This is a genomic window from Oceanisphaera pacifica (assembly GCF_017498065.1).
In the GTDB taxonomy this organism is placed as follows: domain Bacteria; phylum Pseudomonadota; class Gammaproteobacteria; order Enterobacterales; family Aeromonadaceae; genus Oceanimonas; species Oceanimonas pacifica.
In genome coordinates this window covers 115,344-173,014 of sequence record NZ_JAGDFX010000006.1, presented here as the reverse complement: position 1 = coordinate 173,014, position 57,671 = coordinate 115,344, and the positions used below count along the sequence as shown (strand labels likewise).

Annotated in this window: 51 protein-coding genes, 1 tRNA gene and 1 pseudogene (2 of these 53 cut by a window edge); 10 read left to right on the top strand and 43 right to left on the bottom strand. The window is 46.8% G+C overall.

What is annotated here, in order from left to right; all coding sequences use genetic code 11:
* Positions 1–275 carry the 5' end (the start) of a PilW family protein gene (locus J3U76_RS06850; protein WP_208005180.1) on the bottom strand. Its footprint begins 364 nt before the window's first position, so only the first 275 of its 639 coding nucleotides appear in the window; its start codon is at positions 273–275; the stop codon falls past the left edge of the window.
* Positions 269–772 (bottom strand): GspH/FimT family pseudopilin, encoded by a 504-nt coding sequence (locus J3U76_RS06845; RefSeq protein ID WP_208005179.1) that lies wholly within the window; start codon positions 770–772, stop codon positions 269–271. The genes J3U76_RS06850 and J3U76_RS06845 overlap by 7 nt, the downstream gene beginning before the upstream one ends.
* 86 nt (positions 773–858) lie before the next feature.
* Here J3U76_RS06845 and J3U76_RS06840 point away from each other — a divergent pair, with 86 nt between their 5' ends.
* Complete coding sequence (locus J3U76_RS06840) at positions 859–1,254, top strand: type IV pilin protein (protein ID WP_208005178.1); 396 nt, start codon at positions 859–861, stop codon at positions 1,252–1,254.
* A gap of 197 nt (positions 1,255–1,451) precedes the next feature.
* Here J3U76_RS06840 and ispH read toward each other — a convergent pair whose 3' ends face one another.
* The 6 genes from ispH to murJ all read right to left on the bottom strand — a co-directional run bounded on the left by ispH (position 1,452) and on the right by murJ (position 8,756).
* The gene (ispH, locus tag J3U76_RS06835; RefSeq protein WP_208005177.1) at positions 1,452–2,396 is read right to left on the bottom strand and encodes a 4-hydroxy-3-methylbut-2-enyl diphosphate reductase; all 945 of its coding nucleotides are present in this window, start codon (positions 2,394–2,396) and stop codon (positions 1,452–1,454) included.
* Between the two features lie 10 nt (positions 2,397–2,406).
* Positions 2,407–2,874, bottom strand: coding sequence for an FKBP-type peptidyl-prolyl cis-trans isomerase (gene fkpB, locus J3U76_RS06830; RefSeq protein ID WP_208005176.1), 468 nt, complete (start codon positions 2,872–2,874; stop codon positions 2,407–2,409).
* Complete coding sequence (gene lspA, locus J3U76_RS06825) at positions 2,867–3,358, bottom strand: signal peptidase II (protein WP_208005175.1); 492 nt, start codon at positions 3,356–3,358, stop codon at positions 2,867–2,869. Before lspA ends, fkpB begins: the two co-directional genes overlap by 8 nt.
* Positions 3,358–6,177 carry an isoleucine--tRNA ligase gene (gene ileS / locus J3U76_RS06820; protein ID WP_208005174.1) on the bottom strand — a complete coding sequence of 940 codons (2,820 nt, stop codon included), beginning with the start codon at positions 6,175–6,177 and terminating at the stop codon, positions 3,358–3,360. Before ileS ends, lspA begins: the two co-directional genes overlap by 1 nt.
* 5 nt (positions 6,178–6,182) lie before the next feature.
* Positions 6,183–7,130 carry a bifunctional riboflavin kinase/FAD synthetase gene (ribF, locus tag J3U76_RS06815; protein WP_208005173.1) on the bottom strand — a complete coding sequence of 316 codons (948 nt, stop codon included), beginning with the start codon at positions 7,128–7,130 and terminating at the stop codon, positions 6,183–6,185.
* Positions 7,131–7,196: 66 nt separating this feature from the next.
* On the bottom strand, positions 7,197–8,756 hold the full coding sequence (gene murJ, locus J3U76_RS06810; RefSeq protein WP_208005172.1) for a murein biosynthesis integral membrane protein MurJ: 1,560 nt from the start codon (positions 8,754–8,756) through the stop codon (positions 7,197–7,199).
* Between the two features lie 197 nt (positions 8,757–8,953).
* On the opposite strand from murJ, the gene rpsT reads away from it, so the two are divergent.
* The gene (gene rpsT, locus J3U76_RS06805; RefSeq protein ID WP_208005171.1) at positions 8,954–9,214 is read left to right on the top strand and encodes a 30S ribosomal protein S20; all 261 of its coding nucleotides are present in this window, start codon (positions 8,954–8,956) and stop codon (positions 9,212–9,214) included.
* Between the two features lie 102 nt (positions 9,215–9,316).
* Here rpsT and J3U76_RS06800 read toward each other — a convergent pair whose 3' ends face one another.
* The 6 genes from J3U76_RS06800 to rppH all read right to left on the bottom strand — a co-directional run bounded on the left by J3U76_RS06800 (position 9,317) and on the right by rppH (position 15,348).
* On the bottom strand, positions 9,317–9,619 hold the full coding sequence (locus J3U76_RS06800) for an ArsR/SmtB family transcription factor (RefSeq protein ID WP_424022300.1): 303 nt from the start codon (positions 9,617–9,619) through the stop codon (positions 9,317–9,319).
* Positions 9,620–9,638: 19 nt separating this feature from the next.
* On the bottom strand, positions 9,639–10,583 hold the full coding sequence (gene nhaR / locus J3U76_RS06795) for a transcriptional activator NhaR (protein ID WP_208005170.1): 945 nt from the start codon (positions 10,581–10,583) through the stop codon (positions 9,639–9,641).
* 106 nt (positions 10,584–10,689) lie between these two features.
* Entirely contained in the window at positions 10,690–11,484 is a 795-nt protein-coding gene (thyA, locus tag J3U76_RS06790) for a thymidylate synthase (RefSeq protein WP_208005169.1), read from the bottom strand.
* Positions 11,481–12,296 (bottom strand): prolipoprotein diacylglyceryl transferase, encoded by an 816-nt coding sequence (lgt, locus tag J3U76_RS06785; RefSeq protein WP_208005168.1) that lies wholly within the window; start codon positions 12,294–12,296, stop codon positions 11,481–11,483. The genes thyA and lgt overlap by 4 nt, the downstream gene beginning before the upstream one ends.
* Positions 12,297–12,374: 78 nt before the next feature.
* Complete coding sequence (gene ptsP / locus J3U76_RS06780) at positions 12,375–14,651, bottom strand: phosphoenolpyruvate--protein phosphotransferase (protein WP_208005167.1); 2,277 nt, start codon at positions 14,649–14,651, stop codon at positions 12,375–12,377.
* A 184-nt stretch (positions 14,652–14,835) separates the two neighbouring features.
* On the bottom strand, positions 14,836–15,348 hold the full coding sequence (gene rppH, locus J3U76_RS06775) for an RNA pyrophosphohydrolase (protein WP_208005166.1): 513 nt from the start codon (positions 15,346–15,348) through the stop codon (positions 14,836–14,838).
* Positions 15,349–16,021: 673 nt separating this feature from the next.
* Between rppH and mutH the strand changes: the two genes are divergently transcribed.
* Positions 16,022–16,699, top strand: a complete 678-nt coding sequence (mutH, locus tag J3U76_RS06770; RefSeq protein WP_208005165.1) for a DNA mismatch repair endonuclease MutH — start codon at positions 16,022–16,024, stop codon at positions 16,697–16,699.
* A 371-nt stretch (positions 16,700–17,070) separates the two neighbouring features.
* On the opposite strand, the gene J3U76_RS06765 is transcribed toward mutH, so the two are convergent.
* The 6 genes from J3U76_RS06765 to ffh all read right to left on the bottom strand — a co-directional run bounded on the left by J3U76_RS06765 (position 17,071) and on the right by ffh (position 22,039).
* The gene (locus J3U76_RS06765; protein WP_208005164.1) at positions 17,071–18,252 is read right to left on the bottom strand and encodes an MFS transporter; all 1,182 of its coding nucleotides are present in this window, start codon (positions 18,250–18,252) and stop codon (positions 17,071–17,073) included.
* Between the two features lie 231 nt (positions 18,253–18,483).
* On the bottom strand, positions 18,484–18,843 hold the full coding sequence (gene rplS, locus J3U76_RS06760) for a 50S ribosomal protein L19 (protein ID WP_208005163.1): 360 nt from the start codon (positions 18,841–18,843) through the stop codon (positions 18,484–18,486).
* A gap of 32 nt (positions 18,844–18,875) precedes the next feature.
* Positions 18,876–19,625, bottom strand: a complete 750-nt coding sequence (trmD, locus tag J3U76_RS06755) for a tRNA (guanosine(37)-N1)-methyltransferase TrmD (RefSeq protein WP_208005162.1) — start codon at positions 19,623–19,625, stop codon at positions 18,876–18,878.
* Between the two features lie 27 nt (positions 19,626–19,652).
* Positions 19,653–20,174 carry a ribosome maturation factor RimM gene (rimM, locus tag J3U76_RS06750; RefSeq protein WP_208005161.1) on the bottom strand — a complete coding sequence of 174 codons (522 nt, stop codon included), beginning with the start codon at positions 20,172–20,174 and terminating at the stop codon, positions 19,653–19,655.
* Positions 20,175–20,195: 21 nt separating this feature from the next.
* Positions 20,196–20,447, bottom strand: a complete 252-nt coding sequence (rpsP, locus tag J3U76_RS06745; protein WP_208005160.1) for a 30S ribosomal protein S16 — start codon at positions 20,445–20,447, stop codon at positions 20,196–20,198.
* Between the two features lie 200 nt (positions 20,448–20,647).
* Complete coding sequence (gene ffh / locus J3U76_RS06740) at positions 20,648–22,039, bottom strand: signal recognition particle protein (protein WP_208005159.1); 1,392 nt, start codon at positions 22,037–22,039, stop codon at positions 20,648–20,650.
* Between the two features lie 144 nt (positions 22,040–22,183).
* On the opposite strand from ffh, the gene J3U76_RS06735 reads away from it, so the two are divergent.
* Both J3U76_RS06735 and J3U76_RS06730 read left to right on the top strand, forming a co-directional pair.
* Positions 22,184–22,972: a cytochrome C assembly family protein gene (locus tag J3U76_RS06735; RefSeq protein ID WP_208005158.1), complete on the top strand. Its 789-nt coding sequence runs from the start codon at positions 22,184–22,186 to the stop codon at positions 22,970–22,972.
* A 68-nt stretch (positions 22,973–23,040) separates the two neighbouring features.
* Positions 23,041–24,306: an HlyC/CorC family transporter gene (locus tag J3U76_RS06730; RefSeq protein ID WP_208005157.1), complete on the top strand. Its 1,266-nt coding sequence runs from the start codon at positions 23,041–23,043 to the stop codon at positions 24,304–24,306.
* Positions 24,307–24,377: 71 nt separating this feature from the next.
* Here J3U76_RS06730 and J3U76_RS06725 read toward each other — a convergent pair whose 3' ends face one another.
* The 5 genes from J3U76_RS06725 to rlmD form a co-directional block, all read right to left on the bottom strand.
* On the bottom strand, positions 24,378–24,821 hold the full coding sequence (locus J3U76_RS06725; RefSeq protein WP_208005156.1) for an Rrf2 family transcriptional regulator: 444 nt from the start codon (positions 24,819–24,821) through the stop codon (positions 24,378–24,380).
* Positions 24,822–25,015: 194 nt separating this feature from the next.
* Positions 25,016–25,819: a tetratricopeptide repeat protein gene (locus tag J3U76_RS06720; protein WP_341534316.1), complete on the bottom strand. Its 804-nt coding sequence runs from the start codon at positions 25,817–25,819 to the stop codon at positions 25,016–25,018.
* Between the two features lie 71 nt (positions 25,820–25,890).
* Positions 25,891–26,700 (bottom strand): nucleoside triphosphate pyrophosphohydrolase, encoded by an 810-nt coding sequence (gene mazG, locus J3U76_RS06715; protein ID WP_208005155.1) that lies wholly within the window; start codon positions 26,698–26,700, stop codon positions 25,891–25,893.
* A gap of 105 nt (positions 26,701–26,805) precedes the next feature.
* The gene (relA, locus tag J3U76_RS06710) at positions 26,806–29,037 is read right to left on the bottom strand and encodes a GTP diphosphokinase (protein WP_208005154.1); all 2,232 of its coding nucleotides are present in this window, start codon (positions 29,035–29,037) and stop codon (positions 26,806–26,808) included.
* A 9-nt stretch (positions 29,038–29,046) separates the two neighbouring features.
* Positions 29,047–30,363 (bottom strand): 23S rRNA (uracil(1939)-C(5))-methyltransferase RlmD, encoded by a 1,317-nt coding sequence (gene rlmD / locus J3U76_RS06705; protein ID WP_208005153.1) that lies wholly within the window; start codon positions 30,361–30,363, stop codon positions 29,047–29,049.
* Between the two features lie 80 nt (positions 30,364–30,443).
* Between rlmD and barA the strand changes: the two genes are divergently transcribed.
* Entirely contained in the window at positions 30,444–33,143 is a 2,700-nt protein-coding gene (gene barA / locus J3U76_RS06700; protein ID WP_208005152.1) for a two-component sensor histidine kinase BarA, read from the top strand.
* 494 nt (positions 33,144–33,637) lie between these two features.
* Here the strand turns inward: barA and J3U76_RS06695 are convergent.
* Positions 33,638–33,722, bottom strand: a tRNA-Leu gene (locus J3U76_RS06695).
* A 230-nt stretch (positions 33,723–33,952) separates the two neighbouring features.
* Here J3U76_RS06695 and J3U76_RS06690 point away from each other — a divergent pair.
* The gene (locus J3U76_RS06690; protein ID WP_208005151.1) at positions 33,953–34,462 is read left to right on the top strand and encodes an RDD family protein; all 510 of its coding nucleotides are present in this window, start codon (positions 33,953–33,955) and stop codon (positions 34,460–34,462) included.
* Between the two features lie 58 nt (positions 34,463–34,520).
* Here J3U76_RS06690 and lptG read toward each other — a convergent pair whose 3' ends face one another.
* Both lptG and lptF read right to left on the bottom strand, forming a co-directional pair.
* Positions 34,521–35,591, bottom strand: coding sequence for an LPS export ABC transporter permease LptG (gene lptG / locus J3U76_RS06685; protein WP_208005150.1), 1,071 nt, complete (start codon positions 35,589–35,591; stop codon positions 34,521–34,523).
* The gene (lptF, locus tag J3U76_RS06680; RefSeq protein WP_208005149.1) at positions 35,591–36,706 is read right to left on the bottom strand and encodes an LPS export ABC transporter permease LptF; all 1,116 of its coding nucleotides are present in this window, start codon (positions 36,704–36,706) and stop codon (positions 35,591–35,593) included. The genes lptG and lptF overlap by 1 nt, the downstream gene beginning before the upstream one ends.
* A gap of 160 nt (positions 36,707–36,866) precedes the next feature.
* On the opposite strand from lptF, the gene pepA reads away from it, so the two are divergent.
* The 3 genes from pepA to J3U76_RS06665 are packed head-to-tail and all read left to right on the top strand — an operon-like array spanning position 36,867 to position 41,687.
* Entirely contained in the window at positions 36,867–38,378 is a 1,512-nt protein-coding gene (pepA, locus tag J3U76_RS06675; RefSeq protein ID WP_208005148.1) for a leucyl aminopeptidase, read from the top strand.
* 2 nt (positions 38,379–38,380) lie between these two features.
* Positions 38,381–38,827 (top strand): DNA polymerase III subunit chi, encoded by a 447-nt coding sequence (locus J3U76_RS06670; RefSeq protein WP_208005147.1) that lies wholly within the window; start codon positions 38,381–38,383, stop codon positions 38,825–38,827.
* Between the two features lie 4 nt (positions 38,828–38,831).
* Positions 38,832–41,687, top strand: a complete 2,856-nt coding sequence (locus J3U76_RS06665; RefSeq protein WP_208005146.1) for a valine--tRNA ligase — start codon at positions 38,832–38,834, stop codon at positions 41,685–41,687.
* A gap of 96 nt (positions 41,688–41,783) precedes the next feature.
* Here the strand turns inward: J3U76_RS06665 and J3U76_RS14610 are convergent, their stop codons facing one another.
* The 15 genes and pseudogenes from J3U76_RS14610 to J3U76_RS06595 all read right to left on the bottom strand — a co-directional run.
* Positions 41,784–43,082, bottom strand: a complete 1,299-nt coding sequence (locus J3U76_RS14610; RefSeq protein ID WP_208005145.1) for a methyl-accepting chemotaxis protein — start codon at positions 43,080–43,082, stop codon at positions 41,784–41,786.
* Between the two features lie 233 nt (positions 43,083–43,315).
* The gene (locus tag J3U76_RS06655; protein ID WP_208005144.1) at positions 43,316–43,531 is read right to left on the bottom strand and encodes a glycine zipper 2TM domain-containing protein; all 216 of its coding nucleotides are present in this window, start codon (positions 43,529–43,531) and stop codon (positions 43,316–43,318) included.
* Positions 43,532–43,695: 164 nt separating this feature from the next.
* Complete coding sequence (locus J3U76_RS06650; RefSeq protein ID WP_208005143.1) at positions 43,696–44,091, bottom strand: hypothetical protein; 396 nt, start codon at positions 44,089–44,091, stop codon at positions 43,696–43,698.
* 90 nt (positions 44,092–44,181) lie between these two features.
* Positions 44,182–44,526: a ribonuclease E inhibitor RraB gene (rraB, locus tag J3U76_RS06645; RefSeq protein WP_208005142.1), complete on the bottom strand. Its 345-nt coding sequence runs from the start codon at positions 44,524–44,526 to the stop codon at positions 44,182–44,184.
* Positions 44,527–44,625: 99 nt separating this feature from the next.
* Positions 44,626–45,351, bottom strand: a complete 726-nt coding sequence (locus J3U76_RS06640; protein ID WP_208005141.1) for a 1-acylglycerol-3-phosphate O-acyltransferase — start codon at positions 45,349–45,351, stop codon at positions 44,626–44,628.
* Positions 45,352–45,478: 127 nt separating this feature from the next.
* Entirely contained in the window at positions 45,479–47,155 is a 1,677-nt protein-coding gene (locus J3U76_RS06635) for a methyl-accepting chemotaxis protein (protein WP_208005140.1), read from the bottom strand.
* Between the two features lie 286 nt (positions 47,156–47,441).
* Positions 47,442–47,948, bottom strand: a pseudogene (locus J3U76_RS14435) (methyl-accepting chemotaxis protein).
* The gene (locus J3U76_RS14430; RefSeq protein ID WP_243454115.1) at positions 47,945–48,856 is read right to left on the bottom strand and encodes a methyl-accepting chemotaxis protein; all 912 of its coding nucleotides are present in this window, start codon (positions 48,854–48,856) and stop codon (positions 47,945–47,947) included. Before J3U76_RS14430 ends, J3U76_RS14435 begins: the two are co-directional and overlap by 4 nt.
* 174 nt (positions 48,857–49,030) lie before the next feature.
* Entirely contained in the window at positions 49,031–51,754 is a 2,724-nt protein-coding gene (secA, locus tag J3U76_RS06625; protein ID WP_208005139.1) for a preprotein translocase subunit SecA, read from the bottom strand.
* A 50-nt stretch (positions 51,755–51,804) separates the two neighbouring features.
* Positions 51,805–52,656 (bottom strand): M23 family metallopeptidase, encoded by an 852-nt coding sequence (locus J3U76_RS06620; protein WP_208005138.1) that lies wholly within the window; start codon positions 52,654–52,656, stop codon positions 51,805–51,807.
* A 63-nt stretch (positions 52,657–52,719) separates the two neighbouring features.
* Positions 52,720–53,643, bottom strand: a complete 924-nt coding sequence (lpxC, locus tag J3U76_RS06615) for a UDP-3-O-acyl-N-acetylglucosamine deacetylase (protein ID WP_208005137.1) — start codon at positions 53,641–53,643, stop codon at positions 52,720–52,722.
* A gap of 118 nt (positions 53,644–53,761) precedes the next feature.
* Positions 53,762–54,907, bottom strand: a complete 1,146-nt coding sequence (ftsZ, locus tag J3U76_RS06610) for a cell division protein FtsZ (RefSeq protein ID WP_208005221.1) — start codon at positions 54,905–54,907, stop codon at positions 53,762–53,764.
* Positions 54,908–54,976: 69 nt separating this feature from the next.
* The gene (gene ftsA / locus J3U76_RS06605) at positions 54,977–56,233 is read right to left on the bottom strand and encodes a cell division protein FtsA (protein WP_208005136.1); all 1,257 of its coding nucleotides are present in this window, start codon (positions 56,231–56,233) and stop codon (positions 54,977–54,979) included.
* Entirely contained in the window at positions 56,226–56,960 is a 735-nt protein-coding gene (locus J3U76_RS06600) for a cell division protein FtsQ/DivIB (RefSeq protein ID WP_208005135.1), read from the bottom strand. The genes ftsA and J3U76_RS06600 overlap by 8 nt, the downstream gene beginning before the upstream one ends.
* A 1-nt stretch (position 56,961) precedes the next feature.
* Positions 56,962–57,671, bottom strand: partial view of a D-alanine--D-alanine ligase gene (locus J3U76_RS06595; RefSeq protein ID WP_208005134.1) — the 3' portion only. Its footprint extends 208 nt past the window's final position; the window shows 710 of its 918 coding nt (coding positions 209–918); the start codon falls outside the window, past its right edge; the stop codon is at positions 56,962–56,964.

Sequence of the window (57,671 nt, the reverse complement as noted above, 5' to 3'; positions counted from 1 at the left end):
GCAAAGATATAATGCTCGGCAGGATCCGTGCTCTGGGGACTCTTTAATGCCATTTCGGTAACGGCATTAGGGTGATAGCCGGCTTTTTGTAGATCTCGAGCAATCACATCAGCCACAGCTTGCACCTCTAAATTAAGGCGCGATAACACCAAGTTAGTACTACCGGCGGCCAGCACGCTAGTAAACAATGACAAGGCTCCCGCCAACACCAGTAACCCAGCCACCATGGCGACTAATAACTCCACTAGCGAAAATCCAGCAGCACGCATTAGCATTTGGGCACCCCCGACAATTTGCTACTAGAGCAGGTTCGAATAATGCCGTTATTCCAAGTTTTAACGGTAATGCTTTGCCCCTGTTCAGTGAGGGTGATATTACCGGCGACTAAGCTGCTTCTTCTGGGTTTAAAAATAAGGTAGTCACGGGCATAAGAGGCGCTAAAGTTTAAGCTGGAGGCATCATTATGATCCATAGCACGAATAAGGTGCAGCATATTGGAGCTGCAATCTGATGGTTGAGCCAACACCTTAATCTGATAGCTCCACGTAGCCGTGCCCGAACCACTAAAGCAGACGGTAATATCTTGGTTGCGCTTAATGGCTTCACTGCGGGCTAGCTGAAGATCGCTATAAAGCGCCATGCCGGCGCTGCGGACACTGTTTTTTTGGGCTAAACGTTGAAAACGAGGCACAGCCAACGACAAAAGAATGGCCACCACGGCAATCCCGATGCTCAACTCGATAAGCGTCAGTCCTCGCTGCCCAATCTCCATTCAGGCTCCTTACAGACTTAAGGTCTGCACAATCCTTGATTACAGCTAAGCTTGGTCTATAGCCGCACATTCAACAAGGTAAAGCCATGAAAAGAATACGGGGGTTTTCTCTGATCGAGTTATTAATCGCCATGGCCATTGTGGCCATATTAGCCTTGGTGGCCTACCCCAGCTTGTCTCATTATTTAGTTAAGAGTAAGCGCATGGCAGCCATGCAAACGCTGTATGCTCTGCAGCTACAACAGGAGAAGTGGCGGGTCACTCATGCGTCTTATGCCAGTCAAACGGAGGCAAGTGCGCATTTTTTACCGACTCATCAACATTATGTATTTACGGTCAGTAACGCAAGTGCCCATCAATACAGGCTAACTGCCAGTGCTAAACAAACCTCAGCCCAATATCAAGATAAAGCCGGCAACACCGCCTGTCACACCCTAAGCCTAGACAGCAACAACACCAAAACCCCAGTTGAGTGTTGGTGATCATTAGCGCCCAGCACCAAGCGCCGAGCATAAAAAAACAGCGCCTATATAGGGCGCTGTTTAGGATCTTTCTTTAAGCTGGGCGCGGCGAAAACAGCGCTGTACGTTTTACGCTGTGCGCCTTACGTTAAACAAAAACAGCGGTTTTGATGTTTTCGTACCGCGGTCGGCGTATAGCGTACAGCTGGTATCTGTTTTTAAGACACTTGCTTTACTTTTAGCTCGGCAGGTACTTCAAATACGATATTTTCTTCACGCCCGGGGTGTTCAATAACCGTCTTGCCGCCGAGGGACTTAAGATGGTTAATCACCTCTTGCACGAGTATTTCAGGGGCTGAGGCTCCGGCCGTCACCGCCACCCGTTCGACACCTTGTAACCAGCTAGCATCAATCATTTCGACACAATCGATTAAATAAGCACGCGTGCCGATTTTTTCTGCCAGCTCCCGTAAGCGATTTGAATTAGAAGAGTTTTTAGAGCCCACCACTAACATCACATCCACTTTAGCTGCCAACTCGCGCACCGCGTCTTGGCGGTTTTGTGTGGCATAGCAAATGTCGTCTTTGCGTGGGCCAACAATAGCCGGAAAGCGCTCACGTAAAGCATCAATCACATCGGAGGTTTCATCAACACTCAGTGTAGTTTGCGTGACAAAGGTCAGGTTATCGGGATTATTGACCTGCAAAGTCGCGACATCGGCTGGGTTTTCTACCAAATACATGCCACCGGTGGCACTTTCATATTGGCCCATAGTACCTTCAACCTCTGGGTGGCCTGCGTGGCCAATCAGTATGGTCTCGATATTTTTTTTGCTGGCGCGATGCACTTCCATATGAACCTTAGTAACTAAGGGGCAGGTGGCATCAAAAACTTTTAGCCCTCGGTTTTTTGCTTCTTCACGCACTGCTTTAGACACACCGTGCGCCGAGAAGATAACAATATTATCGTCGGGCACCTGATCGAGTTCTTCTACAAATACCGCCCCAGCATTTTTGAGTTTATTTACCACATAGCGGTTATGCACCACTTCGTGACGGACATAAATCGGCGCTTCAAATTTTTCTAACGCACTTTGCACTATGCTGATAGCACGATCAACGCCGGCACAAAAACCACGGGGGTTGGCAAGTAAAATATCCACATCAGGCTCCTTAATTTGTCACCGACTCTGGTGTACTAGCAGCAGAGTCAACCGTCAATATTTCCACCTCAAAGGTCACGCCATGTCCTGCCAAGGGGTGATTAAAATCTACCGTTACAGAGTCACCGGCAATATTGCGCACTATGCCCGGAATTTCTGCACCGTTAGGTTGGGTAAAGGCAACGATGGCCCCTTCTTCTAAGGTCATATCACCAGCAAACTTACTTCTGTCCATATAATGGATGTTATTAGGGTTTACTGGGCCAAAGGCGTCATCGGGCCCTAAGTCAAAGCTATGGCTATCGCCCTCTTTTAAGCCTAATAAACAGGCTTCAAAGGTTGGCGTTAAACTGCCATCGCCCATAATTAGCTTAGCCGGCTTGCCTTGTAACTGTGTGCTATCGGCAACAGAGCCATCTTCAAGCTTAATGGTAAAATGAAAGACCACTTCACTTTGTGCACCTATTTGCTTAGTCATGAGAGTTATCCTTTTTAAAACTGTCGATAATAATCATGACAGCACCTATAAAAATAAAGCTATCGGCAAGATTAAAGGCCGGCCAATGCCAGTTATTAACATAAAAATCTAAAAAATCGACCACATGCCCTAGCACTAAGCGGTCAATCACATTACCGATGGCGCCACCAATCACCAAGGCATAGGCGGCGGGTAACCAACGAGCGGCTTTAGGCAACTTGGCCATCCAAACACTCAGTAGCAGGGTAACGGCGGTTGCTAAACCGGCAAAAAACCAACGCTGCCAGCCCCCTTGATCCGCTAAAAAGCTAAACGCAGCGCCTGGGTTATACACATGTACTAAGTTAAAAAACGGGGTGATCTCCACCCCAGGATAACCATAGTCTAGGTTAGCAACCGTTAGCCATTTACTGACCTGATCGACCACAATAGCCACAATGGCTAACCACCACCAGCGCAAACCGGTTTCTTTAAAGCTAGCCATTAAGCAAACTGACGGACTTCACCGTCTCCTGAAATATTGGTCACACAACGGCCACAAATACCCGCTTGCTCAGTACTCACATCAGCAACATGGTGCCAGCAACGGCTGCATTTTTCGGCTTCACTTTTCGCAACGCGAATTTTCAAGCCATCAAGCTCGGTATCGGTGGCGTCACCGGCATTAGCCAAAGGCTCTATTTGTACGCTAGAAGTCAGTAACACAAAACGCAACTCATCGCCAAGTAAGGCAAGCTTAGTCGCTAATGATTCTTCCACAAACAAAGTAATGCTCGCTTCAAGGCCCGCACCAATGACTTTGTCTTTACGTGCCAGCTCTAACGCCTTGTTTACCGCTTGGCGTACATTAAGTAACTCAGCCCAGTAACTATCATTGAGTTGTTCACCTTCGGCCAGACCAAATAAGCCCTCATAGAACTCTTCAGTAAATACAAACTGTGCGCGCTCACCGGGTAAGGAGTTCCAAATTTCATCCGCGGTAAAGCTCATAATAGGCGCCATCCAGCGTACTAAGGCTTCGGCAATATGATACAAGGCCGTTTGGCAAGAGCGTCTGGCTAGGCCGTCGGCTTTGGCTGTGTATTGACGGTCTTTAATTACATCCAGATAGAAAGAGCCCATCTCGATGGAGCAGAACTGCATTAGCTTTTGCGTCACTAAATGGAAGTTATACTCATCATACGCTTGAGTAATTTCTTGCTGAATAGCTTGTGCACGGCCCACAGCCCAACGATCTATGGTGATCATCTCCTCGGGGGCAACCATATCGGTTGCCGGATTAAAGCCATTGAGGTTTGCCAGCAAGAAGCGCGCGGTATTACGAATACGGCGATAGGCATCAGCACTGCGTTTTAAAATTTCATCTGATACCGTCATTTCGCCGGTATAGTCAGTGCTGGCCACCCATAAGCGCAAAATATCGGCGCCTAGTTTGTTCATCACCTGCTGCGGACTCACCACATTACCCACAGACTTTGACATTTTGCGCCCATTACCGTCTACGGTAAAACCATGGGTTAAAACTTGGCGATAAGGGGCGTGATCGTTAATGGCGGTAGAGATCATCAGCGATGACATAAACCAACCTCGGTGCTGATCTGACCCTTCTAGGTACATATCAGCATTGTGGCCTTTAAACTCACCACGTTCATCCACTACAGATGCAAACGTAGAGCCTGAGTCAAACCACACATCTAAGGTATCCAATACTTTATCGTACTGAGCCGCTTCATCACCCAAAAGCTCTGCAGGGTCCAGATCCCACCACGCTTGAATGCCCGCCACCTCTACGCGCTTGGCCACTTCTTCCATTAACTCAGTGGCTCTAGGGTGCAGCTCTTGTGTCTCTTTATGTACAAATAAGGCAATGGGCACACCCCAAGTACGCTGGCGTGATATACACCAGTCTGGGCGGTTTTCAACCATGGCCTGAATGCGATTTTCACCCCACTCTGGCACCCACTGTACCTTTTTAATTTCGGCTAATGCTTTATCACGCAAGCCGCCTTGTTCCATGCTAATAAACCATTGTGGCGTTGCACGGAAAATAATCGGCGTTTTATGGCGCCAGCAATGCGGATAGGAGTGCATAATGGCGTGATGATGTAACAGTGCGCCATGCTCTTTTAATGTTTCAACCACGGCATCGTTGGCTTTAAACACATGCTGACCGGCAAATAACTCGGTATCGGGTAAATATACCCCATTGCCGCCCACAGGGTTGGCCACTTCTAAGCCATATTGTTGGCCCACCACAAAGTCTTCTTGACCGTGGCCAGGGGCAGTATGCACAGCACCCGTGCCTGAATCTGTGGTCACGTGCTCACCCAATACAACCGGTACGTCGAAGCTGTAAAACGGATGCTGAAAACGCTTTAGCTCAAGTTTGGCACCGTCACAGTAGCCTAAGTTGTGGTATTGAGTAATGCCAGCGCGATCCATCACCTCGGTAACAAGATCTGCCGCGACAATTAAACGCTCAGGCTGCTCACCTTCCACTTGCACCAGCGCATAGCTAAGCTCGCCATGTAGCGCCACGGCGCGGTTAGCCGGCAAGGTCCAAGGTGTGGTGGTCCAAATAACCACAGACATGGGTCCGTGTCCGGTATGGCCATCGGCACAATCAAAGCTGGCTGCCACCTCGGTGGCATCCATCGCCTTAAAACGCACATCAATGGCAGGAGAGCGCTTGTCTTCATGCTCAACTTCCGCTTCGGCTAAGGCAGACCCACAATCGGTACACCAATGCACCGGCTTTGAGCCTTTGTGCAAGTGACCTTTATCGATAATTTTACCTAGGGTACGAATAATGTTGGCTTCGGTGCCAAAGTCCATGGTCAGATAAGGATTATCCCAATCAGCTAACACACCTAGGCGAACAAAATCGGTTTTTTGCGCCTCAATTTGAGTTTGCGCATAAGCACGACAGGCTTGGCGAAACTCAGCCGCCGAGACTTTAACACCAGGCTTGCCGACTTTTGCTTCTACTTTTAATTCAATCGGCAAGCCGTGACAGTCCCAACCGGGAATGTAGGGAGAGTCGTATCCTAATAAGCCTTTAGACTTGACGATCACGTCTTTTAAGATCTTATTTACCGAGTGACCAATATGAATGCTGCCATTGGCGTAAGGAGGGCCATCGTGCAAGATAAACGGCTTTTTACCGGCTTTAGCCTGACGCACAGCGCCGTATAAGTCTTGCTCCATCCAGCGGGCTAACATTTCTGGCTCACGTTTGGCCAGATTACCGCGCATCGGAAACTCCGTTTCAGGCAAATTCAGGGTATTTTTATAATCGGTCATGGGTCCTACATTCCGTTCGGTTCTGATACCGCTAACCCAAACCAGTGGCGGGCAGTGGCGGCATCGCGTTGAATTTGCTCCTTTAACAGCTCAAAGGATGCGAATTTTTGTTCGCTTCGCAGTTTATGGCGAAGCTCAACTTCCACCTGTTTGCCGTATATATCACCGGAAAAATCAAACAAGTGAACTTCTAATAAAGCTTGGGTGCCATTGACGGTAGGTTTATTACCGATATTAGCCACCCCTGGGTAGCGCTGCCCATCTAGGCAGAGCTCAACAGCATACACGCCCGATACAGGGCTGACTTGACGTTTTAGCGCCACGTTTGCCGTCGGAAAACCTATGGTGCGGCCCAGCTTGGCACCGTGAGCCACTCGGCCACATAAGCTAAAAGGGCGCCCGAGCATGGCAGCGGCTCTGGTGAGCTCATCGTTGACCATGGCATCACGGATCAAGGTGCTGCTGACTCGTTGGCGGTTCATGCACCAACTTTGGGTGCTCACCACCTCAAAATCAAAGCGCTGCCCTGCACGAGTGAGTAACTCAAAATTGCCGCCTCTGTGCTGGCCAAAGCGAAAATCATCGCCGACCACCAAAAACCGCACTCCAAGTTTATCCACCAAAAGATCGCGAATAAAATGATCAGGGCTTTGTGCCGCAAAGGCTTCGTTAAAGCGCACACACAGTAAACGATCGATGCCAAGGCGTGCCAACTGCTGGTATTTTTCACGCAGTCGAGTTAAACGCGGTGGGGCGTCATTGCCCGTAAACAACTCTCTGGGCTGGGGCTCAAAGATCATCACGCAAGCCGGTACATTCAGCCTGCGAGCTTGCTCAATAAGGCGGCGCAATACCGATTGGTGCCCTAAGTGCACGCCATCAAAATTACCAATGGTCAGCACACAGCCACTATGCCATGGCTTAATATTGTGAATGCCGCGTATAAGCTCCATAGATTCCGTGACTGACCTTAGCTGTAAATGAGCGGATTATAACCCAGCTGGCCGTTAGGATCAGCCCTACTCGATGCTTTTAAAGTGCTTTATACGCACACCACTAATAACTAACAAAATACCGTAACACAGGGCACCAGCACCAATATAGCCAAATAAATGCAAGCTACTGCTCAATAAGCCCCATTCGGCCCACACCGTTAACGAAGGGGAGAGCCACCACAAGAGTGCCGCCATGCCCACACTGGCAAAGAACACTTTAGCGCCAAATAGCCAGGTTTGACGACTCGGCTGGTAAACATCACGACGGCTTAAGCCCCATGCCAGCAAGCTTGCATTTAATATACCCGACATGGCCGTAGCCAAGGCCAAACCGACGTATCCTAGCGGGAAAATCAGCATGGCATTAAACACCATATTGGCCACCATGGCGATAATACCAAAGCGTACCGGTGTCTTGGTATCTTGGCGCGCATAATAACCGGGTGCCAATACCTTTATCAGCATAAAGGCTTGTAAGCCCACACCATAGGCCATCAAACTTTTACTGGCAGCCAATACTTCTTCTGCCCCAAATTCACCGCGCATAAACAACACCCTAAGCATGGGTTCACTGAGCACAATTAAGCCCACCATAGCCGGAAAGCCCATTAGTAATACCATGCGCACTCCCCAATCCATGGTGGCAGCAAAGCCCTCTTTAGACTGATCAACATGACGACTGGACAAGGCCGGTAAAATGACGGTAGCAATGGCAATGCCAAACAGCCCGAGCGGAAACTCCAACAGGCGATCGGAGTAATATAAATAACTAATGGAGCCGGTAGCCAAAAAAGACGCCAGTACAGTATCAAACAGTAAGTTGACCTGACTTACCGAGACCCCAAACAAGGCCGGTATCATAAGTGTGCGTATTTTAACTACCCCCGGATGATGCCAGGCCCAACGAGGACGCACCAACATGCGCAAACGCCATAAAAATGGAAACTGAAATAAAAATTGCAGTAAACCACCCAAAAATACCCCTATTGCTAACCCAAGCTCGGGCTCAGCAAGGCGTGGCGAAATCCAAAGTGCGGCTGCAATGATCGCCAAGTTGAGAAATACCGGCGTAAAGGACGAGACCGCAAATTTACCAAAGGTATTTAAAATGGCCCCCGCCATAGCGGTAAAGCTAATAAACCACAAATAAGGAAAGGTAATTTTAAGTAATAACGAGGCCAGCTCAAATTTATAGGCTTCGGGGCCATCGTTCGCCCACTCTAAAAACCACCCCATACCGAATAAGGCCGTTACCGCACCTGAGCCCACTACACCCACTAAGGTTACCAGCGTCACTATCAGACCTAGGGTGCCCGATACAGCCGCTAATAAGTCTTGGGTATCCTTAAAGCTACGGGTTTGCTTGTATTCTGTCATTACGGGGATGAAGGCTTGATTAAAAGCGCCTTCGGCAAATAAACGGCGTAAGAAGTTGGGAATGCGATTCGCAAAGAAGAACACATCGGCCGAGGCACCCGCTCCTAATAAGTTGGCGATCACGACATCACGCACTAATCCGAGCACCCGAGATATTAGGGTCATAGCGGACACAACTAGGCCCGATCGCAGTAATGCTTTGCTCAAAATGAAAACCTCTTATTAAGAAAATTGCTGTATGCAGGGGAATGCTGGTAGAATCCGCACGACAGTTTAACCCTCGGCCCTGTATCTGACCACAGGGCGGTGTTTATTTGCACAAATTAATTGACATTTAGCAGTGAAAAGGGCATATTCCTCAGCCTTTTATTAACACTCGCTAAGACAGTTCTAGGAGTTTTACCTTGGCTAATATCAAGTCTGCTAAGAAGCGCGCGCTTCAATCAGAGAAACGCCGTAAGCATAATGCTAGCCGCCGTTCAATGGTTCGCACTTACATGAAAAAAGTTATTGCAGCTATTGCTACCGGCAACAAAGAGAATGCACAAGCTGCATTCAACCAAGCACAGCCTCTGCTGGATCGTATGGCCACTAAAGGTCTGATCCATAAGAATAAAGCTGCTCGTCATAAGAGCCGCCTTAACGCTAAAATTAAAGCTCTGTAAGTTAGAGTTTTTTATAAGCGTAAAAAAACCGGCTTAACGCCGGTTTTTTATTGCCTATTTTCAAGTAGTCCCCTTCACTCCTCACTCCTCACATTTTTACTGTTATTTACAGTAAAGTTTGTGCAGCAATGCGATCACTTCTCGCACTTCATCGCTTTTTAGTGAATAGTAAACGGTTTGCGCTTCTTTTCGTGTACGAACAAAGCCATCTTTACGCAGTAATGCTAAATGTTGAGATAGCGCTGATTGGCTTAACCCCAAATGCTCGTTCATTTCACCTACCGATAGTTCTTTGTCGAGTAAATGGCATAAAATAAATAATCTGCGCTCATTGGCCAGCGCCTTGAGCAGTTTCACTGCATTGGTGGCACTCGCCTCCATCGCTTGCATGTCCAATTCCATCATGGTGTCCATTTTCAAATAATTAACTAAATTCACCGTCAAAACTCACGGGAGCGACACCGGCAGAAAAATCGTCCAGCCCCGAAAACAGTGACGTAAAATCACTCTCACAAAGCCGCTTCACTGCGGGGTGCTGGATCATTCGCTCGGCAAAAATCACGTAATACTCTTCTTTTAGCTCTTCTACTCGCCCAATTTCAATAACCGGTTGATACTGTAAAATTGCATCACGATAAATAGCAGGGGCCACAAAAATACCCTGGTTAAAAAAACCAAAAGCTTTCATTAACGCCGCATCATCAAACTCACCTAAAATTTGCGGCTTTAAACCCTGTACCTCTAACCAATGGCGTAATTGTCGCCCCATGGCCGTACGCCGTCCAGGAATTAAGAGTCTACGCTCTTCTAAGCAATCAGGAAACGGCTTAGTTGGCAGTGGCTCTCGGCAATAAAAACCAATATCACACTCCCCTAATTTCTTCGATAATAACCCCGCATGCTGGGCCGAGTCGACGGGACAGTCAGATAAGATCATATCTAATTTATGCTCACTCAACTGCTCTAACAGCATTTCGTGAGTCGACTCGTAGCAGCGCAGATGAATTGAATCATCATTGGGGATCACCGACATTAACACTCGGCTCGCTAAACGCTTAGAGAGCGCATCGGCCACACCCACATCAAAGATCAAGTGATCTTCTTTACGATAATGCACTATATCAAGCATTTCATAAGAAAGGCTAAACATACGATCGGCGTATTTAAACACCAATTGCCCCAGCTCACTGGCCTCTAATTGCCGCCCTTTTCGCTTAAATAGCTTACCGCCAAGACGCTGCTCTAGCTGGCGAATTTGCCCAGTGACCGTTTGCGGCGTTAAAAATAGCGCCTCGGCAGCTTTCGTCACTGAGCCTTTTTTTTGCGTCATCCAAAAATAATATAGATGATTGTAATTTAGGTGTGACAAACGTCATCTCCATAACACAATGGCGCAATCAGCAGACACAAAAGCCTAACCTGCTTATGGTGAGACTTATTGTCGTGCTATGAGTATCACTGCGCCAAGCTCACTGTTAAATAGCCACCGGCGCTTTAATATGAGGATGCGCTTGATAATCCTCTATAACAAAATCATCAAAAGTATAGTCAAATAGGGAGCTGGGTTTGCGTGCCAAACGCAACTTGGGCAGTGCATAAGGCTCACGGGCTAACTGTAGTCTGGCTTGTTCTAGATGGTTACTATAAAGATGAACATCGCCCCCCGTCCACACAAAGTCTCCCACCTCTAAGCCGGCCTGTTGTGCCAGCATGTGCGTTAATAAGGCGTAGCTTGCAATATTAAAAGGCAAACCCAAAAACACATCACAGCTGCGCTGATAAAGCTGACAAGATAATTTACCATTGACCACATAAAACTGAAATAAGGCATGGCAAGGGGCTAATGCCATTTGCTCTAACTCTCCCACGTTCCAAGCCGAGACAATAATACGACGGCTATCAGGATTAGCTTTAATGGTCGCTAATGCTTGGCTAATTTGATCAATAGTGCTGCCATCAGCCCCTTGCCAACTGCGCCACTGGTGGCCATAAACAGGGCCTAAGTCGCCATTTTCATCGGCCCATTCGTCCCAAATTCGCACGCCATGTTCTTTTAGATAGCCAATATTAGTATCGCCATTTAGAAACCACAGCAGCTCATGAATAATCGATTTTAAATGACACTTTTTAGTGGTGATCAGCGGAAAGCCCTGTGCCAGATCAAAGCGCATTTGATGGCCAAATACAGATAAGGTGCCAGTGCCGGTTCTGTCTTCTTTTACCGCCCCTTTATCCAGTATATGTTGCATTAATTCTAGATAAGCCTTCATGCTACTTCCCCTTTACCAAACCATTGTGGACGACGAAACGCCGCCCAAATCATAAACGCACCTGCCAGCATCATCGGCATCGACAATAACTGCCCCATGCTAAACATATCTAAGTACAAGCCCAGTTGTACGTCTGGCTCTCGTACAAACTCGACCAAAAAGCGAAATAGCCCATAGCAACTCAGGAACAAGCCCGACACAACCCCCCTTGGAGGACGCGCACGCCAAGCAAGATTCAGTATAATGAGTAACACCACCCCTTCGAGGGCAAACTGATACAGCTGAGAGGGATGACGAGGCAGCATGCCAGCAGCCGGAAAGATAATGCCCCAAGGCACCTCAGTCACGCGTCCCCATAGCTCGCCATTAATAAAGTTACCAATGCGGCCTGCACCTAAGCCAAAAGGGATTAAGGGAGCAATAAAGTCGGCCACCGCAAAGAAGGTTTTGCCTTGCTTGCGGGCATATAGCCAGAGTGCGGTGATCACACCCATTAAGCCGCCATGAAACGACATACCGCCGGTCCAGATCTTAATCAGGTAGAGAGGATCATCTAAAAAGACATCAAACTGATAGAAAAAGACATAGCCAAGGCGACCACCGACGATCACCCCTAAAAAGCCATAAAACAGCACATCAGACACTTGATCCCGAGTCCAATTTGAATCCGGCTGTGCCGCACGACGATTAGCCATTAGCCAGGCAAATAGAAATCCCAGTAAATACATTAGTCCGTACCAATGCACCGCAAGCGGCCCTATTTGTATGGCAACGGGATCAAAACCTGGGAATACCCAGTGGCTCTCAGACATGCCTTTACTCCACCAATAACAAAAGGCGCTATTGTGCGATCCCAGCGTGCAAAATACCAGAAGTACCGAGAGGCTGTGTTATCGTCTGGGAGTTTTAGGGCCGCGCAGTAGGCCGCTTAGCCCACGCTCTTCTAAATAACGACTGAATGCTTCTTGAATCGCCCCCACTTGCTGCTGACTCAGCAAATCTTGTAATAGTTTTTGCAGTTCATCACAACGAGATTGGCGTACTATGTATTTAATACGCAAAATATTACTGTTATTCATACTAAAGCGCCGGTATCCCATGGCCATCAGTACTAACACACCAATAGGGTCGCCAGCTAGCTCACCACATACAGAAACAGGCTTACCATAACGCTCGGCTACGTCAAAAATTTGTTGCAGGGCGCGCAGTATCGCAGGATGAAAGGCATCATAAATACTGGCAACACGACCGTTATTTCGATCTACTGCCAGTAAGTATTGGGTTAAATCGTTGGTTCCTACCGACCAAAAGTCCACTAAGGGCGCTAATTCGGGCAATAAATAAAGCAGCGAGGGCACCTCTATCATCACCCCTAAACAGGGATAACGAATATCGCCTTTTTGCTGTGCCGTTTCGGCGGATACTTCTCGCCACGCGCGATCAAGCATGCGCCGCGCTACCCGCACCTCATCTAAATTCGTCACCATGGGCAACATAATAGATAGATTATCTAAGCCTTGGCTGGCACGAAGCATGGCTTTAAGCTGAACTAAAAATATCTCGGGATGATCCAACGTTAGGCGTATGCCCCGCCAGCCCAGAAAAGGATTCTCTTCTACAATAGGGAAATAGGGTAATTGTTTATCGCCGCCCACATCTAAGGTGCGCATACACACGGGTTTACCCACAAACCCCGCCATTACCCGACGATAACAAATGACTTGTTCTTGTTCTGAGGGGAAGCGATCGCGCATCATAAAAGGAATTTCGGTGCGAAATAACCCAATGCCATCCACCGCATCGTTCGCCGTCACATCCGTTTCAACACTTAAACCGGCATTAAGCAGTAAAGAGACCGGCGCTTTGTCTAGGGTAATGGCGTCTTGATGCAAGACACTGGCAAATAGCGCATCCATTTTCTCTTCTTGAGCGATCAAACGCCGGTACTCACGCAGCACTGACTGAATGGGCTCAACTAACAGATCCCCATGAAAACCATCAACGATCAGAGTGCGATCCTCTAACAACTCAAAGGTGTGATCAATCCCCATCACCGCGGGAATGCCCATAGATCGCGCCAAAATAGCGGCATGAGAGTTAATGGATCCTTTGGCCGAGACCATGCCTTTAAGTTTATTAGGGGGAATTTCAGCAATTAAGGTTGCACTAATTTCATCAGCCACCAAAATAATAGGCTCATCTAGGGTAAGGGTAAACATTCCCTCGTCTTCATGAATCAAGCGGGTAATTAATCGCTGTCCTAAATCACGAATATCTGCCGCTCGCTCACGCAAATACAAATCTGACATATTGCCAAATTTCTTAATTTGTCGCTCACATACTCGCTTTACGGCACTGCCAGCAATCCAACCTGCGTATATTTCATCGCGGATCAAACCAATAAACATGGGATCTTTAAGGATATACTGATAAACCTCAAACACGGCGACTGACTCACTGGCTTGCGACTCTTGAAAGCGCAGCGCTAAGCCATTCAGTTCATCTTCAACTTGTATTAGTACCTTGTCTAACCGAGCGTGCTGTAAGGCGATATCATTCCCTTGGCGCTCTTTCACTTGATCCAATGTAATTCTGGGTCGCCATACCCAAGCACGCCCAATGGCCACCCCAGGCGATCCTGCCAACCCTCGCAATACACCGTGCCAATTAGGTGAGAGTAAGTTGCCCTTAGCTTCGGCATGGGCAATAACAGTGGCCAGTTGTGACGCCAGCGTAACCAGAAAAGATTCTTCACCCTCTTCAAATAACCGTGCTTGTTTTTGCTGTACTACCAGCACACCTAAGGTTTTACGTTGGTGAATAATGGGCGCGCCTAAAAATGAAATAAAGGCGTCTTCACCGGTTTCAGGCAGGTATTTAAATTGAGGGTGCGAGCGGGCATCAGCTAAGTTTATAAGCTCTTCTTTATCACCAATCAAGCCAACTATCCCCTGCCCCAAGGGCATAATAGCGCGCCCCTCGGCACTCGGGGCTAAACCGTCGGTGGCTGTTAATAAATAGTTTTGCTGGCGTTCTTGATACAAATAAATAGAGCAGCAATCCACCTGCATGGCAAAGCGGGTTTGCTGCACTAATTCTTTCATGGCGTTATTCAGATCGGAGCTGGCCGTTACCTGCTGAACGATTGCTCGCAATTCCTTTAGCACAGCCACCTCCTTAAATACAGATATGCGCCTGAAATTATACGCTTTAAGTTATACGCCTTACGCTATATGTCTTACCACATTGCAGCCAATGACTGAGTCTTGTATTTAACGCTGCATCAAAAAGTACGGCTTTCTCTTGCTGTTAACTTACTGCTTCAAGCTTATCGCTTGCGGCTATTACTTTTTACCGGTGTCGTTTACGCACGTCTCGGCGCCCCTGCTCGGCCATGACAATGGGAGCAAATTCTTTAAGCACCCGTCGGTACACTTCACGTTTAAAAGACACCACTTGGCGCACCGGATACCAATAACTGACCCAGCGCCAATCATCAAACTCCGGCAGCCCATGACAGCCAAATTCAATATGGGATTCGTGTTCAGGCTCTAACCTCAACAAAAACCATTTTTGTTTTTGCCCAATGCAAACAGGATTACTGTCCCAACGCACTAACCGCTTAGGCAGTTTATATTTAAGCCAATGTCGTGTTACGGCCAGCAAAGTAACGTGCTCAGGCCTAAGTCCTATCTCTTCATACAGCTCTCGGTACATAGACTGCTCTGGGGTTTCACCCTCATCTACGCCCCCCTGAGGAAACTGCCAAGAGTGTTGCCCATAGCGCCTAGCCCATAACACTTGACCTTTGCGATTGCAGATCACTATGCCTACATTGGGACGAAAACCGTCGCCATCTATCACGCAATCACCAGACTAAAAAAATAACATAAGCAGGATTGTTCCATATTCCCCTATTCTCGGCAAATGATGCTACAAACAAAAAAATTCACAGCAATACTGAATAACTTGTATTTTTGTCAATAGTTATAAACAAAAAAATCATGAGTGCAGGAGCATCTTCCCCAAATGTTGTGGATAAGCTTGTGGTAAATGCTGTATAGCTTGAGATCTTATCTTATATCGACTCATGAATACACTGTATAAAAATGAAAACACAAAAATAATATCACTATAAAATCAAAAGCTTAGACAAACAAAAAAGGATCATGCTGGATCTTCTTACAGTTTATATAAAAATAATCATATTGTGAGCAAAACCCACAGCTCAAAAAACAACCAACACCTAGTTATCCACAAAAAGTAACAAAAAATGTTCTGTATTAGCGCGTAAAATACCATTCACCTTGAGTAACAGTGACAATAAATAGCAAAATTATAACAGATAACAGTTATCCAGAATTCCTGTGGATAAGCCTGTGTAACAGACTGTTTATAGTTAGATAAAAACGCTATATGATGTCGTAATGAAAAAAGCAAATTAGTCTTTAACGATTAATCTATTACAATCAATGCTTTACACTATTTATTGATCGAGTAGTCAATATTTATATTTCTATCTATCATTGGTGATATTTTGAACAGCCATATTGATCCTCCTAGCTCAGTCGCCTTGTTATTAGATCGCGCCGAACAATTAGCTGGCTGGTCATTGAGAGAGCTGGCCGATAGCCTATCGATTGCCACACCTAACGATCTACGAAGGGATAAAGGGTGGATTGGTCAATTACTGGAATTAGCTTTAGGGGCGAGCGCTGGATCTAAGCCTGAGCAAGATTTTCCTGAGTTAGGGGTAGAGCTTAAAACGATCCCTATCAATCACCAAGCTAAGCCATTAGAGACCACCTTTGTTAGTGTGGCGCCGTTAATCGGCATTAGTGGCTTACGCTGGCAGGACTCAAATGTGCGAAATAAGTTATCTTGCGTACTTTGGATCCCTATTATTGGCGATCGCGCTTCGCCGCCTGGGGATCGTATAATAGGCCAGCCATTATTATGGCGCCCCAGTGCAGAGCAAGAACAACTATTACGCCAAGACTGGGAAGAGATCATGGAGTTGATAAGCTTAGGCCAAGTGCAAAGTATTAGTGCTCGCCATGGCCAAGTGCTGCAACTGCGCCCTAAGGCTGCCAACAGTAAAGCACTGACTGAGGCCATAGGCGAACAGGGTCAGCCCATTATGACGCTACCTCGCGGTTTTTATTTAAAGATCCCCTTCACCGCCGCCCTGCTCGCCAAACATTTTATGCTGTAAATAAAGCAAAAGCGGTCGAATGAATTCGACCCTACGCAAAGCCGGAGCCCCCCTTTGGTCATTGCGAGGATTGCTCATTGCGAGGAGTGCAACGACGCGGCAATCCATTTAACAGACAGTAATAAGCTTGAAGCTAGAAGCCGGAAGTAAAACCAAAAATAAAAATGCCTCAGTGTTTTTGTTTAGTTTACCGCTTCCAGCTCTGAGCTTCCGGCTTTCTATACGCTTTACGCTGAGCGCCTTACGAGAAAAACCAAATCGCAGTTTTCTTTAACGTAAAGCGCTCAACGTTAGGCGTAGCGCTTTCTTTCGAAATGGATTGCCGCGCTGAATTTCGCAGCTAACGCAGCGGCTACAAAACAGCTGACCGCTTACGGCTGCTCACTAACAGCTGCGCTGGGAGTTTGTTCTTTTAATCGCCAGATAAGCATGGCGACGAATAAGATCCAAGGTGTTGCAAAAAGGTTTAAGCCAAGCCAACCCAGCATCGCCAAGCCCTGTCCGGCAAATAAGCTGCCTAATGCGGCTGCGCTAAAAACAAAGCATTCATTAATGCCCTGTACCTTGGCTTTTTCTGCAGGTAAATAGCTAAACGTCAGCAAATGCGTGGCGCCAATAAACGTAAAGTTCCAACCCACACCCAGTAATAATAAGCCCCACCAATAATACCAAAAACCCTGCCCAGCCAAATTCACCGCCACACTGAGCAATAAAGCCCCACAACCCCATAAAATAACGCGGCGGGTAGTAAAGCGTCGGATCAAGTTACCAGTAAAAAAGGATGGCACAAACATGCCCAGCACATGCCACTGAATGACATAGGCGGTATCATTAAAGCCATGTTGTGCTTGGTTCATTGCCAGTGGCGTGGCGGTCATGATCAACACCATAATGCCATAGCCAATCATGCCAGACGCAATGGCCGCCACCAGTAATGGTTGGCGAAATAGCACGCGATAAGGCCGAACGCCAGTGTCTATATGCTCCACACTTGGTTTAAGCAGCGGTAAGCTCACAATTAATAATAGTGCTAATACATAGAGACCAAACAAACCATAAAATGCCCCAGCGTAGGGGCTAGCATCATGCCAATTTTGCGATAATATCGCCAAGTTAGGGCCAATAATGGCGGCTAAAACGCCCCCGGCCATCACCATACTAATGGCGCGCGCATGCTGGGCCGACGCACAGGCCTCTAATGCCGCAAAGCGGTATTGCTGGCCAACACCAATGGCGATACCAATTAAAAAAGTGCCTAGGGCAAACCAGGTTAAACTGGCTGCTACCAAGCCCTGTAACGCCACCCAAGTGCCTAACAACCCGATTAAGTTACCTAGAATAAAGCCGATTTTTCGTCCCAGTTTTTGCATTAGATGGGCTGCTGGCAAGGTGGCCGTGATTAAGCCTAAAAACTGACAGGCGATGGGTAAGGTGATCAGTGCCGGATGCACGGCTAGCTCTTGCCCGACTAGCGCTGAAATAGACACCAGTAAAATATTACCCGACATCAATAGCGCCTGCGCTATTGATAAGCCCCACACCGTAATAGGCATTTATATTCCCTCAAGTAACAGCACCAAGCACCAAGCACCAAGCACCAAGCACCAAGCACCAAGCACCAAGCACCAAGGCTAAATAATAGACATCAAAACCAGCTCCTGACCAGTATCAGGAGGAGAAAATAGCTGTTTACTCTTGGCTGGGCGCCGGGCGCTTGGCGCTTCACTTTTAGCAAACAAAAAGGCCCGCAAATGCGGGCCTTTTGACACAACCGGTCGGCAGTATTACTTGCCGCGAGGAACCAAACGCTCTTTAATACGCGCTGATTTACCTGAACGCTCACGCAAGTAGTACAGTTTAGCGCGACGTACAGCGCCACGGCGCTTCAGTTCTACGCTGCCGATCAACGGGCTGTGAGTCTGGAATGTACGCTCAACGCCTTCACCGCTTGATACTTTACGTACGGTGAAAGAAGAGTGCAGGCCACGGTTACGCTTAGCAATTACCACGCCTTCGTATGCCTGTAGACGCTCTTTGCCACCTTCGGCAACGCGTACTTGAACACGTACGGTATCACCTGGGTTAAACTCAGGATGGTCGGTACGTAACTGTTCGTCTTCAATTTGCTTAATGATGTTGCTCATAATATTTCCTTACCTAGGGTAAACTGAAAACTCTACTGTTCAGACGCGCGGTAATCGCGAATGAATTGGGCAAGAAGCTGTTCTTGCTCGTCAGTCAGAGCTAGGTTGTTTAAAAGCTCCGGTCTTCTTAACCAAGTGCGGCCTAACGACTGCTGCATTCTCCAACGGTCCACATCGGCGTGGTGGCCACTTAACAACACACGAGGAACGGCCATTCCCGCTAGCTGCTCAGGGCGCGTGTAGTGAGGATGATCTAACAAGCCTTCTGTAAAAGAGTCTTGCTCGGCACTCGCCATGTCACCCAGAACGCCGGGCACCAAACGGGCCACCGCATCCACCAGCACCATGGCCGGCAACTCACCACCACTAAGCACATAATCACCCACTGACCATTCTTCATCAACGTCAGCTTGAATAATGCGCTCATCCACACCTTCATACCGGCCTGCAACCAAAATTAATTTCTTATTGGTTACCAGCTCAGTCACGCCTTGCTGATCCAACTTACGGCCCTGAGGAGAAAGGTAAATTACCTTGGCTCCCTCGCCGGCTGCCGCTCGCGCTGCCGCAATAGCGTCACGCAATGGTTGAACCATCATTAGCATCCCAGGTCCGCCCCCGTAGGGTCTGTCATCAACAGTGCGGTGTTTATCCTGGGCGAAATCCCGTGGATTCCAGCATTCAAATGTCAGCAGACCTTCTTTAACGGCCCGCCCGGTCACTCCATAGTCAGATACTGCCCGGAACATCTCCGGGAAGAGGCTAACAACCCCTATCCACATGAACTTCTCCGTGCAATGTGACTTGAGTTAAAAATCCGGATCCCAATCAATTTCAATGATGCGGTCTGTAATATTAACAGACTGTATTACTTGGTCTTCCACGAAAGGAATTAACCGTTCGTGCTTACCAAATGCATCGTTAGCATTCGCTTTAATTACTAATACGTCGTTAGAACCGGTTTCCATCAGCTGAGACACCAAGCCAAAGTCATAGCCTTTGGTGTTCTTCACCCGACAGCCGATTAAATCGCGCCAGTAAAACTCGTCATTGGGTAGCGCAACAAACGAGGCTGCATCTACGGCAATGTCGAAGCCGGTAAGCAGTTGGGCTTCTTCGCGCTGCTCTACATGACTCAGCTTACAAATAAGACCTTTGTTATGACGTTTCCATCCAGATACCTGAACTTCTCGCCAGCCGCTTCCGTCTTTCATCAGCCAAGGCTGATAATCGAAAATGCCTTCTGGTCGGTCGGTAAAGGAGTTGACCTTCAACCAACCTTTAATGCCGTAAACGGCGCCCAGTTGGCCTACAACTACAGGTTCGCTCACTTTAATTCCCTACCTTAAAACTTAAGCTGCCGCTTTAGTGGCATCTTTTACCAATTTGGCTACACGCTCAGAAACGCTAGCACCTTGGCCAACCCAATGGTTGATACGCTCTAGGTCCAAACGCAGTTTTTCTGCTTGGCCAGTTGCGATAGGGTTGAAGAAACCTACTTTCTCGATGAAACGACCATCGCGAGCATAACGGCTATCTGCAACAACTACTTGGTAAAACGGACGCTTTTTTGCGCCACCACGTTGTAAACGAATGGTTACCATATCGTCCTCTATATACTGAAACAAACGAGGTTCGCAGACAGTGCGAACCCGAGCTTAAAATAAGCTGCGCAAGTGTACTCTAATATGGCGACAATGCAACCAAATTGACATCCGCACAACCGCAAGTTTTGGCCTAATACGCCAAATATTTCATTGATGGCTGCTTGCAGCCATTATCTGGCAGGGCAAGCTGAATCTATTTAGAAAGGGCCGCGTCCGCCTCCCCCCATGCCGCCCATACCACCTGGGCCCATCATGCCTTTCATTTGGCCCATCATTTTACGCATGCCGCCTTTGCCGGACATTTTCTTCATCATTTTTTGCATCTGGGTAAATTGCTTCAACAATTTATTCACCTCTTGCACTTCGGTGCCAGAGCCCATGGCAATACGGCGTTTGCGCGAACCTTTAATTAAATCAGGAAAGCGACGTTCTTTGGGGGTCATAGAGCTAATAATGGCTTCCATGCGCACCGTCATATTATCGTTAACCTGATCTTTTACCGAGTCAGGTAATTTCCCCATGCCCGGTAACTTATCCATTAGGCTAGACATACCACCCATGTCGCGCATTTGTATTAGCTGATCGCGAAAGTCTTCTAAGTCGAAGCCTTTGCCTTTTTTCAGCTTTTTCGCCATGTTGGCGGCTTTATCCTTATCAACCGAGCGCTCCATTTGGTCAATAAGAGACAGCATGTCACCCATGCCTAAAATACGAGAAGCAATACGCTCAGGATGGAAGGGCTCTAGGGCTTCTATTTTTTCGCCCATACCAATAAACTTAATCGGCTTACCGGTAATGTGGCGCACAGACAGGGCGGCACCACCACGAGCGTCACCGTCGGCCTTGGTCAGAATTACACCGGTTAACGGTAGCGCTTCGCTGAAGGCTTTGGCGGTATTAGCCGCATCTTGCCCGGTCATAGCATCCACCACAAACAGCGTTTCTATAGGGGTGATGGCGTCATGCAGCTGCTGAATTTCCCCCATCATGTCTTCATCAACGTGCAAACGGCCGGCGGTATCCACCAACAAGACGTCAAAGAATTGTTTGCGCCCGTAATCCAACGCATTGCGCCCAATATCAACTGGCTTTTGTTCTATATTACTGGGGAAGCATTCCACGCCTAGATCTGAGGCCAGAGTTTCTAGCTGCTTAATAGCGGCAGGTCGATACACATCGGCACTCACCACTAATACTTTTTTCTTTTGTTCTTCTTTTAAATACTTAGCCAGCTTACCCACAGAGGTGGTTTTACCCGCCCCTTGTAAGCCCGCCATTAAAATAACGGCCGGCGGTGCTACCGATAAGTTAAGCCCTTCATTGGCCTCCCCCATCACGGCAACCAGCTCAGCATTCACTATTTTAATAAAAGCCTGTCCTGGGCTCAGTGATTTAGAGACCTCAGTCCCCACCGCACGCTCTTTTACTCGGTTCACAAATTCCCGAACCACTGGCAGTGCCACGTCGGCTTCTAATAAAGCCATGCGCACTTCACGCAAGGTTTCTTTGATATTGTCTTCAGTCAAACGACCACGACCACTGATGTTTTTCAGGGTATGCGATAGTCTTTCGGTAAGATTTTCAAACATGATGTAGCCCGCATTTGGCGAAAATTACTACTAGTATACCCAAATAATCCACCGAACTTAAGTGAGCTTGGGTAGCGATATGCTTTGTGTTAAGGGTATACTGACAACTCTTCTCATTTAACCGATTAATGGCTTAAATTCATTATGAAATTGCTTGCTGTTTTGGCGATGGCATTTTATTTATTAGCGGCCTTCGCCTGTATACATAACATGCTCAACCCTAAGGGCAATCGGCGCCGCTATAGCCTGCTGGCCGCAACATGCGCCATTTTATTGCACGGCCTTTGGCTGTTCGATTCTGTGGTGCTAGTGCCTGGGCAAAATTTAAGCATTCTACATGTCGCCTCGCTGGTCAGTCTGATTATTAGTATTATGATGACGTTACTGGTGACGCGCTTTAAAGTTTGGCTGCTAATGCCGCTGGTTTATGGCTTTGCGGGCATTTTGCTGGCCGCCGATGTGCTATTACCCAGTTATTACAGCATGTATCTAGAAACTCGCCCCGAGGTATTAGTCCATATTGGCTTAGGCTTAATGTCTTACTCGCTACTGGCCATTGCCTCACTGTTAGCTATTTTACTCGGCTTTTTAAATAATCGATTAAAAAATCATAAGCTGACTAACCTCCCCGCCATGCCGCCACTAATGACCATAGAACGTTATCTATTTCGGCTGATTTTTGTGGGGGTGGTGTTATTAACGCTGTCTATTTCTACCGGCCTGTTCTTCTTGCAAGATATGTTTAGCCCTACCAAAGCACATAAAGCCGTGCTGACCATACTTGCTTGGTGTGTCTATGTTGGCTTATTGTGGGGACATCACCGCTTAGGCTGGCGTGGTCGTAAAGTGATCTGGACCAGTGTGGCGGGCAGTTTGCTATTAACATTGGCCTATTTTGGTAGTCGCTTTGTACGAGAAGTGCTATTAGGGTAAATTATGTGGTGATACAGCTATAATGTTAGCCCTTATTTTAAATTGGTATATAAGACAGGACGGTCTGCTTGGACGAGATATCCACGGGTACCCTTAGCGGTATCCTGATAGTACTACTTTTTATTTCTGCTTTTTTCTCCAGCTCAGAAACGGGCATGATGTCGTTAAATCGCTACCGGTTGCGGCATTTAGCGCAAAATAAACATAAGTCAGCGTTAAGAGTAGAAACTTTATTATCTCGCCCAGACCGGCTTATTGGCCTGATCTTAATCGGTAATAATCTCGTCAATATCTTGGCATCTGCTATTGCCACCTTAATTGCAATGCGTTTATTTGGCGATTATGGGGTGGCCATTGCCACTGTGGCACTGACCGTAGTGGTGCTTATTTTTGCCGAAGTCACGCCTAAAACACTCGCGGCTTTATATCCTGAACGAGTCGCCTTTCCGGCTTCTGTGATACTTAAGCCACTCATGGTTCTCTTATACCCTGCGGTCTGGATGATTAATGCGATTTCTAATGGCCTACTATTGTTATTTCGTATTAACCCTCATAGCCAAGAAGATAATGCGATTAGCTCTGAAGAATTACGCACCATAGTCAACGAAGCGGGGGCGCTGATCCCGAGTCGTCACCAAGATATGCTGGTGTCTATTTTAGATTTAGAAAAGGTCACAGTAGACGATATTATGGTGCCGCGTAATGAAATTTACGGCATAGATGTCACACAAGATTGGAAGAGTATTAGCCGCCGGTTAATGCAAAGCCCGCACACTAAAGTGTTGTTATATCGGGATAATATTGACGATGCTCTGGGCTTTATCCATGCCCGTGATGCGCTACGCTTATTTGCAAAAGATGAATTTAGTAAATCGAACTTAATGCGTGCCCTACGTGAGCTTTACTATATTCCCGAGGCCACACCGCTCAATGTGCAACTGGTTAAGTTTCAGCGTAACAAAGAGCGCATTGGCATTATTGTAGATGAATACGGGGACATTCAGGGGTTAGTGACCTTGGATGATATTCTGGAAGAAATTGTCGGTGACTTTACCACCACCATTAGCCCTACCTTGAGTGAAGAGATAACACCGCAAGATGACGGTTCTTACCTTATAGAGGGCTCGGTGAGTATTCGTGATATCAACAAAGAGCTTAATTGGCAGTTACCTAACGATGGCCCCCGCTCGCTGAACGGCTTAATTATCGAGTATTTAGAAGATATTCCTAAAGCTAATATCTGCCTACGCCTAGCCGGTTATCCTATTGAAATTCTTGATGTAGAAAATAATATGATCAAGCTAGTACGCATACTCCCCCACTATTACAAATAGAAAGCTGGAAGCTGGAAGAAAGAGACTAAATCAGTATGTTTGGGTTTTCACTTCTAGCTTCCAGCTGACCGCTATTTTTTCGGGGGGTCTAGCTCGCTAAAAATCACCATTAGTTCGTCTCGGTTACCAATAAGATCCGCCAAGGTATAGCCGTCCATCACGGCTAAAAAAGCATCCATGGCTTTCTTTAACGCATCCTTTAATCGGCAGACTTTCACCAAGTAACAAGCGGGACTGCCACAATCTATACCTTGAATATTATTCTCTAAAGTGCGGATCACAGTACCAATGTTAATGTCAGCAGGCTTACGCGCTAAGCAAATACCGCCGTTTTTACCGCGAATAGCACGAATATAACCCTCACGCGCCAGCTGATTCACTATTTTAACCAAATGGTTACGCGATATCTCATACACATTAGCAACGTGCGCCACGCTGGTTAGCTCTCCCTCGGGCAGGGTTGCCAAGTACATCAAGGTTCTTAGACCAAAATCGGTATAGGTGGTCAGCTTCATGTCGACATATCCTGAATAAGAAAAACGTGAGGTATAAATAGCTTCATATATGCATATAGCCACGCATGCAGCCACAGGCACGGCTTATTGGCACAATAAGCCGTGTAGAATAACACTTAATACTTATATATATAGAAATTTACCAGAGAATTCTTAACTCGCCCATTGATTTAAAGAGCAGCCTCGCTTTTACACTAAAAAAGTAGCTGATTATTTAACTGCTTAACCTTACTCGCCGGCATTTTACTGGCTAAAGCTGCACTCAGCTTTTCCGCCTCTTGATGCTGTGCTTTATCGGCCAGCACCATCTTTTTTAACCACAAATAAGCTTGAGGATAATCAAGAGGGCTGCCACTGCCAGCTAATAACCAGCGCGCCCAGGCAAACTGCGCTTTTTCTAACCCGAGACTGGCAGCTTCTTGCATTAAAGGTGCAGCCCGTTGGCGGTTTTTTTGTACCAAGGTGCCATTATAATAATAACGCCCTAATTGCTCCAATGCCGCTGGTAGCCCTTGCTCAGCGGCTTTCCAGAGCATGGTTAATCCGCGGCGAGGTTGTTGAGGAACACAAACTCCCCACGCCAGCATATCTCCCCATAAAAACTGATAAGCAGGTAAACGCAAGACTTCAGCTCGAGCTTCAATATCTTGTACTAATTGGCAGTTATCAATATCACGCACTTGCTTTAAATGGTGGTTGGCATTAATCCACTCAATCAGCTGGTACTCTTCATATAAGGGAATGGCACGTAGCTCACCCTCTTCAACTTCACTTTGCGCTAACTGAAGCGCATTGGTTAGCTCGTCATTTTCTCGATCAGGTTTGCTATTAGGCTGAGTGCTCTGCGGTGAGTTTGCCTGCGCTTTTTGTGAGCCTGTGTTTTGCGAATCGCTAGCAACATTGGCATCACTCACAGCTGTGTCAGCCAGCTCTGAACGCTCAGCGGCCATCACCGATAGGCTCAAGCACAAGTATAGTAATCCACATAAACGTGTCATTGACCGTCCTCCTGCATACCTTATCGGCACTGTGTGTTAAAGCATAAGTGTGCCACTTAGCTAATGGCAGCTTATTGCTGAGAGATTGCTAACTTAGCCTGTTGCCAGTAACGATCCAGCTCTTCTTCACTGCACTCACGGCTGTCTTTACCTGCTGCCTGCAAGGCTTTTTCAACCATTCTAAATCGGCGTTCAAACTTATCATTGGCACCGCGCAACACAGCTTCGGGATCTTTTTTAAGGTGGCGCACTAGGTTAACGCAGGCAAATAATAGATCACCGAGTTCATCGGCAATGCGTTCCTGATTGGGCAGACTAGGCGTAAGTTCAGCCTTCACTTCTTCTAGCTCTTCGTGAATTTTATCAATAACAGGCGCTAATTCGCGCCAATCAAAGCCCACCGCCGAGCAGCGTTTTTGGATTTTATTCGCTCGGGTTAACGCGGGTAAATTGCGAGGAATATCATCTAACACGCTAGTCGCATTCGCATCTAATGCTTGACGCTCTTCGGCCTTCGTCTGCTCCCAATTGGCTTTTACCTGCGCTTCACTAGAGAAAACCTGATCAGCAAATACATGAGGATGGCGGCGCACCAGCTTGTCATTTATTGCTTGTATTACATCATTAAAGTCAAACTGCGACTGCTCTTTCCCCAGTTGGGCATAAAATACAATTTGAAATAATAAATCTCCCAGCTCACCTGGCAGTTCGGTAATGGCTCCTCGCTCAATAGTATCCGCCACTTCATAGGCTTCTTCTAACGTATGAGGCACTATGCTGGCCAAGGTTTGTTTTTTATCCCACGGACAGCCGTTAACCGGATCGCGCAACGCCGCCATAATAGCCAGTAAATCATCGAGTGAATAATTTTGCTGTTTCATAGATAGTTCCTATGTAAAAGAAGCCGTACGTCATACGCGGTACGCCACACGTTAAAGACGAACCACGTTTTGTTTTAACTTATCGCGTAAAGCGTACCGCCGTCTTTATAGTCTTTTCGCTTCTATTACATCGGGCAACTGGCTAATTTTAGCCAGCGCGCGACTCAGCGTATCTATATTGTAGATTTTTAGCTCCATATCCATGGTCGCCGTTTGCTGTTTACGATTCGCTCGGCTACTAAATTCGGTAACATTAATTTTTTCATTGGCCAAAATAGTGGTGATATCACGCAATAAGCCAGAGCGATCATTGGCTAACACCCGCAAGGTCAGCTGATAACCACCGCTGTTATTTTCCCCCCATACTGCTTCTACCACACGCTCTGGATGCTGACTTTGTAGCTCTTTTAGCTGCTCACAGTCGCTGCGATGAATAGAAATGCCGCGACCTTGGGTAATAAAACCGATAATTTCATCACCTGGAATGGGCTGGCAACAGCGGGCAATATTGGTCAGCAAGTTGCCAACCCCTTGTACCACTACATGATCTTTATTCTTTTGCACCGGCGCTTTTTTGGCGGCTTTTAACTCCAACTGCCGCAAGGCTTCAGCGTCTTCTTCGGCACTGGTGGGCTTTTTATATTGCGCTTGTAAAAAATTCAGCAACTGGTTGATCCTAAGATCACCCCCGCCTATGCCGGCCAGTAAATCATCAAGGTGCGCCACATTAAAGCGCTCGAGTACGGTTTTATTTAAGGAAGAAAACGCTAAGCCTAATCGCTCTAGCTCTTTTTCTAATGCCTCGCGCCCAGCCACAATATTTTTGTCTCTGTCTTGTTTTTTAAACCAAGTACTGACTTTGGCGCGGGCACGGCTGGTGCGTAAAAAGCCTTGATTTGGGTTCATCCAATCGCGACTAGGATTAGGCTGCTTTTGGGTAATAATCTCCACTTGATCGCCGGTTTGTAACTGATAAGTAAAAGGCACAATGCGACCGTCTATTTTAGCCCCAATACAGCGATGTCCAATTTGACTATGAATGTAATAGGCAAAATCAAGGGGAGTAGCTCCTAGCGGCATATCCACCACTTCGCCTTTGGGCGTAAATACATACACTCTGTCTTCAAATACTTGGCTGCGCAGCTCATCAACCAAAGAGCCACTTTCGGCCATGTCTTCTTGCCATGCCAGCAGCTTTCTCAGCCAAGCTATTTTATCTTCAAAGCCACTTTGCTTGGTACCGCCACTGCTGCCTTCTTTATATTTCCAGTGCGCTGCCACCCCCAGCTCTGCGTCTTGATGCATATGCTCGGTGCGAATTTGTATTTCTACCGTTTTCCCTTCGGGGCCTATTACTACCGTATGAATAGACTGATAACCATTAGGTTTAGGGTTAGCAACATAATCGTCAAACTCACGAGGAATATGGCGCCACAAAGAGTGAACCACCCCTAATGCGCCATAGCAGTCTTGTAAATGTGACGTCACTACCCGTACCGCTCGCACATCAAACAGCTCATCAAAATCCAGATTTTTCTTCTGCATTTTGCGCCAGATACTGTAAATATGCTTAGGTCGCCCATAAACCTCAGCCTGCACTCCGGCCTCAGCAAAGGCGGATTTTAATCCGTCAACAAATTGATCGATGTAGGCTTCTCGCGCTAGGCGTTTTTCATGCAGTAACTTGGCAATTAACTTGTAGGTATCTGGGTGTAAATAACGAAAGGAAAGATCTTCAAGCTCCCACTTTAGCTGACCAATACCCAGTCGATTGGCGAGAGGCGCATAAATATTGGAAATTTCTTTTGCCACCAAAACCCGAGTTTCTTCGTCAGCATGCTTAAGCTCACGTAAGCAGCTAATACGCTCCGCAAGCTTAATTACCACGGCTCGTACGTCTTCTACCATGGCCATTAGCATGCGTCGTACACGATCAACTTGCACTTCTGAGTTGTTATTGGTGTACACATCTTGTAGCGAACGAATCGCTTCCATATCAGTCACGCCTTGTAATAACTGACTGATGGTACTATCAAAATCAGCGGTTACTTGCGCTAAGTCGAGATAGCCTTGTTCAAGAAACGGATACAATAACGCCGCTTTAATGGTGTCCAAGTCCATACTCAGGGTAAGCAGTATGCCTACCATCTCTACGCCTTGCGCATGAAGATCGTGCGCGGGTAGCAACAAAGGGTTGTCAGCCGGCGCCTTAAGCTCAGAGCAATACTCATAAAGCGCTTTCAGTTGTTGTTGCTCATCGGCCGTAAAGGGCAGGCTATTGGCCCACTCTTCTAGGCTAAAGTTAACTGCTAGATGAGTATTGCGTACTGCAACCATAACTATCCCTTAACTGAGTTCAAATAAGGCCATTGCTTCACAATGTGCGGTATGAGGGAACATATCAATTAAACTTAACCGCGTTAATTGATAACCTGCCGCCAATAATACGTGACTATCTTGCGCCAGTGTTATTGGATTACAAGAGACATACAATAACCGCTTAGGTTCCATTTGACATAAATACGGCATTACTTTTTCAGCGCCAGCACGGCCTGGATCTAATAAAACATAATCAAACCCTTGTTGTGCCCAGACTTCTTGAGTGAAGTCAGCAGCCAAATCGGCACGATAAAAACGGGCTTGAGCCAAATTATTCTCTTCAGCATTGCCTCTGGCCTGCTCCACCATTTCCATCACCCCTTCAACACCTATAACAGGGTGGCCTGCACTTGCCAATGGCAAAGAAAAATTACCAACGCCACAAAACAGATCCAAAATAGGCATCTCAGGCGCAGCTGCCAGCCAAGTTTGTGCTTGGCTAACCATTTGTGCATTCAATTCAGCGTTAATTTGAATAAAGTCGCCAGGCGTAAAAAACAACTTAATATTATCGATTTGATAATAAAGTGAAAAGGGAAGGTGCAGCGGACGACGTCCATTATCATCTTGTAAAAATAAAGCCATTTCTTGCTGCTGGGCAAACCTGAGCAATAGTTCAATATCGCTAGCTGGCAAGGTGTTGGTATGGCGCAGCAAAACCGCGACCCCTTCTGCCGCATCGTAAAGCTCGAGGTGCCCTAACTGCTTAAGTGCGGTCAGTTGATTTAATAGCTTGCGCAGTGGTGCAATCAAGGCGGACAACGCAGGGCGCAAAACACCGCAGTGTTCAATTTCTACCAGCTGATGGGATTGGCCACGCCTAAAGCCTAATGCCACGCCCTTTTTTTGCCGCCGAATCGCCAGTCTGGCCACACGCCGGTATGCCTGAGTCTCTATAGGCTCTAGCCATTCAAACTCAGGTAACTTATCTATGCCTTGGCGCGCAAACAAACGTCGCACGGCGTTTGCTTTAAAGGTGCGCTGCTCATCACTTGCCATATGCTGCAAGGTACAGCCACCGCATTCGTGGGTGTAGCGACAAAACGGGGTTAGCCGTGTGTCAGCAGGCTTAAGTACTTTCACTAAGTCTGCACTTTGATATTTATTGTTTTGTACAGCCAAGCGCACCCGAACGTGCTCCCCCTGCAGTGCCCCTGCTATTAACAAAGGGCGCCCTTGGTAACGCGCCACCCCCATTCCCTGCCTATTAGTATCAAGCACTGTCACGTCTAACAGTGCTTGCTTTTGCGGTTTGGGTTTACTTTCCTTAAAGAACTGAACCATAAACGTGGAGCCCTTGAGGCGGCTATGTCATCATTAGCGCCTGTTGATTTGATGTACACATTGTCCCACATTAGCAAACTATGACCAAATACGGCCTAAGAGCAAGAATATTCGCCTATACCATTATTCCCACCCTGCTAATTGGCATTGCGTTAGCCGGTTACTTTTCTGTGAGCCGCTATCAACAACTCGAAGATGCGTTAACTCAGCAAGGCGTTAATGTGATTGAGCCTATGGCATTAGCCAGTGAACTGGCATTAACCAGTCGTAATCGTGAGTCACTCAATCGTCTACTTAGTAATATTCACCGTAACAATAGCCCACTAATTAAATCTATCGCCTTGTTTGATAAGCAAGGGCGCTTATTAGTTACCTCTAACTATCATCGCGATTTTAATCTATTACGCTTACCCAAAGATATGCCCATTCCTCAGTCGACACTCGTAGAAAATGGGGAAAATGGCATTATCTTACGCACTCCCGTGCTCACCGATAATATTCAAACCGACTCCTCTTGGGAGGAGGTATCCGCCGTTCCCATAGGCTATATCGCCATGCAGCTGACCAATGACTCAACCATGTTGATTCATTATAAAGATAGCTTTTTTGCCGGCCTCATTGTGTTGCTGGCGGTAGGGCTAAGCGCATTATTTGGTGGCCGATTAATTAGAGGTGTGTCACAACCTGTTAATGATATGGTCAACGCTGTTTATAAGATCCGAGAAGGCCGACTAGATACCCGAGTAAAAGGGGAGTTTAGTGGCGAAATGGAAATGCTCAAACATGGCATTAATGCCATGGCCAAATCTTTGTCTGAATATCATGAGGAAATGCAGCAAAATATCGACCAAGCTACCTCTGATCTACGCGAAACCTTAGAGCAGATCGAAATTCAAAATATTGAACTGGACATGGCAAAAAAGCGGGCTCAAGAAGCCGCCCGAGTAAAAACAGAATTTTTAGCCAATATGTCTCATGAACTACGTACTCCGCTAAATGGGGTGATCGGCTTTGCTCGACAATTACAAAAAACCAGCATGACGGCCAATCAACTTGATTATCTAAAAACAATTGAGAAGTCGGCGCAAAACTTACTCTGTATCATTAATGATATTCTCGATTTTTCTAAGTTAGAAGCTGGCAAGTTAACGCTTGAACAAATTCCTTTTTCATTGCGTGATAGCTTACAAGAAGTGATGACATTGCTCGCGCCCAGTGCTCACGAAAAGGGATTGGAGTTATCACTACGTATTGATGCCGCAGTAGAAGATGCGTTAATGGGAGATTCGTTACGACTGCAACAAATTGTAACCAACTTGGTAGGGAATGCCGTTAAGTTTACCGAACAGGGAAATATTGATGTGCGGGTTGACGCACGCCCAGCTAGCCAACCCAATAAAGCGGCTTTACGTATTCATGTGCAAGATACCGGTATTGGGATTTCTGATAACCAGCGCCGCCAATTGTTTCAAGCATTTAATCAGGCCGACTCCAGCATTTCGCGTCGTTATGGCGGCACTGGACTTGGCCTAGTTATTACCCAAAAGCTGGTACACCAAATGGCAGGAAGCATAGCGCTACATTCAGAACTAGGGACGGGCTCTGTGTTTAGTTTTACCCTAGAGCTAGACCGGGCTGCACTCCCCCTATCCGAACCGCTCCCCTTAACCGAACTTAGTCGTAAAACCGTACTCTATATTGAACAAGACAAATTCAGCCGGCTGGCCACCACTGCTTTGTTACAAGAATGGGGCGTACAAATATTGCATAAGCATCATCCTAATATGGCCATAGACTGTGCCTTGCTCGGTTTTCTCCCCACCACTTTACCTAGCCAAATAGAGCAAGCCATTAGCCAGCAAAAAGCAAAAGGGCATAGTGTAGTCGCACTGTTGAGCTCCACTGACCCAGCACTCAGCGAGGCAACACTTGAAGCTGGGGCCGAGCTGTGCCTGAGTAAACCCGTGCATTATCAAAAGTTGGCACAAGCCCTGCTGGGTCAGGTTGTCATTGAGCCTAAAAAACAGCTTCCGGCAATCTTGGCCCCCACCGCACCCAAACAGACATTGCGCGTGCTGGCTGTCGATGATAACCCCGCTAACCTTAAACTGATCAGCGCCATGCTGAACGAACAGGTTAGCCAAGTGGACACTTGCTCTAATGGCCAAGAAGCACTAAATCTGGCCAACACTCATCATTACAATATTATTTTTATGGATATACAAATGCCGTTACTCGACGGCATTCAGGCTACCCAAGAAATTCGCACTGGCCAAGGCCCGAATACCAACACCCCTATAGTAGCAGTGACCGCTCATGCAATAGAGGGAGAGCGCGATCGGCTTATGCTTCAGGGCATGGATGATTACTTAACCAAGCCAATTGATGAATCTATGTTGGCGAATATAATTAAGCAGTTTGCCTGTTATACACAGCCAAAAGGACAAATAGACTGGTCTTTAGCTATCAAACAGGCAGGAAATAAAGAGGAGCTAGCAAAAGAAATGCTTGAGCTACTATTAAGTAGCTTTGATGAATTTACTCCCTTTTTAAATGCCGCTTTGTCGGGGCACTTAGACGAGCAACAGCTGTATCCGCCTTTACATAAGTTGCATGGCGGCAGTGCCTATTGCGGCGTGGTTCAATTGCAAGCATTAATTGCTGAGTTAGAAAAGGCGCTGTTGGCCAAACAGCCCCTAGACGCTCTGGAGCCTGAGCTATTGGAGTTAGAAGAGCGTATCGAACAAGTACGAATTGAAGCAAAAACTTATTTGTCGTGAACAGGCAGCGGTACCTGATACGCCAGCCGCTTTACATTAAAGAAAAGCTGCGGTTGTGTTTTTTTCGTCAGCGCTCAGCGTATAGAAAGCCGGAAGCTCAGAGCTGGAAGCGGTAAGCTAAACAAAAACACTGAGGCATTTTTATTTTTGGTTTTACTTCCGGCTTCTAGCTTATTACTGTTTGTTAAATGGATTGCCGCGTCGTTGCACTCCTCGCAATGACCAAAGGGTGGCTCTGGCTTTTCGTAGGACGAATTTACTCGCATAAAATGATGGTACGGCTTAAAAGCTCAATGAAAAGCCTTGACGTTCAACATAATATCTATAAAAAAACAATAGATTACCGCGCGATGCTTGCCACAAATGAAGTCATGTAATAAGAATGCAAAAAATTTTTATTAGCGCGAATGACTAATAATTTAACATTAATTTAGAAGAGGTATTGCTAGGAGATATTTCGAGGAGTTAGCACTGGGATATTGACTTACTTAAAGTGGTAGCGGTGGGCGGACTTGAACCGCCACGCCCGAAGGCAACGGATTTTGAATCCGTCGTGTATACCAATTTCACCACACCGCCACATTTTATTTTACTTGCTCCACCTTGGTGAGCGAGATGAATTATACGTATTCAAACGCTCGCCGCAAGCAAATTATACTATTTTTTAACTGACTGCATATAAATTGTGCAGCCAAACATTATATTATCAATCACCACACAAACATCACCCTATGCTCGCACTTTTGCTAGAATGTAGCCACACTAAATTGACCCTTCTCTTTCATGTTAACGGATGGCGGTAGTAACGAATGTCTTCTTATTCTGAGTATATAGGCTTATCTCGGGCAGGATTAATGCGCCGACTCGCGGCTTGGCTCTATGATGTATTAGTGGTTGTCTCACTGATAATGGTCACCGGCTTTATCTATTTTGGGATAACGGTACTGGCACTGAAACTGGGGTGGATTAACTTGGGCGACCATGAAGATACTGCGGCGTTACTGAGCAATAGCCCTTGGTATCAGTTATGTCTGATCTTGGTTGCCTTGTTTTTCTATTGCTGGTTTTGGCGCACCAGTGGCCAAACTATCGGTATGCGCGCATGGCGCTTGCGCGTACAAAATACCGACGGCAGCCGATTGCGATTAGCACAGTGTATCATTCGTGCTGCTAGCGCTCTTTTGGGCTTAGGCAATCTTTGGATCCTCGTTAACCCGCGTATTAAGTTAGCCCTACAAGATAAAGTCGCCGACTGCGAAGTCATTATCATGAGTAAAGAACTAAATAAGAAGTTACTAGATAAAACACAGCCCAGCTGATGACTTATAACTCCCCCGCTGCCGGGTTTAGCTGGGCGCTGGTTGCCTGGCGCTGTATTTAAGCTTTTCTATTCAACAAATACAGCGCAATACCTATAAACAATAAACTTGGCCCCAAAGCCCCTATCACAGGTGGCACGCTATACACCAAACTAATGGGGCCAAATACTTCATTGGCTACATAAAAGCCAAAGCCGAATAAAATGCCCATCAGCAAGCGCGCTCCCATGGTGACACTGCGCAAAGCACCAAACACAAAAGAAGAAGCAAGTAACATCATAGCCACCACCATGATGGGCTGCAGGGCTTTACGCCAAAACTCCAAGGCGTATAGATCCCCATCTTGACCATTGTCTTCAAGGTACCCTCGATACTCCCACAAGCCACGCATAGATAACTCATTCGGCTCAACAGCCACAACACCCAGCTTTTCAGGCGTGAGGCTAGTTTGCCACTCACGGGCTTGGTGATGCACGGTTTCAATCATTTTTCCCTGAGTAAACACTGTATCGGTGACATTGGTTAACTGCCATTGTTCGCCAGCATACTCGGCTTTTTGTGCTTGCGTAATGCGTGTTAATCGCGTGCTGTCATCAAAATAATACAGCGTAATACCGGTTAGAATACCGTCTCTGCGTGACTGATTAATATTAATGTAGGCATTACTGTCTTTGGCCCAAACGCCGTACGTAGAAAGCACCACTTGCCCATCGGATCGCGCTTGTGTTCGCAAGTCATCTGACGCGAGTTTAGCCACAGGCGCCACGTACTCTCCCACCAGCATAATGGCAAACATCAACGGCAAGGTGGTTTTAAGCGCGCTAATAACAATATTAAAACGCGAGCGCCCGGCCGACTGCATGACCACTAACTCACTGTTACTGGCAAGCTGCCCTAAGCCAATCAAGCCCCCCAACAGCGCAGCAATAGGAAAGAAGAGCACAATTTCTTGAGGCATAGAGAGCAACACATAATGAAAAGCACTGAGCAGCGTGTAGGTGCCCTCGCCCACACTGCGCAGCTGTTCCACATAGCGAATAATGGCCGATAAGCCCACTAAGGTTAGCTCACATAACAGCATGGCCATGAGCACAGTACGGCCTATGTATCGATCAAATATAGTTAACATTAAGCCGCCTTATTACGTTTAAATTTTTCTCGGGTACGACTCCACCACGCCGTTTCTCGTAAATTAAGTGGTAAGCCCACGAACAACAAGAAGGCCAGCGGCACTGTATATAACCCCGGGTAGATAGGCAGACTGCCCGCTTCAACCGCTGAGCGTGCTGCACTTTGTAATAAGAAATAGGCTAAATAAAGCAAAATGCCCGGCAATAACTTGGCATAGCGGCCTTGACGAGGACGAAGAACCGCCAAGGGCACCACTAAAAATACCAGTACCAACATGGATAAGGGTAACGAGACTCGCCACTGTAATTCAGCAATATCCTCTATATTAGTTGACTGACTTAACTGCTTGCTACTCGCCGAGGACTCTTTGCGCTCAACTTCATCAATTTCACTGGCTTGAATAAACGCGCTATATTCCTCAAACTCAGCAATATCAAAGGCTCGATTCCCCGGTACTCCTGAATAGCGTCGCCCGTTATCTAGGGTCAACCACTGACCACCATCACGTTCATGAAAGCGCCCACTATCAGCAACCACTATGCTAGGTGCTTGTTCGTTTTGCGCTCTCTGCACCACAAATAATCGACTTAGGCTGCTATTATCAGCTTCACTTTTAGCGTCGAGATTTTCAATGTAGGCAACTACTCGGCCGCCGTCTAAGCTCATAAAACGTGCTTGGCGTAGCAAGGAAAACCCAGGATCAGCCTTCACTTCCTCTCTTATCTGATACACTTGTGCTTTAGACCAAGGGTTGAGCCATAGAGAGTTAAATAATGCAGCACCTGTCCAAAACAATGCTAGTACTAAAGTCACCGTCATTATTTTGCCAGGCCCTATGCCCACGGCACGCATCACCGTCATTTCACTGTCGGCATACAAGCGACCATGGGCAAATAAGATGCCCAAAAATAAACTAATGGGTAACATTAAGGTCGCCATATCAGGCATATTAAGCAGCAAAAGTTTGCCCACTAACCCCACAGGTATAGTGCCATTAGCTGCGCCACCAAGAACCTCAATAAAGTTCTGGCTTATAAAAATAAGTAGCAGCACAAATAATACTGCTAACTGTGTTTTGAGGGTTTCCCAAAACAAATAACGAAATGCAATCACCGCTAATCCCAGTGTAAACTTGTCTTTTCAATGGAAACGCTTAAGAATAAGCGTAAATCACGATTTTCGCACATTAGCTCTGCGAAAGTCTGCCCGTTTTTGCGACGATCATCATTATGGTTGATCTAACGCTCATTGTCTTCAAGCCGTAGGAGAATCCATGGAGTTCAGTGTAAAAAGTGGTAGCCCCGAGAAACAGCGTAGTGCGTGCATCGTAGTTGGTGTATTCGACCCTCGCCGTCTATCTCCTGTGGCCGAGCAGCTAGATAAAATCAGCGACGGTTACTTGAGCGCACTACTGCGCCGTGGAGATTTAGAAGGCAAAGTTGGCCAAACTCTGCTTTTACATCATGTGCCTGGTGTACTCAGCGAGCGTGTATTACTGGTAGGTTGCGGTAAAGAACGCGAGTTAGACGAGCGTCAGTATAAACAAATTCTTCGTAACACCATGAGCACCCTGAATGATACGGGCTCAATGGAAGCGGTCTGTTTTTTAACTGAGCTACACGTTAAAGGGCGCGATACCTACTGGAAAGTACGCCAAGCGGTAGAAACCACCAAAGCCAGTCTGTATAGCTTTGATCAGTTTAAAACCAACAAAGCAGAGCCTCGCCGCCCGCTGCGCAAAATGGTCTTTAATGTGCCGACCCGACGCGAACTACCGATTGGTGAGCGCGCAGCCGCTCATGGCTTAAGTGTCGCTAAAGGCGTAAAAGTGTGTCGTGATGTGGCCAATATGCCGCCTAACGTGTGTAACCCCGCTTATCTGGCTTCTCAAGCGCGTCAGCTGGCAGATGCGTGGGACAATATCACCACTCGGATCATTGGCGAGCAAGAAATGGCCGATTTGGGCATGAATGCCTATTTAGCCGTGGCGCGTGGTTCACATAATGAAGCCATGATGTCGGTCATTGAATATAAAGGTAACCCAGACGCCGATGCCCGCCCCATTGCCTTAGTTGGCAAAGGCCTCACCTTTGATGCTGGCGGCATCTCATTAAAGCCGGCCGCTGGCATGGACGAAATGAAATATGATATGGGGGGTGCTGCGGCAGTATTAGGTACAATGCAGGCCCTAGCTGAGCTACAGTTGCCCATTAACGTGGTGGCCATTTTAGCGGGTTGCGAAAATATGCCCGATGGCAACGCCTACCGCCCCGGTGATATTCTGACCAGCATGTCAGGCCAAACCATTGAAGTATTAAATACCGATGCTGAAGGGCGTTTGGTATTATGTGACGCCTTAACCTTTGTCGAGCGCTTTGATCCAGAAGTGGTAGTAGATGTGGCCACGCTAACTGGTGCCTGTATTATTGCATTAGGCCATCAAACTTCCGCGTTATTGGGCAACCATAATCCGCTGGCACACGAGTTACTCAATGCCTCCGAGCAAGCCGGAGACCGTGCGTGGCGCCTGCCAATGAATGAAGAATATCAAGATCAATTAGACAGCCCGTTTGCCGATATGACCAACGTTGGCGGCCGCGCGGCAGGTTCCATTACAGCGGCCTGCTTTTTAAGTCGCTTTACCAAGAAGTATCATTGGGCACACTTAGATGTGGCTGGTACGGCTTGGGATAGTGGCAAAAATAAAGGCGCGACCGGACGCCCCGTCCCTCTGTTGACCCAGTTTTTACTAAACCGGGCCGGCGTTAACAACATCGAAGAGTAAAGATGAGCCAAGGCTGTTTTTATTTATTGCCAGAGGCGAGCAGCCCCGAAGCGCTAATATTATCTGTGTGTCAGCTGACCACCGATTATTATCGCCAGGGGCTGGGGGTGTTTATTTATGCCCAAGACCAAGCACAGGCCGAAATGCTCGATGAAGCATTTTGGCAGCAGCCTGCCGACGGCTTTATTGCCCATAACTTACAAGGCGAAGGGCCGCTCCAAGGCGCACAGGTGATCATTGGCTGGCAAACGCCACAAAGTGGTCGAGCCGTACTGATCAACCTGGCGCCTTTAGCACCCGACTTTGCACGCCGATTCAAACAGTTGGTTGATTTTGTACCCGCAGATGATGCGGGTAAACAAGCCGCGCGCGAACGCTTTAAAGCTTATCGTCAGGCCGGTTTTACACTGACTACCGCCCCTGTACCTTCCCAAACTCAAGACGAATAACATCATGGAAAAAACATTTAACCCCACCGCTGTCGAACAGGCCATGTACCAGCAATGGGAAAATAAGGGCTACTTTAAGCCTCATGGCGATACCAGCAAGCCCGCCTACAGCATAATGATACCGCCGCCGAATGTGACCGGCAGTTTACATATGGGCCATGCCTTTCAAGACACCATAATGGATACCCTGATCCGTTATCAGCGCATGCAAGGTAAAAATACCTTATGGCAAGTGGGTACTGACCACGCAGGTATTGCTACGCAAATGGTGGTTGAGCGCAAGATCGCCGCAGAAGAAGACAAAACGCGTCATGATTACGGCCGTGATGCTTTTATCGATAAAATTTGGGATTGGAAAAAAGAATCCGGCGGCACCATTACTCAGCAGCTGCGCCGCCTGGGTACTTCTGTGGATTGGGAGCGTGAGCGCTTTACCATGGATGACGGCTTATCGAGCGCGGTTAAAGAAGTGTTCGTTAAGTTATATGAAGATGACTTAATTTATCGCGGCAAACGCTTGGTAAACTGGGATCCTAAGCTCAACACTGCCATCTCAGATTTAGAAGTAGAAAACCGCGAATTAAAAGGCCACATGTGGCACTTTCGCTATCCGCTGGCCGATGGCGCAACCACTCTTGATGGCAAAAACTATCTAGTAGTGGCCACCACTCGCCCCGAAACCATGCTGGGCGATACCGCAGTGGCGGTTAACCCTGAAGATCCGCGCTATCAGAGCCTGATTGGAAAATTCATCGAGCTGCCGTTAGTGGGCCGTCGCATCCCTATTGTGGGCGACGAACATGCCGATATGGAAAAAGGCACGGGTTGCGTAAAAATCACCCCAGCACACGATTTTAACGATGCTGAAGTAGGTAAGCGCCACCAGTTACCCCAAATCAATATTTTGACTTTAAATGCCTATATTCGCGAACAGGCAGAAGTCTTTACCAGTAAAGGCGAAGTAAGCACAGCCTATTCTGATGCGTTACCTGCTGAGTTTCAGGGCTTAGAGCGTTATGCGGCACGTAAAGCCATTGTCAGTGCATTAGACGCACTCGGCTTGTTAGATAGCGTCAAAGATCATGATTTAACCGTCCCTTATGGTGACCGTGGTGGCGTGCCCATTGAGCCCATGCTTACCGATCAGTGGTATGTACGCGCTGCCCCTCTGGCCGAAGTAGCCACTAAAGCGGTGGAAGACGGTGATATTGAATTTGTACCTAAGCAGTACGAAAACATGTACTTCTCTTGGATGCGCGATGTACAAGACTGGTGTATCTCACGTCAATTATGGTGGGGACATCGTATTCCGGCTTGGTACGATAGCGAAGGCAAGGTCTATGTCGGTCGCGATGAAGCCGAAGTACGGGCAACTCATAACTTGAGTGCAGATATCGCCCTGCATCAAGACGAAGACGTACTCGATACTTGGTTTAGCTCGGCACTGTGGACCTTCTCAACTCAGGGCTGGCCAGAAAAAACGCCAGATTTAGCCACCTTCCACCCCAGTAGCGTGTTAGTGACCGGCTTTGACATTATTTTCTTCTGGGTAGCGCGCATGATCATGATGACCATGCACTTTATAAAAGATGAAAACGGTAAGCCACAAGTTCCCTTTAAGACCGTCTATGTGACTGGGCTTATTCGTGACGAAAATGGCGACAAAATGTCGAAATCTAAGGGTAACGTGCTCGATCCGCTCGATATGATTGACGGTATCGATCTTGAATCTTTGGTGACCAAACGTACCGGCAATATGATGCAGCCGAAACTGGCCGCCAAAATCGAAAAAGATACCCGCAAGACCTTTGCCGATGGCATTGAAGCTCACGGTACCGATGCACTGCGCTTTACCTTAGCGGCCATGGCCTCGACTGGCCGTGATATTAACTGGGATATGCGCCGTTTAGATGGCTATCGTAACTTCTGCAATAAGCTGTGGAATGCATCGCGTTATGTGCTGATGAGCACCGAAGATCAAGACTGCGGGCTGAACAACAGTGACGAGCTAAAATATTCATTAGCCGATCGTTGGATTCAGGCGCAACTGCAAGTGACCATTAAAGAAGTACGCCAGGCACTGGATGACTATCGCTTTGATCGTGCGGCTAATGCACTGTATGAATTCATTTGGCATCAATTTTGTGACTGGTACCTAGAGCTGACCAAGCCGGTATTGTGGCACGGCAGCGAGTCTGAGCAGCGTGCTACCCGCAAGACCTTAATTGAGGTGTTAGAAACCTTATTGCGTTTAGCACACCCCATTATGCCCTACATTACCGAAGAGATTTGGCAACGCGTGGCTCCTCTGGCTAACCGCGCGGGCGAAAGCATTATGCTGGCTCCTTATCCACAAGCAGATGCGGCACTGGAAGATGCTGATGCTATGGCGGATCTTGAGTGGGTGAAGCGCTTTATTGTGTCGATTCGTAACCTGCGTGCCGAAATGGACTTAGCGCCAAGCAAGGCTCTGTCGGTGTTACTGCGCCCAGCTGGTGACGACGCTCGCCGCGCTATCGATAATGAAGCTTTCTTGAAGGCCATGGCCAAGCTCGATGCCATTACTCACTTAGACACAGAGGAAGAGGCGCCGACCTCTACTAAGCAGTTAATTGGTGACACCGAGCTATTGTTACCTATGGCTGGCTTAATTGATAAAGCAGCCGAACTGGCACGCTTACAAAAAGAGTTGGATAAAACCCAAGGTGAAATTAAGCGCATTGAAGGCAAGCTTAATAACGCCGGTTTTGTTGCCAAAGCACCGGCGGCCGTGGTCGCTAAAGAGCAAGAAAAGTTAGATGACTATCGAGCAGCTCTAACTAAGCTTGAAGCGCAAAAAGTGCAAATAGCCGATCTTTAAGACTGTGCTTTTCGCATAGGCAAGGCTGCACGCCACAGTAAACAAAAACCGACCTCCAAGGGTCGGTTTTTTTATGGTGAAACGAACCCTCTCGGCTTAAGAGAGTCCTGCCACGGTTTCTTGTACTGCCAATGCGCCTTGATGTATTTCTCCCATCACGGCCTCTACATCTAATACTTGCTGCTTGCCCTGCTCGGCCACCTGGGTAACATTCACAATGGCTTTAGAGACTTGCTCTGTCAGCTCACGATTTTGTTGCACCACTTGGCTTATTTCGTTGGTGGCCTCACTGGTTCGCCCTGCTAATTGGCGCACTTCATCGGCGACCACGGCAAAGCCACGTCCTTGCTCACCTGCGCGTGCCGCTTCAATAGCCGCGTTTAACGCTAATAAATTAGTTCGCTCGGCCACACTACTAATAGTACCCACTATTTCTTCAATATTACGCGACTGTTCATTTAGCTGATTCACTACCAACATCGTCTGATCAAGATCATTCGAGACTTGTATTGAAGTATTTACCGAAGCTAATAAAGAGTTATTCCCTTGCTCAACAGTATGAGAGGTTTGAACAGCAATATCACAGGCCTGCTCTGAAGCTTGTTGATTTTTACGTGACTGGCGCACACGTTCACTAATATCACTGGCAAATTTCACCACCCTGTGTACTTGGCCTGCGCCATCAAAAATGGGGTTATAGGTCGCTTCAAGCCAAATGTCATTACCTTGTGCATCCACACGCTTAAAGCGGCCTGATTTGTGCTCGCCTTTTGCTAAATCTTGCCAAAAATTAGGCTGCTGCTGATAAAACTCACTATCACAAAATATACGATGATGCTGGCCTACAAGCTGCTCAAGACGATAACCCATTACGTTCAAGAAGTTTTCATTAGCCGTTAAAATAGTGCCGTCTACGGCAAACTCAATCACCGCCATCGATAAATGTAAGGCGCTTAAGACGGCTTGCTGAGCAGCAAGCTGATGCTGTTTTTCGGTAATATCGCTGGCAATTTTTAATATTCTGACGACTTCACCTTGCTCATTAAGCACAGGAAAATAAGTTGCTTCTAGCCAAATAATATCGCCGTGACGGTTAAAGCGAGCAAAGGTGCCCCTTTGTGATTCACCTTGTCGTAATTGTTGCCAAAATTGTGCGTACTCGGCGGTTTCGGACAAAGCTTGAGAGCAGAAGATACGATGATGAGCACCAACAATATCATCCAGTGTATAACCGACCACGGTTAAAAAACGGTTATTAGCGTCTAATATTTCGCCTTGTGGGGTAAACTCAATCACCGCCATATGAGAGCGAATTGCTTGCTGAACAGCATGCGCTTGTTCGTACTGCTGGCGATAATGAGATAGCTCTCGCTTTAATTTGCTGGTTCCTAGCATAGGCTCATATCCTTATGATTTTATCGGTCAATGCCCAAACCGTATTCATTTTACTTGTGTTAAAGGGTCATTATTTTCAGAGCATAGCATTAAAAGTGGTGATAAACAGAGTCTACAACGTCCAATCAGCGGATCCTTGGAGCAGTCTTCCACCAATAAGAATAATGAGAAACATAAAAAAGAGAGAGCATGATTTATGCTCTCTCTACTGCTTAATATAGTGATTGTAATCGTTAATCTTTATCTACTTGGTTACCAATAACGCCACCCACTACAGCGCCACCAATGGTGCCTGCAGTGCTGCCGTCTGTAAGTACCGAGCCAGCCACACCACCAGCACCAGCACCAATGGCGGTATTACGATCTCGGTCCGACATATTACTGCATGCCGATAACCCTAACATAAGCACTAGGGCACTGCCTGCGATTATTTTTTTGCTGTTGGTCATAGTTATTACCTCAAACAAATGAATATTACCTAGCGAGTGTAACGACTTTATGGCTTCATAGCCTCATATAACACCTGCGCTATGTCGAACCCTGTCGTCTATCACTGATAGTGATAAGTGAATACTAGATCGAAACTTAACTTTCACTGCTACCCATTATCGTTTTATAGCCATAATAAGCGCACTACAGCGACGTTAGCTAAGCTCACCAGTAATAGAAAACTCACATAAGTAATCACAAGATAACGAAAATAGTTATGTCGACTGTGCTCAATAATGCCCAGCTCTTCTTGGTGCGCGCGATGGGCACCGGCAATTTTGGCAAACAACGTCAGTTCAACATGCATCAGCACCAGCGTAATAAGCGCCAACATACTCCCCAACAAAGGGGCAATTAATATCCATTCCTGTAGCACCTGAGTAATCTCAGGTTTAAGGTAAGGCACTGAACCCAGTAATACCACGGCAATAGTGATTTGAAATAGTTTTTGCCAAATATGATCGTGGCGATATTTATACTCATCCCAGAGCAAAACATGCGGGTCGTAAGGGTGGCTCATTGATAGGCTCCTTATCAGCAGAAAGAAACACAGCCCTGTTTCTTTTTAACTGGGCGCCGAGTGCTTAGTGCTCGGCGCTATGTCTCACCATTATTCTTCGAAATAAGTACCCCAGCCATCGTATTCCACTTGGTGTTTTTCGGCTATTTTTAATAGTGACTCAATTTGCGCCATAATGGCTGTTTCGTTTAACGGCCCTTCTTTAATGGCATCAAAACATAATACAGTGTGTCCATTTTCTACTTCCAGCTCTTCAGCATCACTGACTTCAAGCCCCGCTTTGAAGCAATCAATGGCTGCTTTTTCGAGTCGATCAAAGTTAGCCCCAGAAAAATGATGCTCTATGGTGTATTCCACGTCAGGGTTACTGCCGTCATTAAGTAGAGAGCTAATAATGTCTTGGGTTTCTTGTTGCCATTCTTGTAATGCAGTCATAAACGAGTCCTAGTTAATATAAGCCCTTCGGGCAGCTATCAGTGTTAAGTTTCAGCTAAAAAGGGTTATGTTCGTCCTCTGCACACATTACCCGTCCCCCTAACTCAAGGGGCGTCGAGCCTCTTGATCTAATTCGGCAATGCGCGTTTCAAGCGTTTGGCGACTATGCTTTAACAAGTCGCGAATTTGCTTAGGCTCATAGCCCTCAACTGAAATGGGGGGCATAATCTCAACAATTAACTCACCATTATCCCAACGATTAAGATCAACTTGACCAAAATAGCTAGAGCAGGCAATGGGCACTAACGGCACCTTGGCTTGCATGGCAATATGAAAAGCCCCGGTTTTAAAGGGCAGCAGCCCCTTACCTTGGCTGCGCGTTCCTTCAGGAAACATCCAAATAGAAGTGTTACGTTCACGTATTTTCTCAACCACTTTGCCTATAGTGCTAGCAGCCTTGGCTTTATTTTCACGATTGATCAATAAGTTACCACTAAGCCAAAATAACTGACCAAATAAAGGGATCCAAAACAAGCTACTTTTGCCAATCGCCACGGTGCGCGGCATCACGGCTCCGGTCAGAGCTATAATGTCCCAGTTACTTTGGTGATTGGCAATATAAACTGCCGACTGTAAGTTATTGGCATTCTCATAACCTCTGAACGTCACCTTAAGCCCGATGATAATGCAGGCTTTATTAAATAAGCGTCCTAAGAAATATACATTATTAGGATGACGAGGACGCAGCACACACACCACAGTCCCTAAGATGAACACCAGCACCATGGCCAGTACCAATAATAATAGCCGCAACAGCTTTAACATGACTAAACCTCGCATTTTGGGAGTCGGCAGTATACTGAGCGGCCCCGAAATGAACAAGACCCAGTCACTTTCAACAGTGGCTGGGCCTGATTCAACTTAAAAAATCGTGTACTTTAATGCTAATCGATCATCTAGAATAGCTGATTGTTGGCACCTCAGCCTCTAACCTAAAGCCTTGTACTAACTGCTGTAAGTTAGACGCCAGCTCCGTCAGCTCACGGCTGGCGCTGGCGGTTTGTATAGCGCCGGCAGCGGTTTCATCACCCACCTCATGAATACCTGTCAGGTTACGGCTAATATCCTCTGTTACTGTCGCTTGTTCTTCTACTGCGGTAGCAATTTGCGTATTCATATCATGAATAGTTTGTACCGCTGTACTAATCAGCTCCAAGGCTTGCTCTGCTTCTTGTGCTTGACTAACCGTACGCTCTGCTTGCTGACGGCCGCCACTCATAGCCGCCATCGCGCTTTTAGCGTCTGCTTGTAACTTAGCAATGGTCGTAACTATTTCTTGTGAAGAGTGCTGAGTTTGCTCTGCTAAATTACGCACTTCTGAGGCTACCACAGCAAAACCACGCCCTTGCTCCCCTGCGCGAGCAGCTTCAATAGCCGCATTAAGCGCCAGTAAGTTAGTTCGTTCAGCAATTTCCTGAATCACTTCCACTACTGTGCTTATCTGTGTACTACTATCGGCTAACGACTGTACCACTTGTTCTGTAGCAGTCACATCATCAGCAAGCTGGCTAATTGACACTACTGTTTCTTGTACCACAGCTTTACCTTGCTCAGCAGCCTCATTAGCAGAACGTGCCGAGGAGGCGGCTAAACTGGTATTATTCGCCACTTCTTGTACTGTCGCTGACATTTCATTTATTGCCGCTGCCACCTGATCGGTATCTTGTTGCTGGCGTTCCAAATTAGCACTGGTTTGTAAAGACACGGCCGATGTCTCTTCTGCCGCGGCTGACAAACTGCTACTAGATTGATGAATATGCCCAATAAGCTCACGTAACTGATGAGTCATATGCTGTAACTTGCTATATACTCCTTGGCTCTCACCACCAAATGTTATGCTTAAGTCACCCTGAGCAATGGAATTCGCGACTCGCTCCATTTCGCTGGGCTCTGCCCCTAAAGGGAGCAGTACAGTGCGCTTTAGCACCCATCCTAATAATAAGCTAAATACAACAAGTAAAATAACAACTAGCGTAATAATGGTAACCATGGCTTGGTTGCGCTGTTCTTCTTCCGCTAAAGAGGTATGTAGGCGATCGAGCAGTAAGGTGATAAAGGCTTCAACAGCCTCTAAGTTCTTTAAGCGTGATTGTTCATAATTATCACCTAATACCAGATTTTGTGCCGCCTGAGCACGACCAGCCTGCATTAATGCAATGGCCTGCTCTTCTAAAGCATTTAAGAGGGCAACGGCTTTTTGCCCTTGATGAAGCGCACTACGCTCAGCCGCAGTCAGCTTCATTTGCTCAAGCATATCTTGATCTGAAATGACACGAGCGTTAGCTCGTGGGGCGCGCCCTTCTGTTATTCTGTTGGTATGCTGATAGACGTCTAGCTGATCACTATTGCCCGTCACCACATAATCACGAATAGAGGCTGTTTTTTCAGCAGAGTACGTCCGGATCATGCCGGCATTATTAAAATAATTAAAGCGATCATTCTGCGCCTGAATGACGGCACCTTGGGATTGCAGTAGTAAATATAAGGCAGCTCCCAAGGTGACAGCTAGCGCCAACATGCCTAAGAATACCAAGCGGATCACCGCTTTTAATGTTAATTGTTTGTACATTTATATCTCTAATAACAACCAGACCAATATATTATTATATCAAGATAAAATCGCTCCTTCTTATAAAATGCACACACAAAACACACAATACCGTATACAAAATGTAACCGAGCAGCCCAAAAATAACAAAAACAACAACAAACAATCAAAATAAGACCAGTATTTAACCACTGGATAACAAATGACACATACCAACAACAGAGCTGCATATCTCTGATCTAGATCAAAAAAGCCCTTATCTGCACTAGGCTATAAGGGCTTTTTCTTTACTGTGTTATTGAATAAACTAACGTGTTTCTAATGTAAACCCTTGTATCAGTTGCTGTAGACTTGCAGCTAATTCTGTCAGTTCGCGGCTCGCACTCGAGGTTTGCTCTGCACCGGCTGACGTTTCATCACTAATTTCATTAATCACCGTTAAATTACGACTGATATCTTCGGTGACCGTCGCCTGCTCTTCTACGGCAGTGGCAATTTGTGTATTCATATCGTTAATGGTTTGCACCGCTGCACTAATTAACTCTAATGCTTGCTCAGCTTCTTGCGCTTGCCCTACCGTTAACTCTGCTTGCTGACGACCATTACTCATAGCCCCCATGGCTTTTTCAGCATCTTCCTGAAGCTTAGCAACAGTTGTTATAATTTCTTGTGACGAGGTTTAGGTTTGACCTGCCAATTGGCGGACTTCATCGGCCACTACCGCAAAACCACGCCCTTGCTCACCAGCCCGTGCCGCTTCAATGGCCGCGTTAAGTGCTAATAAGTTAGTACGATCAGCAATATCTTGAATCACCTGTACACAGTACTAATTTGTGTACTGCTATCAGCTAACGACTGCACGACTAAGCCTGTAGAAACCACATCATCAGCAAGCTTGCCAATAGAGGCGATTGTCTGCTGTACCATAGCTCGCCCCTGATCTGCAGATTCATTCGCAGACTGAGCTGAAGATGCCGCTGCCGATAAGCTGCTACTAGAAAGATGAATATGACCAATGACCTCTCTTAATCTTTCGGCCATATGCTGTAGCTTTGCATAAACGCCCGTGGCATTCGGATGAAAGGTCAGGCTCAAATCTCCTTCAGCAATGGCGGAAGCAACTCGTTCCATTTCACTGGGTTCAGCACCTAATGGCTGCAATACCAGACGACTTAATGTCCAGCCAAGCAGTAAGCTCAGCAATACAAACAGTATCACTAGCCCGGTCATCAAGAAGACTAACTGTTGATTAAGCTGATACTCTGTCTCTAACTGAGCTTCTAAGCGGCCAATCAGTTTAGAAATGGCCGTATTCACAGAGTTAGCCATGGTCATACGGCCTTGGTGATACTCTTCCCCTAATACTAGGCGTTGTGCTGCTTCAGCACGCCCTGCTTGCACTAGGGCAATGGCTTTTTCTTCTATAGCACCATGGCCACAGTCGCAGCGACCCCTGCCTCTAATAACTCGGCCACCGGCACGAGGGGCACGCCCTAATGTGATATCAAGCACCGCCTTGTAGGCCTTTAAATATTGAGGCTCACTCGTCACCGCATAGTTACGGATCTCGTTTGATAGCTCTAACGAATACATCCGTATCATATTACTAGAGTTAAAAGACTGGTATCGCGTTTCTTGAGTCTGGCTGACCGACTGCTGAGACTGCAATAAGAAATAAAGTGCTGCGCCAAATACTAAAGCATAGGGCACTCCAATTGCCAAACCACATAAGCCTGCGCACATTATATGCACAAGGCAAGCACAATACGCGATGACTTTGTACGCAGTCTCACTGAATCATTGAATAACCATTATTCTAGCGAACCAATAAACAACAAAACCGCTTTATAGGCGGTTTTGTTGTGTTTATTAAGCATTTACCTTACTAGCAGCAAATCAACTTAACTTGCCATGACATTGCTTATACTTTTTCCCTGAGCCACAAGGGCAAGCATCATTACGGCCGATTTTTTGCCCCTCACGCACAAAGGGGGTATTCTCGTCCACGGTTGCAGCCTCTTCATCTTCAAGCAAGTTATCAGCAGACGCATGATTATAGCTTTGGGCTTGGCTTTCTGCCGCTGCACGGCGTTTTTCTTCTGCCGCCTCTACCTCTTCTTGGCTTTGCACTTTAACCCGACTGATAATACTCACCACTTCACGCTTTAAGTTTTCTAGCAGCTGGGTAAACAACTCATAAGATTCACGTTTATATTCTTGCTTAGGGTTCTTTTGCGCATAGCCACGCAAGTGAATACCTTGGCGTAAATGATCCATGGCCGCCAAATGCTCTTTCCATAAGGTGTCTAGGGTTTGTAACATCACTGAGCTTTCAAATTGACGAAGCGCTTCTGAGCCAACAACGGCCTCTTTGTCGGCATAGTCTTTAGCTGCTACTGCTAATATTTGCTCGCGCAGTTGCTCGTCATGCAGTTTGTCATTTTCTTTTAACCAGGTACTAACTGGTATCTCTAAACCAAAGTCGGCGTGTAGGCGATGTTCAAGACCCGGTACATCCCACATTTCTTCAAGCGACTGTGGAGGAATATACTCATCAACAATGCCGTTAATGACATCTTCACGGATCACCACTATGGTTTCGCTAATGTCTTTCGCATCTAATAACTCATTACGTTGCTCGTAAATCACTTTACGCTGATCGTTAGCAACATCATCAAACTCAAGCAAGTTCTTACGAATATCAAAGTTGCGCGTTTCTACTTTACGTTGGGCGTTTTCAATAGCACGACTGACCCAAGGATGTTCGATAGCTTCGCCTTCTTCCATGCCCAGCTTTTTCATCATATTAGTGACACGATCTGAGGCGAAAATACGCATCAGTGAATCTTCCATCGATAGATAGAAGCGGCTAGAGCCAGCATCACCTTGGCGACCTGCACGACCACGTAATTGATTGTCTATACGACGCGATTCATGGCGCTCAGTACCAATAATATGCAAGCCACCCGCGGCAATCACCGCATCGTGACGTACTTGCCAGTCGGCTTTAATCGCTGCAATTTGTTCAGCACTCGGCGCTTCTAACTTTTCAATTTCAGCCGCCCAGTTACCACCTAATACAATATCTGTACCACGACCGGCCATATTGGTCGCTATGGTCACCACACCAGCTTCACCGGCTTCGGCAATAATTTGCGCTTCACTTTCATGAAACTTAGCGTTAAGCACACGATGCGGTATTTTTTCTTTATCTAAGATACCCGATATCAGCTCAGAGTTTTCAATAGAAACTGTGCCCACCAATACCGGCTGACCACGCTCTACACAGTCTTTAATATCAGCCACAATTGCCTGATACTTTTCTGGGGCTGTAAGGTATACCAAGTCGCCCATATCGTTACGAACCATGGGTTTGTTGGTAGGAATAACTACAGTATCTAAGCCATAAATACTCTGAAACTCAAAGGCTTCGGTATCTGCCGTGCCCGTCATACCGGCAAGCTTGTCGTATAATCTAAAGAAGTTTTGAAAGGTAATGGATGCTAGGGTTTGGTTTTCGTTCTGAATTTTTACCCCTTCGCGCGCTTCTACCGCTTGGTGTAAGCCCTCAGACCAACGACGTCCCGGCATGGTACGGCCGGTGTGCTCATCAACGATGATCACTTCATCATCTTGTACTATATAGTCCACATTACGTTCAAATAAAGTATGTGCACGTAGCGCTGCGTTAACGTGGGCCAATAGAGCTATGTTACCTGCTGAAAATAAGGAGTCATCTTCTTCGATAAGCCCCATTTTTTTCAGCTCTTCTTCTACAAAAATTTGACCATTTTCGGTTAACAATGCCTGTTTATTTTTTTCATCAACCGTATAGTGCCCCTCGCCAATATATTCTTCGGTATCTTCTTCGTCTTGTTTCACCAGTTTAGGGATCAAGGTATTAATACGAATATAAAGCTCAGAGCTATCTTCAGCAGGGCCAGAAATAATCAAAGGGGTACGGGCTTCATCAATGAGCACAGAATCTACTTCATCCACAAGTGCGTAGTTCAGCGGGCGCTGCACTCGCTGCTCAGGTGAAAACGCCATATTGTCACGTAAATAGTCAAAGCCAAACTCGTTGTTGGTACCGTAGGTGATGTCAGCAGCGTAGGCGGCATGTTTTTCAGCGGAATCCATACCAGACAAATTGCAATCAACAGTGAGCCCTAAAAACTCAAACAGGGCACGGTTCGTTTCCGCATCGCGACGTGCTAAATAATCGTTAACGGTTACGATATGAACACCGCGCCCGGTGAGCGCATTAAGATAAACAGGCAGGGTGGCTGTAAGGGTTTTACCTTCACCGGTTTTCATTTCAGCAATTTGGTTATTGTGTAATACCATACCGCCAATCAACTGCGCATCAAAATGGCGCATATCATATACACGGCGCGAGGCTTCACGCACAGTAGCAAACGCCTCTGGTAATAATTGCTCTAACGTTTCACCTTGTTCTAGGCGCTGACGAAATTCAACCGTTTTAGCCTGTAACTCAGCATCAGAAAGCGCTTCAAATGTAGGCTCCATGGCATTAATTTCGTCTACAACTTTACGCAGCCGTTTTAAGGTTCTGTCGTTACGGCTGCCAACTATCATGGTAAAAAGTTTAGTAATCATATTTGGCCAATAATAATGATGGAAAAATAAACCCCGTATGGGATCAAACGTTAATGCGGCAAGAAGTGCTTAGGATTCTGCTGCCGATTGCCTTTTAATACTTCGTAATGCAAATGAACGCCCGTTGCTCGCCCTGTACGTCCCATTTGCGCAATTTTTTGCCCTTTTTCAACGCGCTCACCGACGTTAACCCACAATGAGTCTAAATGGGCATATCGTGTCACCCAACCTTGCCCATGGTTAATTTCAACCATATTGCCAAAATCTGGATGGTATTTAGAGACACTGACTACGCCGGTGGCGGTCGCAGATATGGGCTGCCCCCTTTGGCCCGCAAAATCTTGACCTTTGTGCCAACGTACTTGGCCAGTAAAAGGATCGGTACGCGTCCCAAAACCAGAACTTACTCGGCTAAAGCCAAGTACTGGATGACCTTGGACCTGTGTCGTCTCATTGATATGGAGGTTCAAAAGCAAAGTTTCAAGGGCTGCCAAGTGGATACCATATTCTTGAGTTTTTGCTAACGCCTGCGCTAATGTTTGATACAAATCAGCAAAGCCATTTATAGGACGATGCAATAAATTAACGTCTTGTCGCTTTAATGGCAATTCATCGGCTAAATCATAATCTTTTATTAAACGTCGACCTAATACATTCACCTGTGCTAATTCGGCTTGTAATTGTCCGAACCGTTGGCCAATACGACTCAATTCGCTCGCTTGCTGATATTTGTTTTGCTCTAGTCGCTGCCCAAGCAGTTTGTGTTCTTGCTGTGAAATTTGCCACTGTGTGTATAAATACATAATAACGGGCAGTTGCAATAAACATAAGCCTATCAACAGCCAAAGACTAAGGCGTCGAAAAAAGGCACCAAAATGTGGCGCTAGGGGGACATGATTCATGGTATTAAGATCTACAAAAACAAAAAACGCCAGCACAAGAAGCTGGCGTTTTTTTAAATGGTATTAGGCGGGACTAAACGCAGTGTCGTAGTAACGAATAGGTGATTGTGCATCCTGCTCGTCAAAGGTCACAATTTCCCAAGCGTCGGCATTTGCAAGCATGGCGCGTAATAAAGTGTTATTCAGCGCATGACCGGTTTTATAAGCGCGAAACTCCCCTAATATACTGTGGTTACACATATATAAGTCGCCAATCGCGTCCAGCATTTTGTGTTTGACAAATTCGTTAGGGTAACGCAAACCGTCATCATTTAGCACTTTATAGTCATCCAGCACGACGGCGTTTTCTAAGCTACCGCCTAAGGCTAAGTTTTGTGAGTGCAAATATTCAATATCGCGCATAAAGCCAAAGGTTCGCGCTCGGCTTAGTTCTTTTACAAATGCAGCTCCTGAAAAGTCCAGCGCCAAATGCTGGCTTTCTCCGGCAAAAGCGGGGTGATCAAAATCGATGGTCAAATCCATCTTAAAGCCAGCCTTGTGCGGTCTAAACTCAGCCCACTTATCACCGTCTTCTACCCGCACAACTTCTTTAATGCGAATAAAGCGCTTTAGTGCATTCAGTTCGCGAATGCCACCTGACTGTAATAGGTAAATAAAGGGGTGTGAGCTACCATCCATAACCGGAACTTCAGGTGCATCAACCTCAATCACTAAGTTATCTATTCCTAGCCCCGCTAGTGCGGCAGACAGGTGCTCAATGGTTGACACCCGTACACCAGCTTCATTGACTAAGGCGGTACATAGCATAGTGTCCTTTACCAAAGCGGCATCGGCTTGAATATCGACCTGCGGATCCAAATCGGTACGACGAAACACTATACCTGTATTAGCCGGCGCAGGTACAAAGGTCATTTGTACTTTATGGCCGGAATGCAAGCCAATTCCGGTGGCTTGCACGGTATTCTTTAACGTTCGTTGTCTAATCATAAAGGGTATCCGTCAGTAGCTAATCAGCTCATATTATAGACTATGAACCAGATTTGAATCGAATTCAAATGGTCTGACATGTTAGCACAATAATAGAGAGCCGCAAATTTCGCCGTTATTAGTCCGCCTGTTTACGCAAAAATGCCGGAATATCTAGGTAGTCCATATCCGCTTTGGCCTGAGTACTATCGGCGTTAACGACCATTTTGCTCGGCTGTTCTTCGCTTTGTGTATCCACTTGGCGCATACCATTGTCATCTCGGTTGCTGGCACCGGATTTTACAAGCGTAATATCGGGCTTACGCTCGGCACCAATACCGGTGGCCACCACGGTAACACGCAGTTCGTCCTCAATCTCAGGGTCTACCACTGTACCTACCACTACAGTGGCATTTTCAGAAGCAAAAGCTTTAACCGCATTACCGACAGTTTCAAACTCTTCGATGGTCATATTGAGACCAGCAGTAATGTTGACCAAGATACCACGGGCACCCGCTAGGTCGACATCTTCTAACAGAGGACTAGAAATGGCCTTTTCAGCCGCTTCTTCGGCACGATCTTCGCCGGTCGCTTTGCCTGAGCCCATCATAGCCGTGCCCATTTCGCGCATTACAGTTTGCACATCAGCAAAGTCAACGTTCATCAAACCAGGACGGGTGATCAGCTCAGCTATCCCTTGCACGGCACCAAATAAGACATCGTTAGCCGCTTTAAAAGCGTCGAGTAAAGAAATGCCACGCCCGAGTACTTTTAACAGTTTATCGTTAGGAATGGTGATCAATGAGTCAACCTGCTTACCTAACTCATCAATACCCACTTGGGCATAGTGCATGCGCTTTTTACCTTCAAAGGCAAAAGGCTTGGTAACGACAGCGACGGTGAGAATACCTAACTCTTTGGCAATTTCAGCGACGACTGGCGCTGCACCTGTTCCTGTACCGCCACCCATACCGGCAGCAATAAAAATCATATCGGCGCCACTGATTAAATCACGAATTGCATCGCTATCTTCTAATGCTGCGTCGCGCCCTACAGCGGGGTTTGCGCCAGCCCCCAAGCCTTTTGTGAGATCACCGCCTATTTGCAGTGTGCTAGTGGCACTGGAGTTACGCAAGGCTTGGGCGTCGGTGTTAATCGCTAAAAACTCAACACCTTCTAGGCTTTCGTTAACCATGTGCTCAACAGCGTTACCGCCGCCGCCGCCCACGCCTACAACTTTAATAACCGCATCCTGCTCGTGATCATCATTCATTAATTCAAACATGTTATTAGGCATAAGAATCTCTCCGCTGTGCTCTTGCCAACTTATTACTGTGAATAAGGACTGCTAATATTAAAACTCGCCACGTACCCAATTGCCAATTCGTTTAAAAAACGAGCTCAAACTGGATTTTCCATTATAGTCTTGCTGAGGCATAGTTTGGTGCTCTTTACCATAATGTAATAAGCCAACGGCCGTGGAGTACACAGGCGTCTCAACATAATCTGATAGCCCTTTTACGCCACCTGGTTGACCAATGCGTACCTGGCACTGAAAGATTTGCTCAGCACACTCAACCAAACCTTCTATTTGTGCCGCACCACCAGTTAATACCAAACCCGCAGCCAGTTGATGCTTAACTCCGGCTTTTTTCAGTTCAGCCTGAATTTCACCCAGCTCTTGATTGATCATCCCCAACAACTCGCTATAGCGTGGCTCTATCACTTCGGCCAAAGTTTGGCGCTGTAGACTGCGAGCTGGTCGCCCTCCAACACTGGGCACTTCGATGGTGTCTTCTTTACTGACCAGTTTACTAAAAGCACCGCCGTGGCGCATCTTAATCGCCTCTGCATCTAGCGGGGGGGTGCCAAATGCATAAGCAATATCACTGGTCACTGTGCTGCCTGCATAAGGGATCACCTTAGTGTGGCGCAAAGCCCCACCGGTAAACACCGCCATATCCATGGTGCCACCACCAATATCAACCACACAGACGCCGAGTTCTTTCTCATCATCGGTGAGTACCGCATAGCTAGACGCAAGCGCACTGAATATAAGTTGGTCTACTCTCAGCCCTAAACGTTCCACACATTTTTCAATATTACGCGCCATATCATTATGACAAGTAATCAGATGCACTTTGGCGTGCATACGCACTCCCGACAAACCTATGGGGTTTTTAATCCCCTCTTGAAAGTCGATAGAGTATTCTTGCGGTAATACGTGCAGCACGCGATGCTCATCAGACAAACGTACTGACTTGGCGGTATGAATCACGTTATCTACATCTTCTTGGGTGACCTCTTCGTCAGAAATAGGCACCATGCCGGTTTCGTTACGGCATTCAATATGCTTGCCCGATAGGCCAAGATAAACAGAGGTAATTTGGCAGTCAGCCATCATTTCTGCTTCATCAACCGCTCGTTTCAGTGATTTAACCACAGACTCGAGATCGTTTACCCCGCCCTTGTCCATTCCTTTTGAAGAATGGCTGCCAAGGCCAATGACATTTAAATCGCCATCCGGTAACACTTCACCGACTAAGGCAGTTACCTTAGAAGTGCCGATATCAAGCCCGACGATCAGGTTTCTTTCAGCGTTTTTAGTCATTATCCGTCTCTTCGTCCTGCTTCCATCCCACTGCCAGCCCGGTATCGTAGCGTAAGTCAAGGTAAGCTACCCGCTCACGCTGCTCGATGCTCGGATAGACATCTATAAAACGTTGCAACCGCGCCTCAATATCTTCTCGGCCCAGTAGCAGCTTAACGCCACTTTTTAAAGTTAGTTCCCAAGATCGTCGCGGTGTTAAGTGAACTTGCTCAATATCATACCTTTTAGGCGTTAATAATGTTTGTACATGTCGAAATTCCTTTAATACGCTAACCGAGGCTTCATCGGGTCCCGATAAAGACACTAACGTTAACCCAGGGTCGGCGGCACGAAAGACTTCACCCTGGGTATTAAGCAGTGCGTTTTGGTTCCAGCGGGCCGCAACCTGTTGCTCAACAAGGTAGACTCGCACTGTATCAGGCCACTGCTTGCGTACCGAGGCCTGATATACCCAAGGTAATGCCTGTAATTGTTGCTGTACCTGATCAACCTCTAAGGCAAAAAAATTGCCCACGCCGGGCAAACTGCCCACAGACTGGCGTATCTGTTGTTGAGTTAAGTAGCGGTGTTCGCCTTGAATAATCAGATTATTCACTGGCACTTGATTAGCCGTTGTCATCCAAGCGACCAGCACCCACAGCCCCCATAGTAATGCCGATAACATCACTAAAAAAAAGCTTAGGCCACCAAAAAAAGCCAGCCTAGTGCGGGTTTCGGCAGCTGTCATATCAGTATGCCTGCTCCAGCACGCTCAACACTAACTGCTCAAATGATAAACCTGCCACTTTCGCTGACTTAGGCACAAGACTAGTTTGTGTCATACCCGGTACAGTATTGACCTCTAACAGCCACCATTGACCACTATGGTCTCGCATTAAATCAACTCGGCCCCAGCCGCTAGCAGCCACCGCTTTAAAAGCAGCTAGGCTAAGCTCACCGAGCGTTTTTTCGTCGGCTTCATTTAAACCACAGGGACATAAATATTGTGTATCACCAGACTGGTATTTGGCTGAGTAATCATAAAAATCGTGCGTTGTACTAAGGCGAATAGCCGGTAATGCCTGTTCACCCAAAATACTGACGGTATATTCATCACCATCAATAAAACGCTCAACCAAAACCTCGGCATCAAATTTAAAGGCTTCTTCTACTGCATTTATTAAAGTGGCCGCGTCTGTGGCTTTAGTCATGCCAATGCTGGAGCCTTCATTGGCCGGCTTTACAAATACCGGGCCATCAAATTGGGCCAGTAGCTCGGCGGCATCTTCGGTTTTAAAGTGTCCCTTGTGTACCACCCTAAAATCGGCGGTCGGCAAGCCCATGGTTTTCCACACTTGCTTAGTGCGTATTTTATCCATTGCCAGTGCCGAGCCTAATACACGAGAGCCGGTATAGGGCAAGCCTAAATGCTCCAAAGCCCCTTGCAAGGTGCCGTCTT

What these genes read in the sequence shown, in the direction of transcription:
- J3U76_RS06845 (WP_208005179.1), bottom strand. Translation starts at nt 772, where the DNA reads ATGGAGATTGGGCAGCGAGGACTGACGCTTATCGAGTTGAGCATCGGG.
- J3U76_RS06840 (WP_208005178.1), top strand. Translation starts at nt 859, where the DNA reads ATGAAAAGAATACGGGGGTTTTCTCTGATCGAGTTATTAATCGCCATG.
- fkpB (WP_208005176.1), bottom strand. Translation starts at nt 2,874, where the DNA reads ATGACTAAGCAAATAGGTGCACAAAGTGAAGTGGTCTTTCATTTTACC.
- lspA (WP_208005175.1), bottom strand. Translation starts at nt 3,358, where the DNA reads ATGGCTAGCTTTAAAGAAACCGGTTTGCGCTGGTGGTGGTTAGCCATT.
- ileS (WP_208005174.1), bottom strand. Translation starts at nt 6,177, where the DNA reads ATGACCGATTATAAAAATACCCTGAATTTGCCTGAAACGGAGTTTCCG.
- ribF (WP_208005173.1), bottom strand. Translation starts at nt 7,130, where the DNA reads ATGGAGCTTATACGCGGCATTCACAATATTAAGCCATGGCATAGTGGC.
- J3U76_RS06800 (WP_424022300.1), bottom strand. Translation starts at nt 9,619, where the DNA reads ATGATGGAATTGGACATGCAAGCGATGGAGGCGAGTGCCACCAATGCA.
- thyA (WP_208005169.1), bottom strand. Translation starts at nt 11,484, where the DNA reads ATGAAGGCTTATCTAGAATTAATGCAACATATACTGGATAAAGGGGCG.
- lgt (WP_208005168.1), bottom strand. Translation starts at nt 12,296, where the DNA reads ATGTCTGAGAGCCACTGGGTATTCCCAGGTTTTGATCCCGTTGCCATA.
- J3U76_RS06765 (WP_208005164.1), bottom strand. Translation starts at nt 18,252, where the DNA reads ATGCCTATTACGGTGTGGGGCTTATCAATAGCGCAGGCGCTATTGATG.
- rplS (WP_208005163.1), bottom strand. Translation starts at nt 18,843, where the DNA reads ATGAGCAACATCATTAAGCAAATTGAAGACGAACAGTTACGTACCGAC.
- trmD (WP_208005162.1), bottom strand. Translation starts at nt 19,625, where the DNA reads ATGTGGATAGGGGTTGTTAGCCTCTTCCCGGAGATGTTCCGGGCAGTA.
- rpsP (WP_208005160.1), bottom strand. Translation starts at nt 20,447, where the DNA reads ATGGTAACCATTCGTTTACAACGTGGTGGCGCAAAAAAGCGTCCGTTT.
- ffh (WP_208005159.1), bottom strand. Translation starts at nt 22,039, where the DNA reads ATGTTTGAAAATCTTACCGAAAGACTATCGCATACCCTGAAAAACATC.
- J3U76_RS06735 (WP_208005158.1), top strand. Translation starts at nt 22,184, where the DNA reads ATGAAATTGCTTGCTGTTTTGGCGATGGCATTTTATTTATTAGCGGCC.
- J3U76_RS06725 (WP_208005156.1), bottom strand. Translation starts at nt 24,821, where the DNA reads ATGAAGCTGACCACCTATACCGATTTTGGTCTAAGAACCTTGATGTAC.
- J3U76_RS06720 (WP_341534316.1), bottom strand. Translation starts at nt 25,819, where the DNA reads ATGACACGTTTATGTGGATTACTATACTTGTGCTTGAGCCTATCGGTG.
- mazG (WP_208005155.1), bottom strand. Translation starts at nt 26,700, where the DNA reads ATGAAACAGCAAAATTATTCACTCGATGATTTACTGGCTATTATGGCG.
- relA (WP_208005154.1), bottom strand. Translation starts at nt 29,037, where the DNA reads ATGGTTGCAGTACGCAATACTCATCTAGCAGTTAACTTTAGCCTAGAA.
- rlmD (WP_208005153.1), bottom strand. Translation starts at nt 30,363, where the DNA reads ATGGTTCAGTTCTTTAAGGAAAGTAAACCCAAACCGCAAAAGCAAGCA.
- barA (WP_208005152.1), top strand. Translation starts at nt 30,444, where the DNA reads ATGACCAAATACGGCCTAAGAGCAAGAATATTCGCCTATACCATTATT.
- J3U76_RS06690 (WP_208005151.1), top strand. Translation starts at nt 33,953, where the DNA reads ATGTCTTCTTATTCTGAGTATATAGGCTTATCTCGGGCAGGATTAATG.
- lptG (WP_208005150.1), bottom strand. Translation starts at nt 35,591, where the DNA reads ATGTTAACTATATTTGATCGATACATAGGCCGTACTGTGCTCATGGCC.
- pepA (WP_208005148.1), top strand. Translation starts at nt 36,867, where the DNA reads ATGGAGTTCAGTGTAAAAAGTGGTAGCCCCGAGAAACAGCGTAGTGCG.
- J3U76_RS06670 (WP_208005147.1), top strand. Translation starts at nt 38,381, where the DNA reads ATGAGCCAAGGCTGTTTTTATTTATTGCCAGAGGCGAGCAGCCCCGAA.
- J3U76_RS06665 (WP_208005146.1), top strand. Translation starts at nt 38,832, where the DNA reads ATGGAAAAAACATTTAACCCCACCGCTGTCGAACAGGCCATGTACCAG.
- J3U76_RS14610 (WP_208005145.1), bottom strand. Translation starts at nt 43,082, where the DNA reads ATGCTAGGAACCAGCAAATTAAAGCGAGAGCTATCTCATTATCGCCAG.
- J3U76_RS06655 (WP_208005144.1), bottom strand. Translation starts at nt 43,531, where the DNA reads ATGACCAACAGCAAAAAAATAATCGCAGGCAGTGCCCTAGTGCTTATG.
- J3U76_RS06650 (WP_208005143.1), bottom strand. Translation starts at nt 44,091, where the DNA reads ATGAGCCACCCTTACGACCCGCATGTTTTGCTCTGGGATGAGTATAAA.
- rraB (WP_208005142.1), bottom strand. Translation starts at nt 44,526, where the DNA reads ATGACTGCATTACAAGAATGGCAACAAGAAACCCAAGACATTATTAGC.
- J3U76_RS06640 (WP_208005141.1), bottom strand. Translation starts at nt 45,351, where the DNA reads ATGTTAAAGCTGTTGCGGCTATTATTATTGGTACTGGCCATGGTGCTG.
- J3U76_RS06635 (WP_208005140.1), bottom strand. Translation starts at nt 47,155, where the DNA reads ATGTACAAACAATTAACATTAAAAGCGGTGATCCGCTTGGTATTCTTA.
- secA (WP_208005139.1), bottom strand. Translation starts at nt 51,754, where the DNA reads ATGATTACTAAACTTTTTACCATGATAGTTGGCAGCCGTAACGACAGA.
- J3U76_RS06620 (WP_208005138.1), bottom strand. Translation starts at nt 52,656, where the DNA reads ATGAATCATGTCCCCCTAGCGCCACATTTTGGTGCCTTTTTTCGACGC.
- lpxC (WP_208005137.1), bottom strand. Translation starts at nt 53,643, where the DNA reads ATGATTAGACAACGAACGTTAAAGAATACCGTGCAAGCCACCGGAATT.
- ftsZ (WP_208005221.1), bottom strand. Translation starts at nt 54,907, where the DNA reads ATGTTTGAATTAATGAATGATGATCACGAGCAGGATGCGGTTATTAAA.
- ftsA (WP_208005136.1), bottom strand. Translation starts at nt 56,233, where the DNA reads ATGACTAAAAACGCTGAAAGAAACCTGATCGTCGGGCTTGATATCGGC.
- J3U76_RS06600 (WP_208005135.1), bottom strand. Translation starts at nt 56,960, where the DNA reads ATGACAGCTGCCGAAACCCGCACTAGGCTGGCTTTTTTTGGTGGCCTA.